The organism is Vibrio sp. OPT18, assembly GCF_015163615.1.
Lineage (GTDB): Bacteria > Pseudomonadota > Gammaproteobacteria > Enterobacterales > Vibrionaceae > Vibrio > Vibrio coralliirubri.
Genome location: NZ_JADDYK010000041.1, coordinates 71,348 through 129,018, shown reverse-complemented (window position 1 = coordinate 129,018; position 57,671 = coordinate 71,348). Strand labels below are relative to the sequence as shown.

The 57,671-nt window shown below is 45.1% G+C and carries 53 protein-coding genes and 1 pseudogene (1 of these 54 cut by a window edge); 16 read left to right on the top strand and 38 right to left on the bottom strand.

Annotated elements, in window-relative coordinates; all coding sequences use genetic code 11:
* From IQQ51_RS10005 to ltnD, 5 genes are all read right to left on the bottom strand, one after another.
* Nucleotides 1–564: the 5' portion of a GntP family permease gene (locus IQQ51_RS10005; protein WP_193840958.1), read on the bottom strand. 891 nt of this gene lie to the left of the window's left edge; 564 of the gene's 1,455 nt are visible here — the first part of the coding sequence; the start codon lies at nt 562–564; its stop codon lies off the left edge, out of view.
* Nucleotides 565–743: 179 nt separating this feature from the next.
* Nucleotides 744–1,520, bottom strand: a complete 777-nt coding sequence (gene otnI / locus IQQ51_RS10000) for a 2-oxo-tetronate isomerase (protein WP_193840957.1) — start codon at nt 1,518–1,520, stop codon at nt 744–746.
* Entirely contained in the window at nt 1,520–2,167 is a 648-nt protein-coding gene (locus IQQ51_RS09995) for an aldolase (protein WP_017086591.1), read from the bottom strand. The genes otnI and IQQ51_RS09995 overlap by 1 nt, the downstream gene beginning before the upstream one ends.
* 11 nt (nt 2,168–2,178) lie before the next feature.
* Nucleotides 2,179–3,435, bottom strand: a complete 1,257-nt coding sequence (otnK, locus tag IQQ51_RS09990; protein ID WP_193840956.1) for a 3-oxo-tetronate kinase — start codon at nt 3,433–3,435, stop codon at nt 2,179–2,181.
* A gap of 2 nt (nt 3,436–3,437) precedes the next feature.
* Nucleotides 3,438–4,352 (bottom strand): L-threonate dehydrogenase, encoded by a 915-nt coding sequence (gene ltnD, locus IQQ51_RS09985; RefSeq protein WP_050643396.1) that lies wholly within the window; start codon nt 4,350–4,352, stop codon nt 3,438–3,440.
* Between the two features lie 280 nt (nt 4,353–4,632).
* Here ltnD and IQQ51_RS09980 point away from each other — a divergent pair, with 280 nt between their 5' ends.
* Complete coding sequence (locus IQQ51_RS09980) at nt 4,633–5,391, top strand: DeoR/GlpR family DNA-binding transcription regulator (RefSeq protein ID WP_017072299.1); 759 nt, start codon at nt 4,633–4,635, stop codon at nt 5,389–5,391.
* 180 nt (nt 5,392–5,571) lie between these two features.
* Nucleotides 5,572–6,033, top strand: coding sequence for a hypothetical protein (locus IQQ51_RS09975; RefSeq protein ID WP_193840955.1), 462 nt, complete (start codon nt 5,572–5,574; stop codon nt 6,031–6,033).
* A gap of 43 nt (nt 6,034–6,076) precedes the next feature.
* Here IQQ51_RS09975 and IQQ51_RS09970 read toward each other — a convergent pair whose 3' ends face one another.
* The gene (locus tag IQQ51_RS09970; RefSeq protein ID WP_193840954.1) at nt 6,077–8,308 is read right to left on the bottom strand and encodes a hypothetical protein; all 2,232 of its coding nucleotides are present in this window, start codon (nt 8,306–8,308) and stop codon (nt 6,077–6,079) included.
* Between the two features lie 456 nt (nt 8,309–8,764).
* Between IQQ51_RS09970 and IQQ51_RS09965 the strand changes: the two genes are divergently transcribed.
* Complete coding sequence (locus IQQ51_RS09965; protein WP_048609870.1) at nt 8,765–9,664, top strand: AraC family transcriptional regulator; 900 nt, start codon at nt 8,765–8,767, stop codon at nt 9,662–9,664.
* Nucleotides 9,665–9,833: 169 nt separating this feature from the next.
* Here IQQ51_RS09965 and IQQ51_RS26890 read toward each other — a convergent pair whose 3' ends face one another.
* The 4 genes and pseudogenes from IQQ51_RS26890 to IQQ51_RS09945 all read right to left on the bottom strand — a co-directional run bounded on the left by IQQ51_RS26890 (nt 9,834) and on the right by IQQ51_RS09945 (nt 12,020).
* Nucleotides 9,834–10,136 (bottom strand): hypothetical protein, encoded by a 303-nt coding sequence (locus IQQ51_RS26890; protein ID WP_228012780.1) that lies wholly within the window; start codon nt 10,134–10,136, stop codon nt 9,834–9,836.
* Between the two features lie 53 nt (nt 10,137–10,189).
* Nucleotides 10,190–10,528 carry a hypothetical protein gene (locus IQQ51_RS09955; RefSeq protein WP_048610494.1) on the bottom strand — a complete coding sequence of 113 codons (339 nt, stop codon included), beginning with the start codon at nt 10,526–10,528 and terminating at the stop codon, nt 10,190–10,192.
* Between the two features lie 198 nt (nt 10,529–10,726).
* Nucleotides 10,727–11,702 (bottom strand): annotated as a pseudogene (locus IQQ51_RS09950) (Gfo/Idh/MocA family protein).
* Nucleotides 11,703–11,705: 3 nt separating this feature from the next.
* Nucleotides 11,706–12,020, bottom strand: a complete 315-nt coding sequence (locus tag IQQ51_RS09945; RefSeq protein WP_193840953.1) for a putative quinol monooxygenase — start codon at nt 12,018–12,020, stop codon at nt 11,706–11,708.
* 106 nt (nt 12,021–12,126) lie between these two features.
* Here IQQ51_RS09945 and IQQ51_RS09940 point away from each other — a divergent pair, with 106 nt between their 5' ends.
* Nucleotides 12,127–13,065, top strand: coding sequence for a LysR substrate-binding domain-containing protein (locus tag IQQ51_RS09940; protein WP_193840952.1), 939 nt, complete (start codon nt 12,127–12,129; stop codon nt 13,063–13,065).
* A gap of 27 nt (nt 13,066–13,092) precedes the next feature.
* Here IQQ51_RS09940 and IQQ51_RS09935 read toward each other — a convergent pair whose 3' ends face one another.
* From IQQ51_RS09935 to IQQ51_RS09920, 4 genes are all read right to left on the bottom strand, one after another.
* Nucleotides 13,093–14,286, bottom strand: coding sequence for a winged helix-turn-helix domain-containing protein (locus IQQ51_RS09935; protein WP_193840951.1), 1,194 nt, complete (start codon nt 14,284–14,286; stop codon nt 13,093–13,095).
* A gap of 34 nt (nt 14,287–14,320) precedes the next feature.
* On the bottom strand, nt 14,321–14,968 hold the full coding sequence (locus IQQ51_RS09930; protein WP_193840950.1) for a DsbA family oxidoreductase: 648 nt from the start codon (nt 14,966–14,968) through the stop codon (nt 14,321–14,323).
* A 154-nt stretch (nt 14,969–15,122) separates the two neighbouring features.
* Nucleotides 15,123–15,920, bottom strand: coding sequence for a Cof-type HAD-IIB family hydrolase (locus tag IQQ51_RS09925; RefSeq protein ID WP_193840949.1), 798 nt, complete (start codon nt 15,918–15,920; stop codon nt 15,123–15,125).
* 78 nt (nt 15,921–15,998) lie between these two features.
* Nucleotides 15,999–16,571: a TetR/AcrR family transcriptional regulator gene (locus tag IQQ51_RS09920; RefSeq protein ID WP_193840948.1), complete on the bottom strand. Its 573-nt coding sequence runs from the start codon at nt 16,569–16,571 to the stop codon at nt 15,999–16,001.
* 140 nt (nt 16,572–16,711) lie between these two features.
* Here IQQ51_RS09920 and IQQ51_RS09915 point away from each other — a divergent pair, with 140 nt between their 5' ends.
* From IQQ51_RS09915 to arsB, 3 genes are all read left to right on the top strand, one after another.
* Complete coding sequence (locus IQQ51_RS09915; protein ID WP_193840947.1) at nt 16,712–17,236, top strand: HPP family protein; 525 nt, start codon at nt 16,712–16,714, stop codon at nt 17,234–17,236.
* A 133-nt stretch (nt 17,237–17,369) separates the two neighbouring features.
* Nucleotides 17,370–17,711, top strand: a complete 342-nt coding sequence (locus tag IQQ51_RS09910; protein ID WP_193840946.1) for an ArsR/SmtB family transcription factor — start codon at nt 17,370–17,372, stop codon at nt 17,709–17,711.
* A gap of 105 nt (nt 17,712–17,816) precedes the next feature.
* Nucleotides 17,817–18,872, top strand: coding sequence for an ACR3 family arsenite efflux transporter (arsB, locus tag IQQ51_RS09905; protein ID WP_193840945.1), 1,056 nt, complete (start codon nt 17,817–17,819; stop codon nt 18,870–18,872).
* An 89-nt stretch (nt 18,873–18,961) separates the two neighbouring features.
* On the opposite strand, the gene IQQ51_RS09900 is transcribed toward arsB, so the two are convergent.
* Nucleotides 18,962–19,852, bottom strand: coding sequence for a LysR family transcriptional regulator (locus IQQ51_RS09900; RefSeq protein ID WP_193840944.1), 891 nt, complete (start codon nt 19,850–19,852; stop codon nt 18,962–18,964).
* Between the two features lie 130 nt (nt 19,853–19,982).
* Here IQQ51_RS09900 and IQQ51_RS09895 point away from each other — a divergent pair, with 130 nt between their 5' ends.
* Nucleotides 19,983–20,414, top strand: coding sequence for a PACE efflux transporter (locus IQQ51_RS09895; RefSeq protein ID WP_048609883.1), 432 nt, complete (start codon nt 19,983–19,985; stop codon nt 20,412–20,414).
* A 219-nt stretch (nt 20,415–20,633) separates the two neighbouring features.
* Here IQQ51_RS09895 and IQQ51_RS09890 read toward each other — a convergent pair whose 3' ends face one another.
* From IQQ51_RS09890 to IQQ51_RS09860, 7 genes are all read right to left on the bottom strand, one after another.
* Nucleotides 20,634–21,506, bottom strand: a complete 873-nt coding sequence (locus IQQ51_RS09890; RefSeq protein ID WP_193840943.1) for a universal stress protein — start codon at nt 21,504–21,506, stop codon at nt 20,634–20,636.
* A 16-nt stretch (nt 21,507–21,522) separates the two neighbouring features.
* The gene (locus IQQ51_RS09885; protein WP_193840942.1) at nt 21,523–23,526 is read right to left on the bottom strand and encodes a tripartite tricarboxylate transporter permease; all 2,004 of its coding nucleotides are present in this window, start codon (nt 23,524–23,526) and stop codon (nt 21,523–21,525) included.
* Nucleotides 23,527–23,815: 289 nt separating this feature from the next.
* A complete protein-coding gene (locus tag IQQ51_RS09880) occupies nt 23,816–24,994 on the bottom strand; it encodes a Bug family tripartite tricarboxylate transporter substrate binding protein (RefSeq protein WP_228012779.1) in 1,179 nt (392 codons plus the stop codon).
* Between the two features lie 304 nt (nt 24,995–25,298).
* On the bottom strand, nt 25,299–26,363 hold the full coding sequence (locus tag IQQ51_RS09875; protein ID WP_193840941.1) for a 4-oxalomesaconate tautomerase: 1,065 nt from the start codon (nt 26,361–26,363) through the stop codon (nt 25,299–25,301).
* A 247-nt stretch (nt 26,364–26,610) separates the two neighbouring features.
* A complete protein-coding gene (locus IQQ51_RS09870) occupies nt 26,611–27,795 on the bottom strand; it encodes an ABC transporter substrate-binding protein (RefSeq protein WP_193840940.1) in 1,185 nt (394 codons plus the stop codon).
* Nucleotides 27,792–29,264, bottom strand: coding sequence for a sensor histidine kinase (locus IQQ51_RS09865; protein ID WP_122081285.1), 1,473 nt, complete (start codon nt 29,262–29,264; stop codon nt 27,792–27,794). The genes IQQ51_RS09870 and IQQ51_RS09865 overlap by 4 nt, the downstream gene beginning before the upstream one ends.
* A 15-nt stretch (nt 29,265–29,279) precedes the next feature.
* Nucleotides 29,280–29,948, bottom strand: a complete 669-nt coding sequence (locus IQQ51_RS09860) for a response regulator transcription factor (RefSeq protein ID WP_193840939.1) — start codon at nt 29,946–29,948, stop codon at nt 29,280–29,282.
* 449 nt (nt 29,949–30,397) lie between these two features.
* Here IQQ51_RS09860 and IQQ51_RS09855 point away from each other — a divergent pair, with 449 nt between their 5' ends.
* From IQQ51_RS09855 to IQQ51_RS09835, 5 genes are all read left to right on the top strand, one after another.
* Nucleotides 30,398–31,252, top strand: a complete 855-nt coding sequence (locus IQQ51_RS09855; protein ID WP_193840938.1) for an MIP/aquaporin family protein — start codon at nt 30,398–30,400, stop codon at nt 31,250–31,252.
* Between the two features lie 59 nt (nt 31,253–31,311).
* Nucleotides 31,312–32,832, top strand: coding sequence for a glycerol kinase GlpK (gene glpK, locus IQQ51_RS09850; protein ID WP_017064019.1), 1,521 nt, complete (start codon nt 31,312–31,314; stop codon nt 32,830–32,832).
* 292 nt (nt 32,833–33,124) lie between these two features.
* Nucleotides 33,125–33,910, top strand: a complete 786-nt coding sequence (locus tag IQQ51_RS09845) for a DeoR/GlpR family transcriptional regulator (protein WP_146491069.1) — start codon at nt 33,125–33,127, stop codon at nt 33,908–33,910.
* A gap of 268 nt (nt 33,911–34,178) precedes the next feature.
* The gene (glpD, locus tag IQQ51_RS09840) at nt 34,179–35,738 is read left to right on the top strand and encodes a glycerol-3-phosphate dehydrogenase (protein ID WP_193840937.1); all 1,560 of its coding nucleotides are present in this window, start codon (nt 34,179–34,181) and stop codon (nt 35,736–35,738) included.
* A gap of 256 nt (nt 35,739–35,994) precedes the next feature.
* Nucleotides 35,995–36,804 carry an SDR family NAD(P)-dependent oxidoreductase gene (locus tag IQQ51_RS09835; RefSeq protein ID WP_193840936.1) on the top strand — a complete coding sequence of 270 codons (810 nt, stop codon included), beginning with the start codon at nt 35,995–35,997 and terminating at the stop codon, nt 36,802–36,804.
* 104 nt (nt 36,805–36,908) lie between these two features.
* On the opposite strand, the gene IQQ51_RS09830 is transcribed toward IQQ51_RS09835, so the two are convergent.
* The 10 genes from IQQ51_RS09830 to IQQ51_RS09785 form a co-directional block, all read right to left on the bottom strand.
* Nucleotides 36,909–37,805 (bottom strand): LysR family transcriptional regulator, encoded by an 897-nt coding sequence (locus IQQ51_RS09830; protein WP_048610460.1) that lies wholly within the window; start codon nt 37,803–37,805, stop codon nt 36,909–36,911.
* A 192-nt stretch (nt 37,806–37,997) separates the two neighbouring features.
* Entirely contained in the window at nt 37,998–38,234 is a 237-nt protein-coding gene (locus IQQ51_RS09825; protein ID WP_048609893.1) for a YdcH family protein, read from the bottom strand.
* 288 nt (nt 38,235–38,522) lie between these two features.
* Nucleotides 38,523–39,347 (bottom strand): radical SAM protein, encoded by an 825-nt coding sequence (locus IQQ51_RS09820; RefSeq protein ID WP_193840978.1) that lies wholly within the window; start codon nt 39,345–39,347, stop codon nt 38,523–38,525.
* A 245-nt stretch (nt 39,348–39,592) separates the two neighbouring features.
* On the bottom strand, nt 39,593–39,979 hold the full coding sequence (locus IQQ51_RS09815; RefSeq protein WP_193840935.1) for a hypothetical protein: 387 nt from the start codon (nt 39,977–39,979) through the stop codon (nt 39,593–39,595).
* A gap of 263 nt (nt 39,980–40,242) precedes the next feature.
* Nucleotides 40,243–40,938, bottom strand: coding sequence for an aspartate/glutamate racemase family protein (locus IQQ51_RS09810; protein ID WP_193840934.1), 696 nt, complete (start codon nt 40,936–40,938; stop codon nt 40,243–40,245).
* Between the two features lie 208 nt (nt 40,939–41,146).
* Complete coding sequence (locus IQQ51_RS09805; RefSeq protein ID WP_193840933.1) at nt 41,147–42,130, bottom strand: HAD family hydrolase; 984 nt, start codon at nt 42,128–42,130, stop codon at nt 41,147–41,149.
* Between the two features lie 173 nt (nt 42,131–42,303).
* Nucleotides 42,304–43,569 carry a RidA family protein gene (locus IQQ51_RS09800; protein ID WP_193840932.1) on the bottom strand — a complete coding sequence of 422 codons (1,266 nt, stop codon included), beginning with the start codon at nt 43,567–43,569 and terminating at the stop codon, nt 42,304–42,306.
* Between the two features lie 176 nt (nt 43,570–43,745).
* On the bottom strand, nt 43,746–44,792 hold the full coding sequence (gene argF, locus IQQ51_RS09795; protein ID WP_004732254.1) for an ornithine carbamoyltransferase: 1,047 nt from the start codon (nt 44,790–44,792) through the stop codon (nt 43,746–43,748).
* Between the two features lie 171 nt (nt 44,793–44,963).
* Complete coding sequence (gene aguA, locus IQQ51_RS09790) at nt 44,964–46,055, bottom strand: agmatine deiminase (RefSeq protein WP_061040106.1); 1,092 nt, start codon at nt 46,053–46,055, stop codon at nt 44,964–44,966.
* A gap of 16 nt (nt 46,056–46,071) precedes the next feature.
* Complete coding sequence (locus IQQ51_RS09785) at nt 46,072–47,508, bottom strand: APC family permease (protein WP_050620376.1); 1,437 nt, start codon at nt 47,506–47,508, stop codon at nt 46,072–46,074.
* Nucleotides 47,509–47,904: 396 nt separating this feature from the next.
* Between IQQ51_RS09785 and arcC the strand changes: the two genes are divergently transcribed.
* Together arcC and IQQ51_RS09775 are read left to right on the top strand one after the other, a co-directional pair.
* Complete coding sequence (arcC, locus tag IQQ51_RS09780; protein ID WP_050647705.1) at nt 47,905–48,813, top strand: carbamate kinase; 909 nt, start codon at nt 47,905–47,907, stop codon at nt 48,811–48,813.
* Nucleotides 48,814–48,937: 124 nt separating this feature from the next.
* Nucleotides 48,938–49,564: a TetR/AcrR family transcriptional regulator gene (locus IQQ51_RS09775; protein ID WP_050643423.1), complete on the top strand. Its 627-nt coding sequence runs from the start codon at nt 48,938–48,940 to the stop codon at nt 49,562–49,564.
* Nucleotides 49,565–49,691: 127 nt separating this feature from the next.
* Here the strand turns inward: IQQ51_RS09775 and IQQ51_RS09770 are convergent, their stop codons facing one another.
* The 6 genes from IQQ51_RS09770 to IQQ51_RS09745 all read right to left on the bottom strand — a co-directional run bounded on the left by IQQ51_RS09770 (nt 49,692) and on the right by IQQ51_RS09745 (nt 57,102).
* Nucleotides 49,692–50,936: an NADH:flavin oxidoreductase/NADH oxidase family protein gene (locus IQQ51_RS09770; RefSeq protein WP_193840931.1), complete on the bottom strand. Its 1,245-nt coding sequence runs from the start codon at nt 50,934–50,936 to the stop codon at nt 49,692–49,694.
* 176 nt (nt 50,937–51,112) lie between these two features.
* Nucleotides 51,113–52,561: a DUF1254 domain-containing protein gene (locus tag IQQ51_RS09765; RefSeq protein WP_193840930.1), complete on the bottom strand. Its 1,449-nt coding sequence runs from the start codon at nt 52,559–52,561 to the stop codon at nt 51,113–51,115.
* Between the two features lie 12 nt (nt 52,562–52,573).
* Nucleotides 52,574–53,251: a hypothetical protein gene (locus IQQ51_RS09760; RefSeq protein ID WP_059017660.1), complete on the bottom strand. Its 678-nt coding sequence runs from the start codon at nt 53,249–53,251 to the stop codon at nt 52,574–52,576.
* Nucleotides 53,252–53,312: 61 nt separating this feature from the next.
* Entirely contained in the window at nt 53,313–54,851 is a 1,539-nt protein-coding gene (locus tag IQQ51_RS09755) for a sulfatase-like hydrolase/transferase (RefSeq protein ID WP_059017662.1), read from the bottom strand.
* Between the two features lie 185 nt (nt 54,852–55,036).
* Nucleotides 55,037–55,933 carry a LysR family transcriptional regulator gene (locus IQQ51_RS09750; protein ID WP_172378613.1) on the bottom strand — a complete coding sequence of 299 codons (897 nt, stop codon included), beginning with the start codon at nt 55,931–55,933 and terminating at the stop codon, nt 55,037–55,039.
* 17 nt (nt 55,934–55,950) lie between these two features.
* Nucleotides 55,951–57,102: an anaerobic sulfatase maturase gene (locus IQQ51_RS09745; RefSeq protein ID WP_193840929.1), complete on the bottom strand. Its 1,152-nt coding sequence runs from the start codon at nt 57,100–57,102 to the stop codon at nt 55,951–55,953.
* A 242-nt stretch (nt 57,103–57,344) separates the two neighbouring features.
* Here IQQ51_RS09745 and IQQ51_RS26885 point away from each other — a divergent pair.
* Nucleotides 57,345–57,671: DUF1254 domain-containing protein (locus IQQ51_RS26885; RefSeq protein WP_228012778.1), on the top strand; the 327-nt coding region annotated here is incomplete at its 3' end.

The window sequence follows — 57,671 nt, the reverse complement described above, 5'->3', positions numbered from 1 at the left end:
CATCATAGGGATAGAAACCATCAAACCCCATAACATGTATTCACCTAGATCTACACCCAGAATTCCAGCCACAGCAACTGGACCCGGTGTTGGTGGCACAAGGGCGTGAGTGATAAGCAAGCCAAGCGCTAGAGTCACACCTAGGCCAACCGCTGACTTACCCGTATCACGTGAAATTGCGCGAACAAGAGAATGCAAAATGATGTACGCAGAGTCACAGAAAACTGGTATAGCGACAAGCACCCCTGTAAAACCTAGTGCTAAGTCTTCACGACCTTTACCACACAGCTTTACAAACGTTTTTGCCATTCGAACAGCGGCTCCAGAGCGTTCGAAACACGCGCCCATGATAACGCCGAACGCGATGATCAAACCAATACCACCAAGCACGCCACCAAAACCAGCTTTAATTGCATCAATCAACTCTGTTGGCGCCATACCCGCAAAAAGACCCATTATGATACTTGCAATAACCATAGCAAGTGCGACTGGGATTCTCGTTTTAATAATCATACCCATCATGGCTAAGATGCCAATTACGATGCCTATCAGTGCTCCATCCATTTTTATATTCCTTTTGTCTCTTTCTTCATTTTTATGAAAATTGTAGGGTGGTGCATATAGGTGATATCGGGATCACCTATTGCACTTTATCGTTATGTGTTGGCTTACCTGTAAGCCGTGTTATCTAAATCAGTTTTTACTTTTATGGTTCGTTACATATAAACGCCATTCACACCGCGCTATAAATAACTTTTTACCCAGCCAAGCCCCTCTTCTGTCGTGCCTCTTGGGTTATATTCACAACCAATCCAACCTTGGTAACCTGAATCATCCAAAACACTAAACAAGTGTGGGTAGTTCAGTTCGCCTTCCGATGGTTCATGCCTTTCTGGTACAGAAGCAATTTGGATATGACCGGTATAAGCAGCCACTTCACGAATCAAAGTACTTAGATCACCATCCATGATTTGCGCGTGATAAAGGTCGAGTTGCAGCTTCACATTTGGCCTATCGACTAACTTAATCAGTTCGACAGCGTCACGTTGGTGAGCAACGAAGTAATTAGGAACATCACGGCTATTTAGCGGTTCAATCATCAATTCGATGTTATGCTCAGCAAACTTATCTGCGGCAAAACGAATATTTGAGATAAAGGTTTCAACGTGTTGCTGCCTCGTGAAATTCGCATCATGTAGACCCGACATCGCGTGAACTTTCTTGCAATTCAGCGCTTTAGCGTAAATAAGTGCCGTATCAACGCTGGCTTTAAACTCTTCTTCACGGCCAGGAATCGCTGCGAAGCCACGCTCGCCTGCGTCCCAATCACCTGGAGGCATGTTGAACAGCGCCTGTTCAAAACCAAATCTCTGCATTTTTGCTGCAAGCTCTTCGGCCTCAAATGCATAAGGGAATAGGTATTCAACAGCTTTGAAACCGGCTTGGTGTGCTTTTTCAAAACGCTCTAGAAATGGTACTTCTGTGAATAACATCGTTAAGTTTGCTGCGAACTTAGCCATTATTTGCCTCTCCCTTTTAAATCCATCACTTCTTCGTCCGTTAGGTAACGGATATCATTCCCTTTCAATAAGAATGCTAATTTGGCGGTCTCTTCTAGCTCTTCAGCGTTATCAACGGCATCAACAAAGTCAGTGCCTGTTACTACTGGGCCGTGGTTTGCTAACAAAAATGCTCGATAATCACCTGCTCGTTTTGCCAACTCTTCAGCGATTTGTGGGTCACCCGGACGTAGGTAAGGAATGACTGGTAACTCGCCAATTCGCATCACGAAATACGGTGTGAAAGCCTTAATCGCGTTGTTACGATCCAACCCTTCAAGGCAAGACAACGCGGTAAGGTAAGTAGAATGCAAATGAACAATGGCATTGCATACAGGATTATTACGGTAAATCGCTAGGTGGAATGCCGCTTCTTTAGAAGGCTTCTTACCTGAGATGTGGTTGCCATCGATATCGACAACCGACAATTCCTCAGCGACAAGGCGACCAAATGAAGAGCCTGTTGGTGTTGCTAGAAAATGCCCATTAGGTAATTTGATAGACAGGTTACCTGCACCACCAGTGGCGTAACCTCGTTCGAACATTGAACGAGCGAGCGTGACCATTTGCTCTCTTAACTGCTGCTCGTTCATCAAAACTTTACTCATTTGAATCTCGCTTATGAAAAGAATGATTGAGCTTTAGCGAAGAAGTTTTCATCACCAAAATTGCCCGATTTTAGCGCTAGTGATAGTTCACCTTCGACCGATTTAACCCAAGGCACACCTGGTGCGATTTGAGGACCAATATGAATACCTTTCACAGCTAGGCTTTGCGTCACGACGCCTGATGTTTCACCACCAGCAACGATGAAGTTTTTCACGCCATGTTTTTGTAGTTTGATAGCGAGTTGACTAAAAAATTGTTCAACGGCGTGGCTTGAAGCTTGTGCGCCGTACTCTTCTTGAATTGCTTTTAGTGCGGCAGCATCTGCGGTTGCATAAACCAAAGGAGCAAACTCGCCTTGGTTATTGGTCATCACCCAATCGAACACTTGATTGGCGTATTGATCATTGGTTAAGCAAGCCTTCACATCGATAGCAAAGTGAGGAGCAAGCTGCTTGTATACCGCAACTTGTTGGTTAGTCATCACTGAACAAGAACCAGAGAACACAACGGTTGGTGCTTTGACTGGGCTACCGGCATGTTTTGCATCACTTTGGTCAGCAAGATGTTCTGTCCAATTTTTAGCGATACCAGCAGCTAGGCCTGAGCCACCTGTGATTAGTTTCAGAGATTTAGCCGCTTGACCTAACGTCACCAAGTGCTCTGCATTAAATGCGTCTACCACGGCGTAGCGACTACCTTGAGCTTTGAGTTCGTTAAAACGAGCGGTAACCGCATCAGCGCCCTGTTCAATCGTTTGAAAGTTAACTAAACCGGAAACACCTTCTGATTGTGCGTCCATCATTCGAACCACACTTGAATCCGTCATTGGTGTAACAGGGTGATTACGCATACCTGAATCACTCAATAACTCACCAAAAACAAACAAGTGACCGTTGTAAACCGTGCGACCATTTACTGGCAATGCAGGGCAAACCATAGTGAAAGATTCTCCAAGTTCAGCCAAAAGTGCATCTGTTACGGGACCAATATTGCCCTCAGCGGTACTGTCGAACGTTGAGCAGTATTTAAAGTAAAACTGTTGGCAGCCTTGAGATTGAAGCCATTTAAGCGCAGTAACCGAATCCGTCACCGCTTCGTCAACTGGGCAAGAGCGAGATTTAAGGCTGATCACCACAGCATCAGCTGATGTGTCAAACTCTCCCGTTGGAATCCCATTCAATTGAACAGTGCGCATACCGTTTTCAACCAAGAAACCAGCAATGTCTGTCGCACCTGTAAAGTCGTCTGCAATAACACCTAATAGCATGATTATTTCTCCGCCTTTGAAGTATTTACACCTGGTAGATCAATACCTTGGAATACTTTAATCACTGCGCTGTCATCTTCTTGACCAAAGCCAGCATTGCTCGCGCTAACGAACATGTTAAGTGCAGCACTTGATAGCGGGAGTGGGAATTTCAGGTCTTGAGCGGTATCTGATACCAAGTTCAAATCCTTCACAAAGATATCAACCATAGATTTTGGAGAGTAATCACCATCGACTACGTGCTTCATGCGGTTCTCGAACATCCAAGAGTTGCCCGCTGCATTCGTAACAACGTCGTACATCAAATCAAGCGGAATGTTTGCGCGTGCGGCTAGTGCCATCGCTTCAGCGCCCGCAGCAATATGAACACCTGCTAGTAACTGGTGGATAATCTTAACGGTCGCACCAAGGCCGATGGCCTCACCGATGTTGTAGACTTTAGCTGCAGTTGCATCGAGTACAGGAGCCAATACTTCGAATGTACTTGTCGAACCTGAAGCCATGATGGTCATTTCACCGGCTTCTGCTTTTACTGCACCGCCGGACACTGGCGCATCCAGCATCACAAGATCATGTTCAGCAAGCTGAGCTTCGATTTGTTTCGCGTCTTCTGCTGAGATCGTTGCCGAGACCATAACTGGCGTGTTAGGTCTTAGTGCCGCCGCAAGACCAGTCTTAAACAGTACCGTGTTAACTTGAGCTGCATTCACAACCAATACCAAAACTGAATCAAGTTTGTCTGCAAACTCAACTGCACTTGTCGAGACCGCTTTTGCGCCATATTCACCCAAGGTTTCAAGCGCTTGCGGATTCAAATCGAAACCATATACATCAAGCCCTGCACGCACGCATGACTTCGCTGCGCCCATGCCCATAGAACCTAAACCGATAACACCAACAGATTGAACTTCATTCATAGCAAGATGCCTTTCACGTAATTATTGAACTCTAGATTTGTTAATTCTTGTTTATGTTTGTGATTATATGTGAAGCAATCGAATGCGACTTAGTGACAAGTCACACTTTTAACAAAAGTTAACATTTATGAGTAATTTAACCCTTTAGAGGCATTAGATAAGGGTAATTTCGGCAGCAATCACAGTTCTAATTGCTATTTCACAACAGATATTCACAGATATTCACAAAACAGCCAAAGATTGATAGGATGATGAAAAATAAGAATATAGAAGAAGAATCATGATTCCAGCGGAACGTCAGAGAACCATTTTGTCACTATTATCACACCAAGAAGTGATCAGTATTTCTGAGCTTGTTGAGCACTTAGAGGTGTCTCATATGACCATTCGTCGAGATATCGTAAAGCTAGAGACATCAGGGAAAGTGATTTCAGTTTCGGGTGGCGTTCAGCTGACTAAAGCACTTCACAGCGAATTGTCACACGACATCAAGGTAGAACAGCAAGCAAGCGAAAAAGCTCAAATAGGTCAACTAGCTGCTCAATTGGTTCCTGAGTATTCGACTATCTACTTAGACGCTGGAACAACCTCTTTGGAGATCGCTCACCAACTTGCAGGGCGAGATGATCTGCTTATCATCACCAATGACTTCGCGATTGCCGCGTACCTAATGAACAGCACACAATCTGAGATTTACCATACTGGTGGCAAGATTGACCGTGAAAATCAATCGAGTATTGGGGGCAAAGTAGCTGAGTTCTTGGCAGGGATGAATATTGATATTGCGTTTATCTCTTCTTCATCTTGGAATCTAAAAGGGCTCTCGACACCTTGTGAAAATAAGGTATTAGTCAAACAAGCCATTGTTCAAGCAGCTCATTCAAACTATCTGATTTCAGACTCAACCAAATACGGACGTATCGCTACTTTCCACGCCTTAGATTTAAGTGCGCTTGATGGCGTGATCACCGATATTGATCTTTCGAGTAGCGTGATTGATGAGCTTCAAGACAAAGGCATCAAGGTCATTAATTCGTAACGGATTCCTCATCAAATTTCAGGCTCACCAACCAAACATTCAGAGCCTGAATACCACAACTCCAAAACCATCTATTTATCTACTCGATAAAAATAATTCTTACAATTAAGCGTTTATATTCATCAATAATATTGGCGGCGAACGGCATAATAGCCGCGAATCCTTTTAACGAGTTTGGTTATGTTCTACAAGCGTCTTTTGGTATTGGCTTTACCGCTTACTTTTGTGTTTCCCATCCATGCTGAAACGTTTGGTGAGCGAATGGCGCGCATCGAACAAGAGAATGTACTGGCGAAAACCATGAGTGAAGAACAAGTTGAGTTGATACAAAAAGTCGTACAGACCAACCACTGCGCTAAAGTGGCGTTAACTCATCACCAACGTATTTTGGGGCAATATAAGGTTGAGACGTCTTCTTCGGAGTTATTCGTAAAATGGCGTCAACTCGGTAAGCGGTTAGACGCTCAATACGAGACAGATTACCCCGGCTACCCTAAGCACGCTTTTCAGGAGTACCTTGCGGCTTCAAGTAAAGTTGATGGCTACCTTTTTGCTCTAATCGACAATGGCTTGAACGAGCAATCGTGGATCGCCAAAGAGTTTAAGCAGTGTAAAAAGAATAAGCTGATATCCCGAACCTAAGCTCTAGTCTGCTCTGGTTCGAGAGAGATCATTCGCATTGGTCTTAATAAAGTAAGAACCGCCCTTCATAACCGCCAATTTCGATTTCACTCACATAGTCACCAACGTGACCGTTAGCATCAACAGGTTTCATTGGGACATCCAGCGTAATGGTGAGTTTTGCCGCGTCATAAAAACTCGGATTCTTACCGTGGAAATCCGTGCGATACAACACACGACCATTGCTGAACTCTCTCGCTAACACCATGTCTTCAGGGCCACCAGCGACCACCTGATTTTCAGATTGATACATAAAGTACGTAAACGTCGGCAGAACGTGAGTCATACCATGGGGCAGATCAGCATGCACCATTTCGTTCATTGAGGCATCGCCAACGATGGTGTAGTCAGCGGGCTGAGGTGTCGTTGTCGATAGCATCAAAGGAATAGGCTCAAAGCCTTGTGGGATACGATGACTCGGCTCTCCCAAATCAACGGCCAATAACGAACTGGGTTGATAGGCAATGTTTTTAGGGACACCGCTTTGCCAGAAAGTGTCAGCCGTCGTATTGCCACTTCCATAGACGTAACCATTGTTCCACTGATTAAAGTAGCTATGTTGAGCGTGTCGATTGAGGTGGTAGATCGCTAGAGTCGAGTATTGGTCTTGCTTCCAATTCTCTTCACTATTTCCAAGATACTGAACTCGCCCATAACGCATTGTCGCCTGAAAAATAACACTTTGTCCATTGTAGGCGAGCGCAGAATTATCCCAGAATTTAGAGATCCCCGAGTAACCACTAAACCCAGTAGACGGAAAAATGTAGTGCTCGCGTAAATACAGAGATCCCGCCTCGCTAAGATGAGCCTGTCCATTTCGACCCAGCAAGTTCGCGGTTCCGATGTTCAACCCAATTGACGCATCACTTTCTAAAGCAGATAGATTTTTCAGAAACGCTGAAAATTGTTGTTTATAGAGATCATCCGCTTGATTCGAACCCGCAACTGCTCCTAACTCTTGAACATGCCCGCCAGAATGAACATAGAACTGGTTCGAACCAATGAGTTTATTTGTGTCGTCGTTGTACGCACCATTCAAACCTTGGCTTGCCCAGCTTTGCTTGTAGTAGCGATGAATAGCAGATAGATAATCCGCGTTTGCGACGTTCGTTAGCGACCAAGATGAGCTAGCGCTCCACATTCGACCAAATGGCACCACTCTTGATTCCCAACGAAAACGCGCTGTTGCGTTCTTATTGGTTCGATTTCGATACTCGCTTGGCGACAAGTAGTTATCGCCATCTAGGTCTGCAGACACATCAAAACCGCGGATTTTTCGCCATTGGCTGATAGCATTGCCGTCCGGCGTTGTAGTCGGAGCGTCGGTTAATTTGACGGTTGGAAAACTGTTTTTGAGTTTTACTTCTTTTAAACGCGGCCTGTCGTCGGCGTTCTCACTTTGCCAACGAACTCTCACAACGTATAAGCGCCCACCATCTCTCAAAAAGGTGGAGCCAAAATACTGGCCGCCACCATAGCTCGCACCACTGCCATCATGAGTTGTGGCTCTTACCCAGTTATCCGGAAGGTTCCAGATCACCGATTGGTTTTTGGTCATATTGAGCGTTTTGTCTTTCTTTACATCGAGCCTTTCCCACTGTGAAACCCTACCCTGAGAATCAATAGCTGTTGGGTATTCAATCCAAAATTCGCCGCTGCCAGCAAACTGTGAGAACTTAAAGGTCAGCCGTTCGAACTGCTCAGCATGATAGACATACAAAGCCCCACCCTGTTCGAAATTCTCAAACACATCGGCATCCCACGGAGGCTCTTGATACAGCCAAAAGCCAGCATGGTCTTCACTGGCTGTATAACCCAAGATCATAGGTTTTCGGTTTAACAGGGTCTTTTCGCCATGAGTTTTATCAACTTCGGCAATGACAGTATCTTCAGAAAAGTGCAGGAAATAGTCTTCGAAATTGAGGCCTTCTAACTCAGCTTGGTTACGGATATCGTTCTCCAACCAACCCGAGTTCATCGCCATGACTTGGTTGTACATATAACCAATTGTCGTGGCCCGCTCATTATCGGCTTTGTCGGCATAAGCTCCGAACACAATATCACTGTTGGTAATTTCCCAATCAATGACAGCATTCGCAGATAGTGGCGAGCCCGATAGATCGACACCCGCTTCATGTTGCCCTGGCAGCACAACTGCTGTACCAACAGCAAAAGCGTAGCCAGCGATTAAACATGACGGTATCAGTGCGAGCAGCCCAGAAATGTAGGTTTTCATGATTCAAATTTCCTAATCGATACTGCCATGCCTTAAATCACAAGACGAAAAGTCAGCCAACTTACGTGTCAATTTAGGAATCAAAATACGAAAAAAGTATCGACTACATGGCTCTATTGTTCAAGTGCTCGTCTGTCTTGTTTCATCGGTGGCAAGTAAAACGAGCAAATGCCGATTCAAAATCAATGCATTAAGGAAAAGGTAAATTTTTGTGATTTTAATTTTATTTGGAAACCAAGTATCTCCGGCTGACGAGAAATCCGCTCAGATTTTCTCAAAATGAGAATAATACGGTTTGGAAGATGGGAAGTTATCAGAGCCTAGAACTCAGAGCATGACTTGGATTTGCTGTATCGAATCTCAGTTTGAGCGCCACAATGTTGAAACTCAATTTGGATAGGCTAGTCTCGGTCATCTAAACAAGAACGATGACAACAGAGAGTGGTAAATAAAGCGATGTACGTTGACTATCATAAGCGGCTTGTTCCCGTTATACGCTATTTAGAGAAGCACTTTAACGATCCGCTCAACTTGATCGAAGTCGCGGCATTAGCTAACTTTTCACCCTACCATTTTCATCGTACTTTTAAGGCCGTTCAAGGCGAAACGCTTGCTGATTTTATCAGACGATTGAGACTCGAAGCGGCAGCCAACGATCTCTTCAAAACCAAGCAACCTATTATTAATATTGCACTAGATTACGGCTTCTCATCGTCTCAAAACTTTGCCAAATCCTTCAAGCAACACTTTGGCGTTACGCCTAGCGCATTTCGTGATTGTGAAGACTACCAAGCTTTCGGTGAGTTAACTCGAAATAGCAAGATTGGACACACGTTGCGCAAGAATGGAAACGATGCAGTTACGAGTAATTCATATACTGGCTCCGAACTTTCAACATGGAGTAAGACAATGAAAACGCAACAATTCGAATCATCAAAATTGGCGTATGTGCGAGTAACAGGCCCTTATGGAAAAGGGTATGAAGAGCCTAGCGGCCGCCTTTATCAGTGGGCAGAAATGAAAGGATTATCAGGCAACACCTGCATGTTCATTTACCATGATAACCCAGAAATCACACCGACAGATAAGTGCCGAACAGACATTTGTTTAATGGTTCCAGAGGATGTCGAAGTACCCAGCGGTATCGAGCTAAAGGACTTTCCCGGTGGGCAATATGCGGTGACGAGACAAACGATCACCGAAATCGGCCAATATGCCAAAGCTTGGGATGATTTAATGAGTAACGTCATTGAGTCCGGTATTGAAACAGACGATCGACCTTGTTTTGAGCTTTACCACAGCTACGATCCGCAAACTCAACATTCAGACGTCAGCTTCTGTACCGCAATTAAATAACGACAATCAAAGCCTACCTCGCGTAGGCTTTCTTCTCTTCGGTTCGCTTGCCAACGGCTTTGTTGATTAATTAAGTTTATGGATAGCGACATCTCGTTTCGTAGATTTTTAGTCAATCAATGAGAACAAATACTAGTAGATACCAGTAATGTCATAACCCAAACGGATTTCATCCATCGCTTGAGGCTCGAAGCACTTTCCTAACGCGTACAGTAAAAAACATCACCGCACATGCGGTATAGAGCTTACCTACCCATAAGCCGATATTGATCAGCTGAGTTTCTTGCTTAATGAGACGTTGATACTCAGTATCAGAGAGGTAAGGATCGTCAAAGAGGACAACGTTAATCCCCCACATAAACCAAACAGACCAAACGACACTTCCTACTAGCAGCCACAGAGCTAGTATCAAAAATTGCTCGAACACACCTAGCAGTGTGTTCTTGTTAAGCGAAATTTGAGCTTTATTCATTTCACGACCTTTTTATCACGACACAGTTGAGGGATTCTAAAGAAGCAAGAGCACTAAAGCCTCTTGTTCCACTTCCCTTGATGGTCACGGTCGCAGTTTTCTTGCGTATCGTAGCTCACATGCTTATCGATATTCTTCAGTTGAATTCCAACTTGATTGAACGCTTGTTGGATAGCCCCTGAGACACTTTGCTTGCCTTCACCACTTAAGAAGTTCGTTCTATCCTGATTGGTATCGAATACACAGACAATTTTCAAACTTTGCGGAAAAGAGGAGAAGTTGACCGAGTGAGTCACCCACAAAAAACCATCGAAGCCTTTTAATGTGTCTTCACAAACGTCAGTTAACACGTCTCTGATTTGATTCTCGATTTTCTTGTCTGATTTACGCATGCGGTAAAGGTCCTATTTAACACCTTAAAAAATGAGGTTTTTCGGTCAGTTTCGTACTACCTGATATTGGACACTGTGGCGGTTTCAAATGCAAAGTATTTATTGGGAGAGTCGACTAGAAGATATAGAGGAAACGCCTCATGTTTGATAGCTTACGAGGCAATCAAACATGAGGCGAATATAGAATTTACGACGATGTTAGCTCGCCGCTTGTTCCCAATCAGTCAGTAACTTCATGATCACACGAGAGTCTTGGTGGCTCGCCATTGGCGCAGCAAGTTGTGTGTCACCTCGCTCAACCGCTTGGCGAATATTACGCACTTGATAATGGAAGCCATCACCTTGCGCTTCGACTTTCACTTCACGGGTCGACGTTTCATAGATCTCTACCGTAAACGTGTTGTCTTCGGTCGGTAGCCATGGGTTGGTGTCGAGTGTGATACAGCCTTTGCTACCTAAAATCGTGAACCCATGCTTTAAGCCGTGGTCTTCCGCGGTGTGGATTTGCGCGGTAAAAACGGTCGTTGAAACGCATCATTGCCGATGATTCACAGATATTGCTATCTTGGCCTCGTCGACCGATTACTGAGATCTGCACATCATCGAACACGCTCTCGCCAAATTGCTGCTGCGCAACAGAATGAATCAGCGACATTGGGTAACAACCTAAGTTGTACAACGCGCCTTTGCTCGCAGGGTTAACGAACTGGTCAATCGCCGCAACGTAGGAACCTTGGATCGAGCGCACTTCGCCAATCTCACCTGTCGCCAACTCTTGATGAAGCTTAGCGATGAGCGGGTGGTTTAGATACATCAAACCTTCTGCGAAGAATATACCCGCTTCTTTTACCGCTTGCAGAGCTTGCTCGGTTTTTTCCATATCAACCGATAACGATTTTTCACACAGGATCGCTTTGCCTTTTTGAGCCGCTTTAATCACGTATTCGTGGTGAACGTGATTTGGTAGAGCGATGTAGATGATGTCGACTGACTCATCTTCAATCAGGGCTTCATAGCTGTTGAAGGTTCGTGTTGGTTGGTATTGGGCTGCAAACTCGTTCAGTGTTTTCTCTGTGCGCCCTGCGACGGCATACAACTCGCTTTGTGCATCGCCTTTGATCGCATCCGCCATTACGCCTGAGATAAAGCTGGTTCCTAGAATTCCCCATTTCATGGCTTACTTCTCCTGATCTTTTGATTCAAGCTGAGTTTCGAACGCTTGAACTAATTCGGTAATATCACGCTCAATAAACGCTTGGGTATGAGGCATACCGAAGTGCTGATTAATCGCTTCACGGTTTGTGTATTGCTCTAGCAAGATCACGCGGTCGCTTTGGTTTTGATCATAGGTTGCAATTGCTTGTAGGCAGCCCGGTTCACTTTGCATGTCTAAGCAAAACTGTTCGATGGCTTCTACTGCAGCATCACGTTCAATGTTCGTTTTTATCTTAAGTTCGGCAGTAACAAAGATGATTTCGTTTGTTTGAGGCATTTCACGCTCTTATTTTAGTTAATTATCGGTTTACCATTAATATAATTAACCCCTAATAATTGATAAACTCACCTTTTGTTTATTGTTTATCAACCAAGAGTGTTCAATGGATAAGTTAGCCAGCATGAAGGTCTTCGTTTACGTGGTCGAGCAAGGCAGCTTTCGCAGTGCCGCCAACCACTTCAACTTGTCGGCAACCATGATCAGTAAACATGTCCACCACCTTGAAACGAGCCTCAACTCTCAACTGATTCATCGCACCACGCGTAAGCAGTCTTTAACCGATTCAGGTCAACTTTATTATCGAGAATGTAAGCGAATTCTCGAAGACATCAGCAACGCTGAAAACCTGATTCAAACCTTGGAAAACCAGCCACAAGGGACGGTAAAGATAAACTGCCCGGTCACCTACGGGAACAAGGTGCTTGCCCCGATTGTGGCTAAGTTCCTCGCGCATCACCCAACGATTAATGTCGAACTCGTGCTGAACAACGACCTTGTCGATCCTTATTCATCCGATATTGATTTGATTGTGCGCATCGGTGACCTGTCTGATTCAAGTTTAGTCGCCAGATACTTAGGGGATTATGAGATGTGTTACTGCGCGGCTCCTGAGTACCTTAATCAACATGCTGAGATTCGTGTGTTGGAAGACCTTGCACAACACCCATCGCTTGGATTCAGCTATAGCAGCCGTCGTGATGTGAATGGTCGTGATACTCAACTACGTAATAATCAAAACAGTGAGTCGCAACTCCTAGCCCCTCAGAACCACCAAGCAACACTTAACGCGGGGAATAAAGGGCAAGTACGTTTGATGTCAAACAATGGGGATGTGTTGCGATATGCTGCCCTGCAAGGTGTGGGCGTGTTGTTACAGCCGACTATCTTAGTTGCCGAAGAAATTGAGCGTGGAATGCTATTGGAGATCTTGCCCGGCATGGCACCTTTCCCTAAGCCGATTCACTTGCTCTACAAGACCAAGCAACTGTCGTTGAAGAACCGAACCTTTGTCGAATTCTTGTTAGCCACTCTTTCTGAGTAACTAAGCGCTTTCTAAACAACAAAACCGCTAGACTGTTTGCCAATGGCTCATCAAGCGTTTGCCAAGATCAGAGGGCGTGGTGTTATGGACGACCATCTCATCACATTGGTTGAACACCATGAAGTGTTTTAGCTCATCGCATAAGGCATGAACGAATGATTCATGATTTTTGATTCGCTCTTCCACAACCAAGTTGCGAATATTAAGTAGGCCGCTCTTCCTGTCGACCTTGCAATCCATTCGTGCCACCAGCTCACCTTGCCACAGAATCGGCAAACTAAAGTAACCAAACTGCCGCTTCGCCTCTGGAACGTAGCACTCTAGAAGGTAATCAAAGTTGAACAGTGATTGCATTCGCTTTCGTTGAATCAACAAGTTATCAAACGGAGACAGTATCTTTAATTTAGTTCGAGAAAGAGGCTGATTCAACAGCTCAAAAGCATCCGGCAACACATAATAATCCGAGCCTTGAACATCCACTTTCATCAACTGCTTATCTTCAAGCATCCGCTGGAGTGTTGTCTGAATCAGAGGTTTTGTGTTCTTGAGTAGATAGCTCATTTCCGACGCTATTCCCACACCATTAGCTTCTAAATAACGCGTAATTAGATGCTCGATGTACTCTTGTTCCGTTGGTTCTGAGGTATCAATAGCACTCGGCAAAACTCGTTCGGTTAGGTCATACACCTTATGGAAGTTCACTCGGCTCGGCACCATTAAGTCACCTTGCATAAACAAAGTCTCTAGTGCCTGTTTGGCAGGTTTACCGCCCCATCCGCCGGGGTTTGGTCTATCCCCTTCAAAGTCTTTCGCCATTAATGGCCCTTCGCTCTCAATGCGTTTGAGAACATGCGCCATCAGTGCATCATCCTTTTTATACCAATGCTTAAGCTTACCGGTAGCAAACCCGTTCTTTCGATGCAGGCTGAAGCGGTAGTCGCGCATAGGCAGATAAGCAGCAGCGTGCGACCAATACTCAAACACTTCTCGACGCTCTAGCAGCTTGTCGAGATGATCAAGCTTGTAGTCTTGATTACGATTCCACAGCGTATGGTGGTGAGCTCGCTGAATCACAGAGATGGTATCAATTTGAACATACCCAAGGTTTTCAATCGCAGACAGCGTGTTCGCCAAAGTTCCTCCATTGCGTTGCTTTTTAGGTGGCAATTTTTGCGAAAGCAGTACAATTTTTTGCGCTTGAGCGAGTGACAATGATTCCATGTAATTCAGACTCTAATTGATACCAATAATCGGCTTATGATTCAGCAATAAGTTCTTGAAGAATTTGCTTGTACGTTTCGACCGTCTGCGCACCAGTGACCGCACTCTTGCGGTTGAATACCACGGTAGGAACCGCTGAGATCCCCATGCGTTGCCATTCAAACTCTTGCGCTTCAATTTGCTTCAAGTTATCGATGTTCTTTAGGCGTTTCAGTGCCTTCGTTGAGTCTAAGCCAACTGCTTCAAGTTCTTGCGCGATAACCTCAAGATCGGACAAATCTTTCTGCTCTGAAAAATGAGCAGTAAAGAAACGTAGCTTTAACTCAGTCTGTTTGCCATGCGCCAACGCGAAATCGAGCAGCACATGCAGGTGACGTGAATTGACCATTCTCATGCTGTCATAGAAATTGAAATCGAAACCAACCGCTTTGCCACGCGCCGCAAGCTGTTCGCGTGAACTTTGACTCTCTTCTGCGTTAGAGCCGTATTTTCTCATGATATGGTCACGCAGGTTTTCACCTTCTTGCGGCATATCGGGATTCAGCTCAAACGGCTGCCATTCAAGTTCAATTTGCTCCGCTAAGCCAAGTTCCGTAATGGCTTGCTCTAAGTTTTTGTAGCCGACCACGCACCATGGGCACATTACGTCAGAAATAATATCGAGTTGAAGTTTCTTGCTCATCGTCATTCCAAATATCGTTGATTAGGCGTATCCAATACAAGTTACACCATCTTGAACAATCGTTCAATCGAGATAAACACACTAGCTGCCAACAAAAAAGCCAACTCATTTTCACGAGTTGGCTTTGATAAAAATCGAATCGAGCTTAAGAGCGTTACGCTAGCAGCTTCTCTAGCACTTGGAACACACCCGCATCGACGTTACTTGGCGCGCCAAAACGAGCGATCTCTTTCAGCTTTGGATGCGCATTTTCCATCGCGTAAGAGTGGTAGCTCTCTTTAAGCATTTCCAAGTCATTCAGGTAGTCACCAAAACTCATGGTCTGCTCGTAAGTGAAGCCAAGTGTGTTTTGTAGGTGTTTAATCGCCGCGCCTTTTGATGCCTCAGCGTTCATCACATCCAACCAAATTTTCGCACTGACAACCACTTGGTAGTTCTCACCAAACTTGGCATTGATGCTCGGGTTTACTTTCTCTTGTGAACCGTCGAAGTGACAGATAGCGACCTTGATGAAATCGTCTTCTACCGCCAGTAAGTCTTCTACTTGCTCACGGCGGTGGTAGTACTTAGAGATCTCCGCTAGAGCACGCTCATCTTTGGTTTCAATGTATGCCGACTTCTTACCACATAGCACCACATGCGCGCCTTCAATAGCACGCGCTTCTTTAATGATCTCTTTGATGGCACCGGTATCTAGCAAGCAGCTGTAAAGTTCTTGGCCTTTGTGCATCACCAATGTGCCGTTTTCAGCAACGAACATCATGCGATCTTTTAGCGGGGAAAAGGTTTCCATCAAGCTGTAATACTGACGGCCCGATGCCGCAGCAAAAATGATGTCTTGAGCTTCTAGTCGCTCATAAAGATTGAAGAATTCTGGGTCTAACTTTCCGTGTTCATTAAGCAGAGTGCCGTCCATATCAGCAGCGATAAATTTGATGTTCTGTTGTGGCATTTCAGGGCTTACCTATAAGTAAAAATTAAAGTGTAAATTATGATTTTTCGTTATCTTGTGTAACGGTTCTGCGTTCGATTATATCGCTAGAGTAGCCAGTGAATGCAATGCTTTTCGATAGGCTTGTCTGTTTGAGTCTGACTTTGAATCAAGCTGACCAAACTCACTTCTTACAATAAGGCCTTCGATGAAGGTCATGACTGATTCACTGCGTAATTCAAGTATGGCAGTGTCTACTTCTTCGCCACCACTCACCACGTCATTAATAGTGTTCTTAAGCCAAACCTTGTGCAGTCGAGAGAGCGTTGCAATGTCATCTTCAGACTCTTTAAATTCAGCTAGCGCGTGCATGAACATGCAGCCTTTGAAGTCAGGTTGTTCAAACCATGCAAGGTGCCAATCTAACAGCGCATCGAGTTGGTTTTGTAATCCAGAAGTTGATGATAGTGCCGCTTCTAAACTCGACTCGAAACGCTGATGACGCCTTTCTAACACGGCTTCAATCAGCTTGGTCTTCGATCCAAAATGGCGATACATGGATGTTTTGGAAACCGCCGCTTCGTCTCGGATCATATCCACCCCCACAGCGGTATAACCAAACTGATTAAACAACGATTCTGCTACATCCAGAATCAAATCTTTTTTACTCATCGTTCATCAACCTCGACTCGCTCTGAAATCGTAGAGCTCAATTTCTCGTTGCAAGAAGTGTACAGATCTGTATCATCCAAATCAAACGGTACAGATCTGTACACATTCAATAAAAAACAGAAAACGAAGAGGAAACGATTATGATCAGCAAACTATCTGGTGGTGGAGCCCTTCCTCCGAAAGCAAGCATTAGCCAGCTTATTAAAGGTTTTATTGGCGGTACGCTGGGCATCTTAACCTTGTGTCTATTAGCCGAAAGTTCTGGGTTCCCGTGGTTAATGGCTCCATTTGGTGCGACGTGCGTACTGCTGTTTGCGGTGCCAACATCGCCGTTAGCTCAACCTAGAAACGTCATTGCGGGACACTTTATTTCAGCTGCTGTGGGCTTAATCGCGTTATATGGCTTTGGGGATTCTTATTTGACTATGGCTATCGCTGTCGGCTCATCCATCATGCTAATGCAATACTGTCGAGCGGTTCACCCACCCGCTGGCGCCAATCCGATTGTGATAGCTTTGGCAGGTACCGCACATGTGGATTGGATGTTCTTATTCACTCCCGTATTAGTAGGCAGCATCGCTTTGGTTGGTATTGGTGCGCTATTGAATAACAGCTATTCACAACAAAAGTGGCCGTTATATTGGTTTGGTTCATCCAAGTCTTAGTCCATTGAATTTCAATGATAAATATGGATTTTGACATCAAATTTAGAAGCAAATTGAAAGATCACATTGACCCTTATATAAAATAGGCTTACCATTAATCGTCTTTTAACGATTTGGAAAGCGAAACATCAATATGAACGAAGCTTGCTCTACAACTGGTGGCTGTGCTCTACCAATCGGACATGGTGATACCGAAGCTGAAAAGCAAATGGCAGCTCTAGCCAAAGCGCTCGCTCACCCGGCAAGAGTTCGTATATTGAGTATCCTTTCAACGCTAGAAAAATCGGGCGGCTGTTTGAACAGCGACTTGGTTAGCGAATTAGGTTTAGCACAATCGACAGTATCAGAGCACCTAAGAATCTTGAAAACCTCTGGCTTCATCACTGCTGAATCGATACCACCGAAAATGTGCTACCGCATTAATCGAGGTAATATTCAGCAATTTGAATCGCTAATCGACACCATTTTGAAATAGATTCATCGCGCTTAGTTTGTCGAATACAGAATAAACTAAGCGTATTTTTTTGTTTTTTAATATCGTTTTTCGACGATTAACGATAACAACCAAAGAGACAATATAATGAAACCAAAATTAGGTTTTCTCGATCGCTACTTAACGCTGTGGATCTTCATCGCCATGGGCATTGGTGTACTGCTTGGCACCTTGTTCCCACAAATCGAACAGTGGAACGAATCAATGTCTGTTGGCACAACCAACATTCCACTGGCAATTGGCCTTATCTTAATGATGTACCCACCTCTGGCTAAGGTTAACTACAACCTGCTAGGCACCGTGGTAAAAGATAAGAAAGCGATAAAACTATCTTTGATCATGAACTGGTTTGTCGGCCCAATTCTGATGTTTGTGTTGGCGCTAACATTCTTAGGCGATCACCCAGGTTACATGGTCGGCGTGATTCTGATTGGTCTTGCTCGTTGTGTTGCGATGGTTTTGGTTTGGAACGACATCGGCGGCGGTAACAAAGAGTACGGTGCGGCGTTGGTTGCCTTGAACAGTGCATTCCAAGTGGTGAGCTACAGCTTTATGGCGTGGTTGTTCATCAGCGTTCTTCCGCCAGTATTTGGTTACGAAGGCATGTTGGTTGATATCTCGATGATCGACATTGCACACAGTGTACTTATTTACCTAGGTATCCCATTCTTAGCGGGCTTCCTAAGCCGTAAGATCCTTGTGTCGATGAAAGGCGAGCAGTGGTACAACGAAGTGTTTATTCCACGTATCTCTCCAATCACACTGATTGCACTACTGGCGACTATCGTTCTGATGTTCAGCCTAAAAGGCGAGATGATTGTAGAACTGCCAATGGACGTATTGTTGATTGCGGTTCCACTGACTATCTACTTCACAGCGATGTTCTTCATCAGCTTCTTCATTGGTAAGAAGATGGGTATTGAATACGACAAGAACGCATCAATTGCATTCACAGCGACTGGTAACAACTTCGAGCTAGCGATTGCCGTTGCTATCTCAGTATTCGGTATCAACTCAGACCAAGCGTTTGCCGGTGTTATCGGTCCACTGATTGAAGTACCAGTGCTGATTTACCTAGTGAACGTAGCGCTTAAGATGAAAGACAAGTACTACAACGGTCAGACGGTTAAACCTAGCGTCTAGCATCTACGTCTACACCTAGAACTAGAACTAACAAAAAGCAGCATCACTTTGAACAGAAAGGCTCACACGTTAAACGGTGAGCCTTTTCTTTATTTAGTTTCGTCTAATAAGCCTTTCAATGCTTGTTCAAGCCAAAGTAATGCAGGACCTTTTGAGCGTGTTTTAGACAGAACAAGATCAACGGGCGGCGACCATGTTTTGTGATCGAATGAGACATTAATCTCCACTAAACGCTGTTTATTCAGCTCTTCTTCGACAAGGTGTTTGGGTAAGTATGCCCACCCAATATCGCTGCCGAGTACCATCTCTTTGATAACAATAAAGCTGTTTGACCACCACACCTTGCCGGCAATCATCGGAAACTGATCCATCACCTTCCCTTTGTCTCCCCTCAACACTAACTGACGATGTGGGAGTAAATCAGGGAGTTTCGCGACACCTGTTTTTGCGAGTGAATGACTTGGATGACACACAGCAATAAACGGTAAGTGACCGATAAAGCAAGGCTCAGAGCCTACATCAAAAGCCAAGTTGGTAAACATCAATCCAATGTCGGCTCTCTCTTCGATAATCAACGGATTGACCTCTGTCGTGGTACACGCAACCAGTTCAACTTCGGTCGCAGGGAATTGTTGACTGAACTGACTAAGGATCTTAGATAGGTTCGGGACCAATAGTGAATCATCTAATGCAATTTTGATGAGCCCCTCTTCACCGCTACCCATCGCACTAACCGTCACATTCAGATCTTCAACCTGCAGCACGATTGCTTTCACCTGTTTAAATAACTGCTCGCCCGCTTTGGTTAGTGAAGGCTTTCGAGTCGAACGATCAAAAAGCTCAACATTAAAATCTATTTCAAGATTACTGATGCCTTGGCTCACCGCCGACTGTACCTTACCCAAATGACGAGCACTGGCAGAAAATGACCCTAATTCAACGGCATACACAAACATTTTCAGTTGTTCAATGTTGTACATTCGGTTTCTCCCAAAACTTACCATCACTATATGTGATGCTAACTATCTTTATATTATCACTTAAGAAGATATTATCTAGCCAAGTCATTAGCCCATAGGCGGCTATTTAATCGTAAAGAGAGTTAGAAAAATGTCACATAAAGAACGCATGTTGCACATGGTGCTATTTGAATTGGTTGCTTTGGTTTTGATGGCAGGGCTTGCAACCTATATTACAGGAAACGGCGCAGGTGAAATGGCAGGCTTAGCGCTCGCAATATCATTGATAGCGATGGCTTGGAACTACGTTTACAACTATGGCTACGACAAAATTTACGGAGCTGACCGAAGCAAAAGAACCAAGAAAACACGTGTTCTGCACGGATTGGGTTTTGAGCTTGGCTTGATGACAGTGACTCTGCCTGTCTTGATGTGGGTTCTACAACTCGACTTCCTAACCGTACTGATCATGGACATCGGCCTAGTTATTTTCTTCGTACTTTACGCGATTGCGTTCAACTGGGCATACGACTCGGTTCGAGATCAATTGGTAGCGAAAGGAAAAGTGGCAGCTCTGGTTTAGAGCTGCACACATTGAAATAAAAAGGGGCTAACTGGTAATCAGTCATCGTAAAAAGGAGAATAAATACGATGACCACATAAGCATAGACGGACGGGTCACATATCAGTTAGCCCATGAGTTTACTCTAACAATCTAAGCTGTCATGCGCCTGACATGACAGCAGTTAAGTTTCGAAGAATCAGTGAGTGATGTAGGGAAACCAATCACTCACCCGATTTATTAGCTCACCATGAACAGAGGCACGTTGGTTTTGCTCAATAACCTTCTGGTAACGCCACCCAACATCTGTTGATGCATCTTCTTGTGAGCCAATGCGCCAGCCACTATCAAGTCAGCATCAAACTGCTCTGCATGAGCAAGGATCGCTTGAGGCGTTTTGATTCTGCCCTCTTTAAACGAAATACACTCCACTTCGATGTTATGTAGCCCCAAGTAGCGCTTCAAATCTTGTTGGTTAGGCTTTTTGTTGAGTGAACGCTCACTGGTTACCACCACGATGTTCTTTGCTTTTCTAAGCAATGGCATCGCGGCTTTCACAGCCCTCGCACCCGGATCATCGCCATTCCAAGCAATCATAATGCATTCCGGGTTAAAGCTTTTTTGCTCACGTGGCATCAGTAAGATGGGGCGACTGCCATGTTCTATCGCCACGTCAAAACTCACGCTACTTTTGCCATTAAGCGGTTTAGGGATAATGATTAAGTCAGACACTTTACCGCGCTCAGATACAACATCCGCTCGATAACCCGTTAGATTATGCCATTGGGCACTCACGTATTTATTGGCCTCATTCATCACTAGGTTATCACTGTCACACAACGGTACTTCGAGCTTGTCGCACAAGGTAGTGAACTCAAGTTCAGACTGGTTCATGTCTTCTGCAACGTAGTTATTCACTAACTGGTCGATACGGCTTAACCACTTACTCGGTAACAGTTGTCGCTCTTCTGGCATCAACTGTTGTGGGCTAATTTGAGCGTGTAACACATCCAAATGTGCACCAAAATATTGTGCAATACTCAGCGCGCCTTCTAACCTTTCAGCGGAGTTTGCCGTAGAAGCGAAGGGCATAATAATCGTTCGAATCGTCATAATTACTTTCCTTCTATTAACCAATTGGCCAAGGCAGGTTAACGGTTTCTTGTAGTAAGCCTATCGGCAAATCCAATACCATTAGGTGAGTCAAACCCAGTAAGAAACCGGTGGCAGCAACGGTAACCGATGCTGAACGCATCAAGCTCAACCCTGCTTTACTCATCAAGAACAAACAGAAGAACGCACTGATAGAAATCACATAGCCCACAAAGTAGCAACCAAGGATCAATGCGCCTAGCCAGTACAGGTAGTGCATCATGCTGATACTGTTGGTATCAAAGGCGTACCCTTGCTCATACTCATTATCGAAATAGACAGCATCGCCTTCTGGTTTGGTCAGCAGTTGGAATAGCACCACAGCAGATAGCACCCACATAATGCTGGCAATGATAATAGTGAACACACCACCTAAGAAGCTCTGTTGGTAGCCATCATAAATGCCATACATAAACGCGATATTGACCAAAGCAGCGAAGATAACTTGAGGCTTACGGTTACTGATTCTCACTGAAGGTTGAACCGTTTCGGTCGAAGTGTCTTGCGCTTCACTTTGCTTGTTTTTCTTGACGCTTTGACGCCACATGAAGAACAAAGAGAAAATTGTCAGCGCACCAATGATCATCACGCCAGGGCGCAGTAAGAACGCAGCACCATCAAACTGAACCGCTTGGTACAGGTAGGTTTCCATACCATTGGCCAATACAAAACCAATCAAGAATGCAGGGCGAGGCCAGTCGAAACGCTTCATCAGCACACCCAGCGTACCTATGCTTAATAGCGTGACTAAATCGCCAAGGTCGCGTGTTGCTTGGAATGCAGCGAAACAAATCACCATTACCATGAATGGGGCGAGCAAGGTGTAACGAACCGTGGTCAGCCTAGCCACCCAAGGTGAAATCAGCATACAAGCACCAGCACCAAACACGTTCGCTAATGCCAAAGACCACACGATAGTGTAAGTAATATCAAGATCAGTACTCACCATCGCAGGTCCCGGCTCTAAGCCAACTAATACCATGCCACCGAGGAATACCGCCATGCTACCAGAACCCGGAATACCAAATAACAGCGTAGGGACTAAACCACCACCCTCTTTAGCATTGTTCGACGACTCTGGCGCAATCACACCACGCACATCGCCTTTACCGAATTCAGGATCTTTCTTAGTGGTTTGCACCGCATGACCATAAGCGATCCAATCCACGACGCTGCCACCAAGGCCGGGAAGTGCACCAACAATACAGCCGATCACACTACAACGCACCGCGAGCCATTTGTTTTCCAAGAAGTCACGAACGCCCGCAGACCAACCCTTACCAAGTTTACTAGCATTGGCGATTGGCTTATTTTGACGAAGCAGATCGATAATCTCAGGAAGCGCAAAAATACCTAAGCCAACGACAACCAGAGGAATGCCATCCATTAAGTAGAAGTTGTCAAAGGTCATTCGATATTCGCCCGTTGCAGGGGCACTACCGACACTGCCAAGCAATACACCCATGCCACACGCCGACAAGCCTTTTACCAAGCTCTTACCTGCCAGTGCACCGACCATGCTCAAACCTAACAAGGTCAGCATGAACAACTCACCGGAACCAAAAGCGAGGATCACCGGTCGAGCTATCAACACAAAACCAGTCAGTATTACCGCGCCAAACAGGCCACCGAATAGCGATGACGTAAAAGCAGCCGATAACGCACGCGCCGCCTCGCCTTTTTTCGCCATAGGGAAGCCATCAAGCACGGTTGCTTGCGAGCCACTTGAGCCCGGAATACCCATTAATACGGAGGTGAATGTGTCAGAAGTGGGAATAACAGCAACCAAGCCGATAAGCATCGCTAGGGCTGAAATTGGATCCATGCCATACAGGAATGGAAGCAGTAGTGATAAGCCGGCAATACCGCCAAGCCCCGGAAAGATACCAATCGCGAGACCCAGTAACACACCACCTAACATAAAGGTGATGTGCTGGACGCTTAATATGGTTTCCAGTGCAGCAAAGAGTTCGTTAAACATCGTTGAATCCTTTCTATCATGAGACTCACTTTCGCTTCGTTTACCACCGCTTACCTATCCATGGATGTCAAAAGCCCTACGGTTCAATCCGTATAAGCCACATGCTTTTGGAATTTGGCGCTTACTTTTTTACGTAGCGATATAAAAGTTACGTACGCTATTGAAATTACGTAACAATATAAAAGTGAGATGAAAAGGCGTGAGCCACGATCTTGCGCCGCGGTCTCACTGCCAGTTACTACTGAGCGTTGTTAAAACTCATGTTTTCTTGGGCTTCTGGATAGCCTGTTTAGAAACGGGTGTTGTAGTTTGTGGTCAGCCAGTTTCTGACCCATTCAAGGTTGCTTTCATCAAGCGACAAAGCGGCGTTTAACGCTAACTGTGCTTGTTCGCCAGTCAATTGCGGGTAATCCCCCAAAACTTCGACTGCGCGTTTTTGAAAGTCGGGTTGAGAGACCAACTCAGAAGCCGATGCGCGCCATGCTGCAACGGTCTCTTCTGGTGTCGACTTAGGCACAAAAATCATCTTTTGAGCAGCAAATCCAGCCATGAAGAATGAGCGCCACACTGCGTAGCCTTGAGTTTCAGCCTCTTCCGGATGGAACATTTGGTAGACCTCAGCGAAGTGAGGAAGCTCTGGGAAATTAGGATCACGCTTCAACTTGCCGTCTTCACCCAATACACCGAAGCTAAACAATGGAATCGCTTTACCTTCATTGACTAGCGGCGTCACTTTGTCGATGTAAGATGAGCTAGTTTGAGAATCGATGTTCACTTCCCCACGCTCGAACGCCAGTCGACCAGCACCACGCCCTTGCATGCCGAAAATCGCTTGTACCTCTAACCCAAGTAGATCCATGGCTAGCAGTGGTACTAAGTCAATCGAGGTCGCACCTTGGCTTGCGTATTGAAACTTGATTTGATCTTTCTTATCGAAAAGATCTTGTACGTTCTCAATGCCCGTTTTAGGCGAAACATACACAACACCGCCGGTTGGGGATGCGAGAATCACGCTCCAATCGTTGTAGTCGTAACGAACTCGGCGATCTTGAAGAAGATAGGGATATTGGGTTGATGCCGAGCTTGCAAAGATGTTGAGGCCGTTGTCTTTCGCACGGCGAGCAAATTGGTTAGCGCCTTTTGTTGAGCCGCCACCCGGAATATTTTTCACCACCACTACAGGATTGCCCGGTAACGATTGAGACAAGTAAGGTGCATAGAAACGCCCCCATGTATCAGTACCGCCGCCCTCTTTGTAAGGCATCACAAACTCGACACGCTCACCTTTAAACGAAACCTCTTCGGCTTGTGCGTGATGAGATAATGCCCCCACGCCAAGTAGCGTGACCAAGAGTGATTGGCAAACTTTTAACTTAGACAATTTTTGAGTCATAAGAAAAGAACCGTTCGAGAATAACGAACCCTTAGTAGATAGTTGTGTATTGCCGGGTAGTTGTACGTTCAGCATCGTGCCTCCTAATATCCATTTACTGCGTGTTGCCTGCAGCTGGACTGTTTTTTGTGGTTTCTGACAAATTAGTCGCCGAACCTGTCATCCAACTGACACGCTCCATTTTGATAACAAAAGTGTTACAAAGATCGCCCTTTCAGGCACAAAAACAGAGCAGAGCGCGCTGAAGTGGTGCAGAAAATCTCTCGACTTGAAGGGGCTTAGGGGAACCGTTTAAGGATAAAAAGAATATGAAGGTGAGAATAAAAAATCGCCAGCCCAAAGGTTAGCGACATGAAATAGCTAATAAAGCAGATCAAGATTAGAACGTCGGGTAAACCTGACCTTTGAACAGCGGGCGAGCTGTGCGCACCAACGCCGCTTGACGAACCGCAGGCTCAACGTCCCCCGGCTCTACTTTGATATTGACTTGGATTTGTCCACTAGGGTGCTCAATAACGACCGTTTCAGAGTTAATGCCTTGGCACACTTCATGGGCGATTGTTCCCGGGATCATGCAAGCCGCCGCCACACAAATCCCTCCGGTAACAGCATGACTTGCGTGGCAGTTGTGTGGCACAAAGTATCGAGAGGTAATGTGTCCACCATACGTTGGTGGTGATAACAAGGAGACCTTAGGCACCACACTTCCCGTCACATCGCCCATACCCATTAATCGGCCTGCCGCTAATCGGATAGACTCAATGCGTTCTAATAAAGGAGCATTTTCATCAAGCTGTTGCTTGGTTTCATTACCCGTTAAGCCAAGGTCTTGAGCATTAAGATGTACCATAGGCACTGCCGCGTCTAAACACGTCAACTCAACGCCTTCGACCTCATCACGCACCTTACCTGTAGGAAATAGCTTGCCCGTTTTCGATCCGCCGACATCTAAGAAGTTAAGCAAAACAGGAGAGCCAGTTCCGGGCACACCATCGACTCGCACATCCCCATCGTAACGTAAATGGCCATTTGGGCTTTCGGCGGAAACTTCGATAATAGTATTGGTGTTGATGTTTCTGACACGCAACATGGTCGATGGACTGCTTAACTTAACCAAATTATTTTCACTGGCGAACGCCACGATTCCAGAGAGAATATTACCGCATGAGGGGCGGGTATCGACTTCTTTTTCTTCAACGCCAACTTGAGCAAATAAGTACTCTAAGTCGGTACCTTCTTCTGAAGATTTAGAAACAATGGCGACCTTGCTAGTCAACGTTGTTCCGCCACCAATACCATTAATTTGCTGTCCCTCACCAGAGCCCATAATACGCACGAGCAGTTCATCTCTTTCTTGCTCACTTTCAGGTAAATCACTGGCTAGGAAGTATGCACCTTTCGATGTGCCGCCGCGGATCAACATGCAGGAAATATTCTCATTCATGACCGTTTTCAACCTCTTACTCTTGAAGTGAAAGAGCAAATCCATGCTCATTTGTGGACTTCAAGAGTAAAAAACGAAACTGTCATGCAGCTGACTCGGTGACATTTAGCAGGGGCAGACAAACCAACATTTGGCTCATTCGCTTCAAAAGCACCATAACAGAAGGATGAATGCCGAGGCTGAAACTGACCATAACTGAACAGACCTGACCTGACCTAAGCTGAACTGAACTAAACTGAGATTAAAGCTAGTCGTAGCTTTTTAAGGCACTCTCCCATTCCGTTATTACTAACGATTTTTTGCTTTGATCTGAGAAGATCAACAAGCTGACATCTAATGGCAAAGGCTTAAGTTGATTCGCAAACTGTTCACGTAAGACAACCGCGGACTTTGCACTTTTAATATCAGTGCGCACTGGAGGCATGTTGGTTTCTTCTGCCATTAGCTTCTGTCCTGAATAGGAAAACAGATAATCGATAAAGGCTTGAGCTTGTGCTGGCCGCGGAGTGGTTTTGTTGATAAATGCAGTTCGAATAACCACAGGGGTGTAATCATTCGCAGCCACAATCACCACATCTTTGTGCTTTGATTCCCATGAGTTCGCGTACGAGCCCATGATGTTGTAGGCAATCGAGATATCGCCATTGGTCAGTGCCTTGAGCATCGAGGCGGAGCTATCAAAGGTGCGCGCATGATGAAGATTAAACAGTTCTAAAAACTGCCCGTAGTTACTTGTTTGTGCTCGTTCAAAGGACCAAAGTAAATAACCGATACCCACATCACGAATATCAAACAGCCCTATCTTCCCCTTCAGCTCATCACTATGTTGACGAATAAAACTCAGCAACTCGACACGACTTAGCGGGACTTCTTTGCCTTCAAGGAAAGCTTGATTGAACACAATCACAGCAGGTTCATAGCTAAAGCCAAACAGTTCATTTCGCCATTGGCTCCAGTGCGGAACAATACCCGATTGAGAGCCATAGCCCGGCACATTGATTTGGTAAGGTAATGCGTAACCATCATTAACAAGTCGCAATTGTAAATCCATCACCGAACTGATGGTGATGTCGGGTTGATCCGGCTTTTGGTCTCGGATATGAGCATCTAATACATTGCTGCTCATCGCTTGATAGCGAACCGTAATATCTGGATTTCGACGTTGGAAGTCATCGAGCAGTGGCTTCATTTCTGATAAATAAGCCGCCCCATAGATCACCAACGCATCTTCGTTGTCATCACCTTGGTGACTATTGTCTTGGTGGGCAGAGTTTTGATGGACAGGGGTTTGATGGACAGAGTCTTGATGAGCAGAACCTTGTTGCCCAGTAGCTTGATTAGCTTGCGCAGTGGCACCCGTAACAAACAAAGCGCTTGCTAATAATACAGCTGAGCTCAGCCCTGTTACCCAAGATAGAACGAACTTGATCATAAAACCTCCCACCAATAAGTATGCGGGAACTGGATTTTCACCGTAAGGCCACCGTTATCCGTTTCATTTGGGTTTGTGTCTTCTAAGCTCAGAATCGCATTAGATTTTTGGGCAACATCCAAAGCAATACTCATCCCTAAACCTGTGCCTTGGCTTAGTGCATTTGGGCTACGATAAAACATCTCGAACACATGGGGTTTATCTTGCTCATCAATACCGGGCCCAAAATCACGAACGTACAGCACGGCTTTACTTCCTTGTTGCACCAACTCAACTTCGATCGTGCTGCCTTTCGGTGAATACTTGATGGCATTTTCGATGAGATTAGTCAGCATCTGAGTTAATGCGAAGCTGTCGCCTCGGATGTGAAACTTGAGTGATTCGATGTAGCTCAGTTCGATGTCTTTGCTCAATGCATTCATCGCTAAACCACGGCTGGTTTGCTTCACCAACTCGTTAAAATCAATCTCTGTGGGCTCAATACTTTGATAACGGTGGCGAATCGTCGCGTGGTTCAACAGCTGCTCCACGGTACGCTCAAGCACTTCACACGCGCCAGTGACTTTATCTAGGTAATCGTGTGTGTGGCTGTCATTTGCTTTGCTTTTAGCCAGTTCGATTTGAGCTTTAATGCCAGCAATTGGCGTCTTTAATTGATGGGCAGCTTCGCCGGTAAAGTTCTTAAGGTTGGTTAAGTTCTTATCGAGTTGAGACATAAACACATTGATGGTGTCGACCAAATGCTCGACCTCTTCCGGAGCATCGAGATTAATAGGGGTTAAGTCGAGATTCGATCGCCTCTCCATCTTATTGTTGATCTCATTGACTGGCTTGAGCACCTTTACAATCAACACAAAGATGACCAACAACGCACTTAGCATCACCGCGAGCAGTAGCTTAACCGCGTGGTCCGAGAGCTGCTTCTCCCATACTTGCCTCGCTTGTGTGGTTTGCCCGACCAGCACGTAGATATTCTGAGGCCCTTCACGGGTATTCATGATGCGACTGACCAAAGACAAACGCACCCATTCATCTTTAAAGGTTAAGTAAAAATAAGCAGCCTCTGGTTCGAGTTTTATCTGGTATTGCTCAATTTGGTCACGCACCAGTTGGTCATCAAGCAATTCTTTATAACCCGTAATGTAACCAGACTCCGATGAACTCGGAGAACTAACAACCAGATAGAAAACCTTATCTCTTGGGGAATCTGCCAGTGATTTAAAGGCCGCTGTGGGAATGTCGACACTGAATGTTAAGCCATTAAAACGAACCTGCTCTATGATCTGCAGAGCCGCGTTATTCAACTGGCGATCATAAAACATCTGAGTGGTTTGATAGGCGTAGCGCTTTACCGCAACCAAAGTGAGCAAACTAATCAGGCACAACAGACAGGTCGCAGAGAACAATAATTGAAATCTCAGCGATTTTGTTCGAAAACGAAATCGGACAGGTTTGCTCAGTGCCGTCACCTAATACACCTCAGCTCAGTCTTCGACTTTATTGAGCACGTAACCAAGGCCACGTAGGGTTTTGATCTCGACATTGCTATTGGTTAGCGCCTTCCTCAAACGACCAACGTAGGTTTCAATCGCATTAGTATTGGGTGGGTTATCAAAGTTATATAAGTGGTCGATGATCTCTTCTTTGCTCATCACACGATTGAGGTGGTTCAGGAAAATTTCTAATAAGCGATATTCACGCTGTTTAAGCTCAATGACCTCGCCCTTCACTTTCACAATGCACCCTGCACTGTCGAACTCAATGTCACCAAACGTCACTGTGTTCTGATCGCTGCCTTGACGACGTCGAACGATCGCGCGACAGCGGGCTTCCAACTCACCAAAGTCAAAAGGCTTAGTGAGATAATCATCAGCGCCTAGATCCAAAAGCTGAATTCGGTCAAACACTTCACTGCGCGCGGTAAGAATGAGAACGGGGGTATCAGACGATTGGCGAATACGTTTGATGATCTGCTCACCCGATTTATTGGGCAGGTTTAGATCGAGAATCACTAAATCAAAGTCGGTGTGGCTGATCATGGCGAACGCGACTGCCCCATCGTAGGCACAATCAACACCATGACCTAGGTCGATAAAGCGCTGTTCTATTGCTTCACTGATCAAGCGATCATCTTCAACTACCAATATTCGCATCTTATCCCCCGCATAAAGAAGACGATTGTTCTCAAGTATGATGGCAATTTCAATAACAAAAGTAACAATAATAAAACAAAGCACAGTACCACATCACATTTAGAACATTCTGTTCAGTACACAAGGTAAAGTGTGTTAAATATCATCAAGCTACGTCTAATAATCCACCACTCACGAAGTAGCATCACAAATCCAAACATAAACTCCTCGTACCAGTTGTGCATCCGTTTACATACAGGTAGTTTTAGCGACCTCGAAACACATCCATTCGAACAATGACGTTCATGCGAGCGTCTTTTCCGAGCAAAAGTGTTCGGATTAACATTTCAAGTGACTTTAATTAACAATTTTATGCTCAAACGCTCACTTTTGATGTTCGTTTATTTTCGAGTTCGCAAATTTATGCACAATACGCGTGCTAGATAAGCAAAACTAAAAAGGACTCGAACATGACAACAAACAAACACCCTTCTTTATTTGGGCAATGCTTGGCTGAATTTATCGGTACAGGATTACTCATATTCTTCGGCGTTGGCTGTGTGGCCGCACTGGTACTAACCGGTGCGACATTCGGACAATGGGAAATCAGCATCATCTGGGGCTTCGGTGTTGCGATTGCAATTTACTGTACTGCCGGCGTGTCAGGTGCACACATCAACCCAGCCGTAACGATTGCACTAGCAATGTTCCATGGCTTCGATAAAGCGAAAGTGCTGCCTTACATCATTTCGCAACTGCTTGGCGCATTCTGTTCTGCAGCACTGGTTTACAGCCTGTACAGTAACCTATTCATTGACTACGAAATCGCACACAACTTCGTTCGTAGCAGCCAAGACGCACTATCAACTGCTGGTATCTTCTCGACTTACCCACATGCTTCACTCTCTTTCTTCGGCGCTTTTGCTGTGGAATTCGTGATTACTGCAGTGTTGATGTTTGCCATCTTAGCGTTAGGTGATGAGAACAATGGCGCATCTCGCGGTGCAATGAACCCGCTACTGATCGGTATTCTTATCGCAGTTATCGGTGGTTCTTTAGGTCCACTAACTGGCTTTGCAATGAACCCTGCTCGTGACTTCGGACCAAAACTGTTCGCTTACTTTGCAGGTTGGGATTTCGCACTAAGCGGTGCTCGTGATATTCCTTACTTCATCGTTCCAATTCTTGCTCCAATTGCGGGTGCTTGTTTTGGTGGTTGGTTGTACCCACGAGTTATCGGTGCTTACCTACCAGTTGAAGGCCAAGGCTGCACAATTCCAAACCAATGTGAAACAGAACAAGAAGCTGAACAAGCTCAAGCTTAATCACTAAGCGCCCCTACATTTACTAAAATATAAATAACAAAAGAAAAAGGATTCTTACCATGACCGAGCAAAAATACATTGTTGCCCTAGACCAAGGCACCACAAGCTCTCGCGCTGTAATCCTCGACCACGATGCAAACATCGTAAGCTCTTCTCAACGCGAATTTACTCAGATTTATCCTAAAGCCGGTTGGGTTGAACATGATCCAATGGAAATCTGGGCAACTCAAAGCTCTACATTGGTTGAAGCACTTGCTAAAGCAGGCATTCGCAGCGACGAGTTAGCGGGTATTGGTATCACGAACCAACGTGAAACCACCATTGTTTGGAACAAAGAGACAGGTAAGCCAGTTTATAACGCCATCGTATGGCAGTGTCGCCGTACAGCAGACATCTGTGAAGACCTAAAAGCACGTGGCCTAGAAGACTATGTACGTGACAATACGGGCTTAGTCCTTGACCCGTATTTCTCGGGTACCAAAGTAAAATGGATTCTAGACAACGTTGAAGGCGCTCGCGAAGACGCTGAAGCTGGCAAACTACTGTTCGGTACGGTTGATACTTGGTTGGTTTGGAAGATGACTCAAGGACGTGTTCACGTTACGGATTACACTAACGCGTCACGTACTATGTTGTTCAACATCAACGACCTATGCTGGGATCAAAAGCTACTTGATGAAATGGGGATCCCGTCATCAATGATGCCAGAAGTGAAGCGTTCTTCTGAGGTTTACGGTCAAACGAACCTTGGTGGTAAAGGCGGTACTCGTATTCCAATCGCGGGTATTGCGGGTGACCAACAAGCGGCTCTTTACGGTCAAATGTGTGTAGAAGCAGGCCAAGCTAAGAACACGTACGGCACAGGTTGTTTCCTTCTAATGAACACGGGCCAAGAGAAAGTAACGTCTAAAAACGGCCTTCTAACCACACTGGCATGTGGCCCTAAAGGTGAGCCTGCATACGCATTGGAAGGTGCAGTATTCATGGGCGGCGCATCAATCCAATGGCTACGTGATGAAATGAAACTACTGGCTGGCGCAGAAGACTCTGAGTACTTCGCAACCAAAGTAGACTCTTCAAACGGCGTATACGTGGTTCCTGCATTCACTGGCCTAGGCGCACCATACTGGGATGCTTACGCTCGCGGTACAATTGTTGGCCTGACTCGCGGTGTTAACTCTAACCACATCATCCGTGCAACCTTGGAAGGCATTGCTTACCAAACGCGCGACGTACTAGACGCGATGCAAGCGGACTCTGGCATCAAGCTAGCAAACCTACGTGTTGATGGCGGCGCAGTAGCGAACAACTTCCTAATGCAATTCCAATCAGACGTGCTTGATACTGAAGTTCACCGCCCTGAAGTAACAGAAGTAACGGCTCTTGGTGCCGCTTACCTTGCTGGCCTAGCGGTTGGTTTCTGGGACAGCATTGACGAGCTTCAAGACAAAGCCGTTCTTAACCGCACCTTCATGCCACACCACGACGAAGAGAAGCGTAACCGCCGTTATAAAGGCTGGAAACGTGCAATCAAGTGTGCACAAGTTTGGTCTGAACTGCACGATGACGACGAAGAGTAATACGGAGTATTCAGTTCATCGTTAATCATTAACCGTTGACCTAGGAACTCGAGCAATCTCATCGATTAGATTGCTCGAACCTCAACAAACGAAACTAAAAAGAGCACTATTTTGTGCTCTTTTTTGCGTTTCAGGTTCAAATTCCATGCTTTGACCAGCGTTTTTGCGGTTTAGACATGATTCCTTACCATCATTACTTCTCTCTTTTCATCAATTCGAGCACAATAGCGTGAGTTTATATTTTCGATTTTGACGCGCTAGAGCCCTTTGCGCGCAGGGAGTGGTAAGTTAAGTGAAGCAGATACCAAGACACCAGCAGATTGTAGATCTGGTAAAAACACAAGGATATGTGAGCACCGAAGAGCTTGTTGAAAAGTTCGATGTCAGCCCACAAACCATCAGACGAGACCTAAACGAACTGGCCGATAGCAACAAAATTCGTCGCTATCATGGTGGTGCTACCATTCCTTTAAGCTCGGAAAACACCTCTTATAACACGCGTAAAGCGCTTAATTTCAACGAAAAAGACGTGATCGCCGATGAGCTGGTTAAGCATATCCCAGACGGTGCAACTCTATTCGTAGATATTGGTACCACACCAGAATCGGTCGCACGCGCGCTCAATAAAAATCACAAACAGCTAAGAGTCGTCACTAACAACATTAACGTTGCCAGCATTCTTCTACCTAACCCTGAGATAAAGGTTATCTTGGCCGGCGGTGAAGTAAGAAACCGTGATGGCGGTATCGTAGGTGAAGCAACACTGGATTTCGTGAAGCAGTTCCGCCTTGATTTTGGCATCTTAGGTATCAGTGGCATCGACTTTGATGGCTCACTGCTCGATTTTGATTATCACGAAGTTCGCGTGAAACAAGCCATCATCGAGAACAGCCGCAGTATCTTCTTAGCTGTCGACCACACTAAGTTTGGCCGTAATGCAATGGTTAAGCTGGGTAATATCTCTCAGGCACACATGGTGTTTACTAATAAGCAACCGCCGGAAGAGATTCTGAACATCCTTAAGGATTCAGACATTCCGTTAGAAGTTATCGATACAACTCGCCCTGTGAGCGAATAACTCACCCAATGCTAGATGAGGCCACTTTCTTAAATGAATCACGATTCTTTATAGAAAAGTTAAAAAAGTAAAACTTGCTCACTACCACTGTCGCTTCTATGCTCGAATTAGACTTATTTGAACCTCTGCTTTCATAAGCAGAGGTTTTTTTATGCGCAAATCACATAAAACGCGCATAAACGAAAATAATAAATGACCGCAAACGAAAGTTCATATAGGATTCAATTATGTTCTAAAATGCTCGTTCGCTCAGAAAGAGGTCAAAACCATGAGTGCTCAACAAAATAATTCAAACAACAGTACATCTTCCACTTTAGACTTGATCGTGATTGGCGGCGGGATCAATGGTGCTGGCATCGCAGCAGATGCAGCAGGTCGTGGTCTAAACGTTGGCTTATACGAAGCAAATGATTTCGCATCGGCGACGTCTTCTGCTAGCTCAAAGCTTATCCACGGTGGCTTACGCTACCTTGAACATTACGAGTTTCGTTTAGTTTCTGAAGCGCTCGCTGAACGTGAAGTGTTGCTGAGAAAAGCTCCTCATGTCGCTCAACCAATGCGTTTCCGTTTACCTCATCGACCATTTTTACGCCCGGCTTGGATGATTCGCTGTGGCCTATTCCTTTACGATAACTTGGGTAAGCGCACCACTCTTCCTGGCAGTAAAACAGTGAACTTGGCTAAATCAGGTTTACTGAAGCCAGAAATGAAGACAGGCTTCGAATACTCAGATTGCTGGGTTGATGATGCGCGTATGGTATTGCTCAACGTGTTGGCAGCAAAAGAAAACAACGCAGAAGTACGTAACTACTGCCGTGTTGAAAAAGCGCACCGTGAAGGTGGTGTTTGGCATGTAACAATCCTTGATGTGATGACAAATCAGCGTTTTGAACGCAAAGCAAAAGCACTCGTTAACGCCGCTGGCCCATGGGTTAAGCAGTTCTTCGATGATGGATTAGAGCAGGCTTCGCCTCGTAATATTCGTCTGATCAAAGGCTCACACATTGTTGTGCCACGCATTCATGACGAACCACAAGCGTATATTCTACAAAACAAAGACAATCGCATTGTGTTCATGATCCCTTACCTAGATAAGTTCTCGATCATCGGTACCACCGACCTTGAATACAAAGGCGATCCACGTGAAGTGGCAATCGATGATGTAGAAGTTGATTACTTGATCGATATCGTTAACCAGCACTTTGTTAAACAGCTTGGCCGTGAAGATGTGGTTTGGACATACAGTGGCGTAAGACCGCTTTGTGACGATGAATCTGATTCTCCACAAGCGATCACTCGTGACTACACATTAGAATTAGATGCAGAGCTGGATCAAGCACCACTGCTTTCGATCTTCGGTGGTAAACTAACCACTTACCGCAAGCTAGGCGAAGCAGCACTTAAGAAGCTTGAACCACACCTAACCAACATGGGTGCACCATGGACAGCCAACGACACGCTTCCTGGTGGTAACTTTAGTTGCAGCAGAGAGCAACTTGCGAAGATGATCCATACTAAATACCCTTGGGCATCTGAAGCGTTGTTACTTCGTTATGTGACTCAATTTGGTACTTACACATGGAAGCTATTAGAAGGTGCGAACGGTGAAGCTGACCTTGGCATCCGATTCTCAAAAGAAGCACATGGCGTTTATCAAGTTGAAATCGATTACTTGATCAATGAAGAGATGGCGATGACTGACGAAGACATCTTATGGCGCAGAACCAAACTTGGCCTGTACATGAGCAAATCAGAGCAGCAAGCGGTGACGGATTACTTGAAACAGAAACTACAAAGCAAGGTAGTGAGCTTTTCTCAAGTAGGCTAACCCCACCAGCCTAAACATGGTTCAAGAACATGATGAACAACGAAGCTTAGCGTCCCCCGCGCTAAGCTTTTTTATTGTCTGCTATCCCGCTCAGCCTGAGACCTTGTTCACACCTCTATTTTCAACAAAAACTAAATAGTGTTTTATTAATCCGCTTGATTATCAAGTTCACAAAAGGTTGCTATTCTTTATCTCAACGAAACAACACATTTAAAAAACGCTCACCATGTCAGCGCTTTAATAAGGAATCTATTCCATGCAAAAAGTTATTCTGATCACAGGCTCTACCGATGGTATCGGCTTCGAAACGGCAAAAGTACTTGTTCAACAAGGTCACCACGTTTTATTGCATGGACGTAACCCAAGCAAACTCAAAGACGTTGAGCAGCAACTTGTGGCTATCTCTGCGGAAGCGAAAATTCAAAGTTACGTAGCAGACTTGTCTGTTCTGGCTGATGTGGATGCGCTGGCTGACAAATTAATTGCTGAGCACGATAAGATTGATGTACTGATTAACAACGCAGGTGTGTTCAACACTCCGAACCCAATCACTAAAGACGGTTTAGATGTTCGTTTTGTTGTGAATACCATTTCACCATACCACCTGACTAAACGACTGCTACCAGTGCTCGATTCATCTAGCCGAGTGGTGAACCTGTCCTCAGCAGCACAAGCAGCAGTGAACATCGAAGCGCTAGAAGGCAAGAAGCCAATGTCTGATGGTGACGCTTACGCACAAAGCAAGCTTGCGATCACTATGTGGACTCGTGAAATGGCAAAAGAGTTAGGCTCTACAGGGCCAATGGTGGTTGCGGTCAACCCAGCTTCGCTACTAGGCAGCAAGATGGTGAAAGACGCTTACGGCATTGCAGGCGGCGACCTAAGCATAGGTTCTGATATTCTGGTTCGCGCATCATTGTCTGACGAGTTCGCACAAGCGGGCGGTCAATACTTTGATAACGACAACAACACGTTTGCGAACCCGCACCCAGATGCAATTTACGGCGATAAGTCGCAGCAAGTTGTCGCTAAAATTGAAGATATCATCAAAGCAACGCTTTCTTAATCGCGACGACTCATGCTGAGTTGATTTGCAAATCTCAATAAAAAGCCCTGTGTTTCTAATGTATTAAGTTAGAAACACAGGGCTTTTTCGTACAACGTTTGTCTCTACGTTTGTTCCCAATACGGCGGATTACCATAATATTCAGAGAAGTAGTCAATGAAGGCTCTCACCTTTGGCGCAAGTAACCTTGTGCTTGGGTACACAGCCCAAATCGCAGGTTCTGAGGTTAATGGGTAATCTTCTAATATTTGAATCAGTTGACCGCTTTTCAGTTGCTCATACGCACACCAATTCGACGTCACCGTGATACCCATTCCACCAGAGGCTGCGTCACGCAGTGCTTCTCCGTTATCTGCCCTGAACGATCCCGATGCTTTAATCGTCTTAGGACCACTTTCAGTATTGAAGGTCCAGTTTTCTAAACCAATTAGGCTAATACACTGATGATCGTTAAGATCTTGAGGTGTGGCTGGCTTACCGTATTTGATTAAGTAATCAGGCGATGCACACACAATACGTTTATCTGTCGCCAGTTTTCGCGCAATCAATGTCGAGTCTTTCAGCTCCGAGATGCGAATCGCGATATCAAAGCCCCCCTCAACAACATCCACCATCGAATCTGATAGTCTGAGATCGACTTTTAACCCAGGGTAGCGCTCTAAGAATCCAGGTAAAGCAGGCACAAGATGCAAACGCCCAAAAGACGCAGATGCGGTAACTCGCAGCGTTCCGGTTGGAGAATCACAACCCACACCGACCGCCGATTTGGCTGCATCGACGCTCGATAACACTTCTTCAGCATGAGGTAAGAACGCTTCCCCCTCTTCGGTTAAAGAGACCTTACGAGTGGTTCTATGCACCAAGCGAACGCCTAAATTGTCTTCCAGTTTACTGATGTGCGAGCTTGCAACAGCAGGTGATAAACCAAGCTCTTGCCCAGCCATGCTGATGTTATGTGTGGAAGCTAAACGAACAAACAATTTGAGGTGTTCAATATTCATGAGATTACCAATAAAATCTTAAAAATCGTGTGCCAGTAACCCTCATTATGCGTCATTCACATAACAATACAACGTATTAACTCAGTTGAATTGTGAACAAGAGATTGAGCCGAAACGAAAAAAACTCCCGAAGGAGTTTTTTGTCTAAGTCTGCAATTCGCCATTTAGCTAATCAGCAAAATTACCCGCTCACTAGCCAGTTAAACGTGCATGCAGTGCATCTTTCAGTACAGAACGATCATGTTTCAGTTGGTGCATCGAGCCGTCATCAATGGGTGAATCTTTCAGCTCAAGCTTACGAATCTCTTTATCAAGGTTGTCGTACGTCTTCATGTTTGCTGCAAAGCCATCGTCAGTTTTAACAAGCTCAGCAATTTTATCTTTCATTTCAGGAAATTCGTGAACAAGAGAATGATTTTCACCTAGCATAGAAACCTCTTAAGTTGAGTAAAGTGATTGGGTTAGTCTTAAACACATTCATTATTAACCTTAGCAAGTGGTTCAAATAACAAATGAGATCCAGTACACAGCATAGAATATAGACAATTCATATTCACAAATTTACAACATCCACCAAGAAAATGGCTTTGCTGATTTTGAATTGCCTCAGTAACGGAAGTAGGTTTATGGCGATTATCCCGCCTCGAAAACAATACTTCTTACGATTTTTACTTAGCCTGCAAGTATCAGCCTGCAAATGTCGTTTTTAACTAAACGCTACCAAGCAAACGTCTGGATAACACTATCTTTAGCCATTGGGTTTGATGCTATCGCACGGTTCACCTTAGCCAAAAATTGCTCCCTTGAATCAAGCAGGAAACCTTTCTGAGTCACGATGTTATTGCCATGGTCGCCCCAATAAAAAGTGTCGATGTTTAGATGTTCAAGCAGATACTTTTCTTCTTCCAGAATCTGAAGTTGCGTCGGCATAACGAACTTGCCATCTTTTACTTCTTGTTCCATCACGGTTCCAGGCTGAATCGCTAACGCCATTGGCGCTATCTGCTCTGGCTTCATGATGTTCAGTAATCTTGTGGTCTCGACAATATGTTCACGTGATCGATCACGCCCACCAAGACCGAAGATAAACGACAATAAGGTTTCAATGCCGGCTTCTTTGGCTAATGCCATGCCTTCGAGCGCTTGCTCTGGTGTCATACGTTTTTTAATGTTGTCGAGTACAATCGCATCACCTGACTCAAGACCTGCATAAGCCATGGTTAGGCCTGCACTCTTAAGCTCTTTAAGTTCGCTTAGGCTTTTACGACGGAAATCGTTCAGGCCACTGTAAAGCGACACTTTTCTGCTTTCTGGAAAGGTATGACGCAGCTTATCCAAAATCTTAAGAAGGTAGTCCGTACGAGCAGCCATCACGTTGCCATCGATAAGGAAAATCGATTCAACATAAGGATAGATCAGGCGCGCTTCTTCGATATCTTTAAACACATCTTCAATGTCACGAACCTTGAACCGCTTATCGCTAAACATATTACAGAACGTACATGTGTTGATGCTGCAACCTAAAGTGGTTTGAATCAGAATGCTCTTCGCCTCTGTCCATGGACGATATACTTTTCCCTCGTAATTCGTATTGGTTTCTCCGGTCTATAAGCACGAGAGCGTGCTTGAATAAAACAGAGTTTATCAACACCAGTATTCATTGATAATTCGCAATATAGTCGAATCAGTTTTTAGATTTTAAATAAAATACCCTCACCAAACGGAGAGGGTATCTATGTACTGACAATGAAGAAAAGCTTCAACCTCAATCTAAGAGGATCGAGAAACTACTGTTTAGGTTCATATAAACTTGTAGGGACTTCCGTTTCACAACGCTCAAGATCATAATCTTGTGTCGTACCACTATTACCTTGGAATCGAATTCTCACGATCATGCCTCTATCAACAAACCAACGAAGATCTTCGCAAGAATAACGGTAGCTCAACTCAGAAATGTGCGCTGTTGACCATCGAGAGTCACCAGGCAGTGCAATGACATAATAAATCACGCCATTTTCTGTAATCGTCATTCCTTTTATATCGCTTAGATGTTCAATAGCTGTATCAATTGTTTCTTGATCTGCTGTTGGTTGTAACTCTTCAATTGGGACACTCAAACAGCCAGAAAGAGCCGTTGCTGACAGACAAGCCAAAAAAATAGGTTTCAATTTCATTTTTATTCTCATTCAATTACATAGCCAAAATAACGCTAGAACGAGATTCTATTCACGAGACAAATAAATGTGTAATGGTATATCCACTAATTTATAAAAAGTGTGATACAGAGTGCTTATTCACTTAATTTGGGGCTTTCTAAAAGAAGAAAATGACTCGTAACGCACTCTCGGAGAAAAGTCCGCAACCTTTTGAAAATCTGAGATTTTAATTGCGCATCAACCAACTGATGGTGTAACGCGCCAGACAAACAAGCTTGATGCTAGCCGCTCGTCGCCAAACGTACAGCCGCTTCTGCATGAATAGCAGTGGTATCAAACAAGAGAACATCACTGTGTTGCTGCTGAATCAGCAGGGCGATTTCAGTACAGCCCAGAATAACGGCTTCCGCACCTTGTTGGCCTAGCTTCTCAATGATTTGACGGTATACATCTCGAGATTCTTCTTTTACTTCGCCTCGACACAGCTCTTGATAAATGATGTTGTGCACTTTCTCTCGGTCGTCCTCATCAGGAATCACCACATCGATACCGAATTTGTTAGTCAGGCGTCCTTTATAGAAATCTTGTTCCATGGTGAAAGCCGTGCCGAGTAATCCGACTTTCTTTACGCCCTGTTCAAGCAGCTTCTGCGCCGTGGTATCAGCGATGTGCAAGATAGGGATCGTGATCTTCTCTTCGATCTCAGGAACGACCTTATGCATGGTATTGGTACAGATCAGGATGAAGTCCGCCCCGCCCTTCTCTACCGATAAAGCTGCATCCGATAAGATGTCAGCCGTCTCTGCCCAACCACCTTGGTGCTGTAGCTTTTCTATCTCATCGAAGTTCACGCTGTACATACAAACCTTCGCAGAATTGAGCCCGCCAAGGGTCGCTTTAACGCCCTCGTTGATGGACTTGTAGTAACTCACTGTCGACTCCCAACTCATACCGCCGAGCAAACCGATCGTTTTCATTTTTCTATTCCTTTAATTTCTGACTATCCCGATTAAACCGTCATGCATTGAAAATTTATAGTACGCTCTTGCTTAAAGCGAGCCCATAACACCTTATTCCTTTCAAACGATTGCTTTCAAACCGTTCATTCCCAAAACCTCCGCTCACAAAAAAGGCTCGAATTAAAAATCCAAGCCTTTGTGGTTTTGACTAAGGGTAAACTAGGCGTTAGTACACCTCACACCAATCTGATTTCATGTCGATCAGTGTCCAATCCTCTCTGGAATTCGCCTCATCTAGCGCTTTATCCAACTTACCAACATGAGACTTACGATCGTACTGCCACTCACGCTCGGTATCAGTGTGATGAACAATCATCGCCATTGAGTTGGGTTGGCTCGTTGCCCATTGCATCATGGCTTGATCACCGTCTGAGTTACCGACCGCTAGAATAGGTTTTTTGCCGATAATATGCTGAATGTTAGTGACCTTTCCGGCTTTGTCATCGATGGTCAAAATGGACGAATCCTTGGTAACCGTCGGCTTACCATCGTTATAGCTGTAGTTATATTTAAGCGCACTACCAATGATCTGCTCTGGCGGGATGTTATAAGCTTCTGGAGCCCACGCTCGCATAAAGTCAACGCCTCCGCCCGACACAATGTAAGTTTTAAAGTCATGCTCTTGCAGGTAAGTCAGCATCTCTTTCATTGGCTGATAAGTAAGGTCTGTGTAGGCTTTGTTGAAGCGTTTATCTTTTGCTAACGTCAACCATTGCTCAACGTCTTGCTGGTATTGTTCTACTGTCATACCAGAATGTGTCGCCATGATAATTTTCAATAACCCTTCTTCACCACTGCCCAGAACACTTTCAATATCATCTTCAAGTACAAACTTAAACGGTGCTTCTGTTTTCCATTCAGGGTGTTCAGGCGCCATCTCTTTTACACGGTCTAGTACAAAGGCTAGTTGGAAGTAGTAAGGTTTTTCTGACCAAAGCGTACCGTCGTTATCGAACACGGCGATGCGATCTTCAATTGCCACAAACGTATCAGATTCAGCTTGGGTGGCTTGCCCAACAAAGTCGACGATAGCGGATTTGCTCTCGCTGTCCTTCCAAGAAGGAAACAAATTGGGATCACAATCTTTAGCAAAAGATGAGAAAGAGAGACTGGATAAGATCACGACAGATAAAAGGGTTATTTTCTTCATAGCAACTACCATGTTGAATTAACTGTAGGGTTTAATTCAATTCATCCTAGTTGGTCTACTTTGACTTTCCACTTATGAACACTATAACCAATGCTCATGTTGGTATTAGGGCTTTCGTAAAAAAGAGGATTAGCCTCACAGTCAACCCTCGTTTTTAATGCTAGATAAAATGCTTAAAGACTCGGTGGAGTTCCCTCACCATTGGAAGCAATCGCATCAATTTGCACTAAAGCGGCCATAGGAATATCAGACACACCGATAACTGTGCGTGCTGGCAATGGACCGTCAAAATAATGCGTGCAAACGTCATTGAGCACATCTAAATCAGCCATGTCTCTTAATTGAATATTCAGCTTCACGATGTCATCCATGACATGACCAACGCTCTCAACGACTTCTTTAATGTTATTCAGGCACTGCATCGCCTGCTCTTTTGCGCCATTCGCAACAATCGCTCCAACTCTTGGATCCAACGGTAATTGAGCGGAGATATTGTTGTAGTGTGAAAAGGCCACAGTTTGCGTTGAAAGCGGGCTGATTGGCGCAGCTTTGGTATTGTTCGCATTAATTACAATCCCATGTCGATCTTCAACCGCTTGCGGCGGAGTCCCATCACCGTGTGACACGGTCGCATCCATCTGTACCAACGCTCCCATTGCTAAACCTTCAACCACCGTCACCGAGCGTGCTGGTATGTAGCCGACAGCCCTCGCAATCGCGGAGTCCGGGAAGAAGGTGGTATACACTTCATTGACTGCTGCAAGGTCATCAAGGCTTCTTACATGGATATTCACTTTCACGATGTCATCAAGCGGAACATCTACATTTCCCAGTATCGATTTGATGTTTTTGAGGCATTGAATCGCGTGCTCTTTTGCTCCACCAGCGACGATGCTACCCGATTTCGGATCAATCGGTAACTGGGCTGAAATGTGATTATAGTGAGAGAAAGCCACCGTCTGAGTCGATAAAGAACTGACTGGTGCGTGTTGGGTGTTTCTTGCAATTTTAACTAACTCACAAGCCGCTTGAGGGTAGGTGCCTTCACCATTAGAGATCACCGCATCCATTTGCAAGTAAGCACCTTCGAGCGGTAAATCGGCTACAGCGAGTGTCGTGCACGTTGGTACGTAGTGTTGGAAAAAGGACGCATAGATTTCATTAACCGAGTCGATATCCGCAATGTTCTTCAAGTATATATTTACCCTCACAACGTCGTGCATGCGGTGTCCAATGCTCTCCACAATCGCTTGAATGTTTAACAAACACTGCTTGGTTTGATCTTCCAAAGAGCCTGAGATCAAGCTGCCCGTTCTTGGATTAATCGGTAATTGAGCAGAGAGGTTATTGTAGTGTGAGAATGCCACCGATTGTGTTGAGAAAGGGCTCAGCGGTGCATCTTCAGTGTTTCTTGAAACTTTAATAATATCGGCACTCATGTCGATATATCTCCTATTCGAGTATTGATGTCAGATAGAGCCAATTAGCTGCATGTTTACCGACATTTCAAAATAAAAGGCACAAAAATAGCCGAACCAATGAATCATGATAAATACTGGTTCAGCTTAATTCAGAGCGACACAGTGGAGGTTCTTACGCCCCCACAAATAAACCTCTACAGAGTGCTTAGGAAGCTACTGATTTTTTCTTCGTGATGCTTAACGGTTTCTTGCGTTGGGATAACCGCATCTTTATGTGTGAAGTACACTAAAATCGCCATCTGAGCAGTGAGTCGGTTTTCAGCTTCATCGAACGCCACTGAGTATTCACTTTCTAATGCGCCACGAGTCACTTCTTCTTTGTCATTCGCAGGTAGGCAGTGCAGCAACATTGCACCTGGGCGTGCCTTAGCCATTAGCTCTTCGGTGATCACATAGTTAGGCATAAATGCCGCAAGGCGCTCTTCCTTTTCATCCATTTGCGTGACCCAGTAGAAGCTATCGCCGTACACCACATCACAGTCGCTGATGCGTTCTACATCATCAGTAATTTCAATCGTGCCACCAGACTCTTCACAGAAGTTCAGCGCCATATCGATCCACTCTTGCTCCATGTGGTACTTCTTAGGACCAATTTGCTTAAAGCCCATACCGTACTTAGCACAAGTCAGCATCAGCGAACGACACACATCCGTCGCGTCACCCATGAATGCCAAGGTGAGATCAGACAACTTACGTCCATCAGTGATGTGTTCTCTGATCGTGTAGAGATCAGCAAGCATTTGAGTTGGGTGGAAACGCGTATCAAGGCCGTTGATTACTGGCACTGTCGACATTTCAAGTAGGCCATCTAGTGTTTCAGGACTATTGGTACGAGCCATGATGATGTCGCACATACGTGATAACACTCGAGAAGTATCATCAATCGACTCTTTACCACCTAAGTGAATGTCTTTTGGTGATAGGAATAGCGCATGCCCCCCCAGTAATGTTGCTGCCACCTCAAAAGAAACACGTGTACGAGTCGAACCCGCTTCGAAGATCATCCCAACTGACTTGCCTTTGAACAGTGGTGGAATAGCGTTGTCTTTGCGCGCCTGCTTCAGGTGAGTCATCAGCTCCATCATGTTATCCATCTCTTCAACAGAGAAATCTTTCATGGAAACCATGTGCTCTAGGTTTGCTTTGTTTAGTTCAGTTGCGCTAGAAGAAGGTAATTTCATAATAAGTTCCTATTTTTCATAATTTTGTGCGCGGCTCTTTCAAGTTCACTTTCATGGCAATTTGATTTTGAATACCTGCCATCACTTTCAAGAACCGCTACGTTTGGGATTAGATTTTGGTATTAACGACTGTTCTCAGTCTTTAGTTGTTATTAGGTTTTATCGTTGTAACTAAACTCTTGGCACTTGTTGGGTGATGCAGTGGATATTGCCGCCACCTAACAAAATTTCTCGAGCCGGAACGCCGTTCACTTCGTAGCCTGGATAAATGCCTTCCAAGATCCCGATAACATCGTTGTCGTAGCGCTTGTCCAAAAGCGGCAACACAATTTGGTTATTGGTAATCAGATAATTGGCATACGATGCCGCTAAACGCTCGCCCGCTTCTCGCTCCATTCCGTCTGCGATATCGATACCTGCCGCTTCTTCCTCGGTCATGAATAGAGGGCCTGGCATTGGCAGCTTATGTACTTTTATCTGACGGCCTTTGGCATCGGTCTGGCTGGTGATGTAGTCATAGGCTTCTTTGCTGATCTCATATTGAGGATCATTCTTGTCATCGCACCACGTTAAAACGACTTCACCCGGCTTCACGACGTGAAGGATGTTATCGACGTGACCATTAGTTTCATCGTTGTATAAACCACGAGGTAGCCAAATTACCTTCTCAACGCTGAGGTGTTCGCAAAGTACTTCCGTCAGCTCTTCTTTGCTCATATCTGGGTTTCGGCTTTCGTGTAACAAGCATTCTTCTGTTGTGTAGAGCGTGCCTTCGCCATCAACGTGAATTGAGCCGCCTTCTAGTACGATTGGAGCGCGGTATCGAGAGTCACGAATGGTTTCACACATCTTTTGAGCGACTTGGTTGTCGCGGTTCCACGGTGAATACAATCCATCCACAAACCCGCCCCATGCATTGAATTCCCAATCCACTCCTCGGCGTTCACCGCTGTCATCAACAACATAAGTCGCACCGATGTCGCGCATCCAAGAGTCATCAGTCGAGATTTCCAATACTCGAATATCCTCTGGTAAACGAGATACTGCGTTATCGTATTGGTCTGAACTCGCGAGCATGGTGACTGGTGTCGTATGGCTGATCTTGGTAGCAACGTCTGCAAACACCGCTTGTGCTGGTTTTGCACCATTGCGCCAGTTGTCAGTACGCTCTGGCCAAGCCATCCAAATTTCGCTGTGTGGCTCGTGTTCTCCTGGCATTCTGAAGCCATCATGTTTTGGAGTAGTCTCAATCAGTTTTTTCATCGTTATGTCCCCTAAATTATGCTTGAGCTTCTTTTTTATCTTGCGTGTCGGCTGTGTCGTTATCGTCCGAGCCTTGCTGCTTCTTACGCTTTAGAGCGCCTAGTAGAATCCACTCACCAGCGAGGATGGTGGCAATCACGCCAATCAAAACAGGTCCTGTGTATCCCCAATCAGCAACGGTGAGATCAAGAGCCTCGGGGAAGATAAATAAAATCACGGCTTGAAGGATGACGAAGAAACAAACAATGGACATCACCCACTGAGCCGCCATGCCACCAGGTACTTTGAATGGGCGTTCACGTTTACCATCAACCACTCGAAGCTTTAGGTATGCAGGGAACATGAACAGATAAGGCAGTAAGAAAATGCAGCTAGAGAAGGCAAATATCGACCAGAACAGATCATCATTACCTTGGGCAAACAGCGCGTAAGACAGGATGACAACCGTTGATACGGTACCTGTGATGTTGTTTGCACCAACTGGAGAACCTTTCTCTGATACTTTCGCGACAGGCGCTGGAAGTTCACCTTCTTGAGCGGCTTCAGCAGCAGCTCGGCTAGCGCCCATTGTCCAGCTCACCATGTTGCCGATAAGCGTTAGCAGAGCGAAAGTACCGAAGATGTACACCATGGCTGTACCAAACACGCCAGCACCGAAGAGTGTTTTGAATGTGTCGATAAGACCAGACACTAAGCCAATGCTTTCTACAGGAAGCGCCATCAAGATGCCTACCGTACCGAAGATGTATAAGAAAGCGGTGATACCGATAGAAAGGAAGACGGCCTTAGGCATGTCGCGAACATCTTTCATTTCTTTAGTCATGGTCGCAACCAGTTCAAAACCCATTAGGTTGAACACAATCGCTGGTAAGAAAGAGACCGCAGAATCCAATGAAGGCATCATAGCTGGCAACGTAAATTCGTTGGCAACGCCGTTTTTCATTGCGTAGATAAAGCCGCCCACACCCAATGTACTGATCACAACAATTTTTAATATTGCACCAATATTCGTGACCCAAACACCGATGTCGGCAGACACATTACAGATCCAAACCGTTAACCACGTCAGTAATATACAGATGGCGATTTGTCCCCATAAAGACAGACCTGGCATAAAGAGTTCGGCAAACATCCCTGCAAACATGATGTATACCGCAGGCATCCATAAACCAACGTTAATCCAGTAAAACCACGTTGTTCTCACTGCCCATTTAAAATTGAAAGCTTGTTTTACCCAATCGTATATCCCACCTTCACCTGGGTAGGTGGTACTCAATTCGGAAGTAATTAAGCCATATGGAATGACAAAGAAGACCAGCATTAACACCCACCAACCAATGGCACTGACACCAATACTGGCTGACGCGGTTAATGTGTCGACCACCAAAACTGCACATAGTGTAAAGAGTGCAATTCCCGTAACCCCCATTTTTCCTTGCGTTTCGTTACTCATCTCTTAGCTCCTTAATCTCTAATTCAGGATTAATTAAACGGCAAAGCGATGAAGTGAACTGGGATGAAAATTGAATATCGGTTTTACACAAACGAGTTCGGAGCAAAAACAAAATAAACCCAACAAATATTAGATTTATAATGCTAAAAGTCGGAATGTTTGATTTTGGTCAATAACCATTCAATTAATAAATACATTTTCTATTTCAAAACCAAGATCACATATCTAGTTAATCTAGAGATAATTAAGGCTTTCTGTGACATATAGGCGACTAAAAACATCAAATATTAAGCACAAATCGAATTGTGATTTTTATCCCCACTACCCCGACAATATTTAAATACAATTCAAACCAACTTATTTGCCAAGAGCAAAATATTATTTGGAGAATTAAACATGTCGAAGCCTATTATTGTTGTTGCTGTCGGTGGGAACGCTTTACTGCAACGTGGTGAAGTAATGAGTTGTGAAAACCAAAAAAAGAGCATCGCGCAAACCGCCAGCTCTCTGGCTGAACTCAGTAAAGACTACCGTTTAGTGGTTGTGCACGGAAATGGCCCTCAAGTAGGGCTACTCTCATTACAAAACAATGCGTACAAAGATTGTCCTCCTTACCCATTTGATGTCCTTGGAGCTGAGACTCAGGGAATGATTGGCTACCTTATTCAGCAAGGGTTGAACGCTGCGATTCAAGACCGCTTTACTACGACAATTCTGACTCGCATTGTGATTGACGAAAACGACCCTGCGATCGCCGACCCAACCAAGTTTATTGGCCCTGTCTATACAGAAGAACAAGCCAAACAACTCGCAGAAGCCAACCAATGGATTGTGAAACCTGACGGCGCACACTGGCGTCGCGTGGTTCCATCACCTTCGCCAAAAGAAGTGCTAGAGATAAAAGCCATCAAAGACTTGCTAGAGAAAGAGCACCTAATTATTTGTGGCGGTGGTGGCGGTGCTCCGGTCGTCGAAAAAGATGGCGCTTATGTGGGTTTCGAAGCAGTAATCGACAAAGACATGACAGCGGCTCTTATCGCAGAAGAAATCGGCGCAGAACATTTACTGATCCTCACTGACGGCTCTCATGTTTGTTTAGATTGGGGAACACCCAAAGAAGAGAAGCTTGAAAACGTATCTGTTGCACAAATGAAGAAATACACATTCCCCGCAGGTTCTATGGGGCCGAAGGTAGACGCATGCTGTCTTTTTGTTGAAAAGACAAAACAGCACGGACACATTGGTGATCTATCTAGCGCGTTAGAGATCATAGAAGGTAAAACGGGGACACATATTAACGCCTAACATTGGGTTATAATGTTTTATATAAATAAAGGGTAATAAAGTCTAAGTTTTGATATTTCAATTGGAACTTTGCTTGAAAACCCTTTATGTTTTTTGTGTTCCAAATAACAGTGAGGATCATTAGATGCGCAAAGTAACCACCGAAGAAAAGTTAATTCGAATTCATGATGCTGTTGTGCAACTAATGGAACGCCGCGAAGCTACTGATATTTCAATGTATGATGTTGCTAAAGAGTGTGGAATGGCAACATCCACGGTTTATCATCACTACCCAAATATAGAGAACTTATTCCATAATCTATTAGATGACGTTTTTATTGATTTCGACTCTCTGCTAGGTAAATGTATAGATGCCGAGCATGTTAATCATTGGACTGACATCAACCGCATGATTGAAACAGCGTATGTTAATTATTACAACGATCACCCTATTGCCAAAAAGCTTATATTAGGTCGTCATACGTTCACGGAGTTAGGTCATGCAGACACCGAGAATGACTTAATCCTTGGTAAAGAAGTAGAAACGATTTATCGACAGTTTTTTGATGTTCCTCAGTTACCACAATCCATCAATGTCTTCGCTATCTCATTGCAAGTCGCAGATAAAATATATTCGCTATCTTATCGCCAACATGGCTGCATCACACCAGAACTTGCCAATGAAGCTATTCGACTGACTGAGTCTTACCTTCAGCTGTACATTCCTCATATCTGTCAAAGAACAGAACCCAACATGCTGCATACGCATTAAGAGAAGCTGTAATCCCGATAACGTCTTGCCTTTCTATTTTCGCTTGATGACCTGACTAAACTCGCTGACCAAACAAAAAAGCAGAACTTCAATTTCTCAAAGTTCTGCTTCAACAATCCATTACTTCTTACGCTCTGCGCTTCTTGAAAGCGTGCCAGCCAGCGCTGAGAATTGTTTTTACCACCACACTTAATGCGCTTAATTTGGGGTCGGCATTCTTGCCAGAGGCAATGCGCCACATCTGATGTTCATACCAAACCAGCCCGACCATCGCCATCTTGTCTAAAGCGGGTTTTCCTGTGGTTGGCACCGTTAGTGGCATGCCGTGGCTAGGGTCTTCAATTAACTTGTTAGGGAAATCAGGATCAACCGCCATTGTGCGCGCAATACCAATAAAATCGGTCGCCGAGGTGTTTAATGCTTCATTCATTGCTTGCGCGGTTCGGAAACCACCCGTGACCACCAGCGGTGTGCTGACGAGTTTTCTCGCCTTCACCATGTAATCCATAAAATACGCTTCACGCTTTACCGTGCTGGCCTTGATTGGTTCAGTTTTGCTTTTCGACCCCATCATTGATGGGCTTTCATAGGTGCCGCCGGAGATCTCAATCAAGTCGATACCGTTATCACTCAATGTTTGTACAACCTGCATCGACTCTTCTTCAGTGAAGCCACCTTTCATGAAGTCGGCGCTGTTGAGCTTAATCCCGACAGGGAAATCGTCACCGACCTCTTTTCGAATCGCGCGATAAACCTCAAGTACAAAACGAAGTCTGTTTTCGAGAGAGCCACCCCATTTGTCTTGGCGTTGATTATGTCTCGAAGACAAAAACTGACTGACAAGGTAACCATGAGCACCGTGAATCTGCACACCGGTAAAACCCGCTTGTTTTGATAGCTTTGCACTCAGCGCAAATTTATCAATGATTGCGATGATTTCCGTCTCGGTCAGAGCTCGTGGCGTATTGAAGCCTTTCTCTAATCCGCGCTCTAAAGAGATAGCTGAAGGGGCAACCGGGCTATCGCATAAGAACTTAGGAATTTGCTTACCAGGGTGATTCAGTTGCATCCATATCTGCGAACCATTCTGTGTTCCTGCACTCGCCCACTCACGAAATACGGTTAAGTCACTGTGCTCATCCAACACAACGTTTTTAGGTTCACCAAGCGAGCCTCTATCGACCATCACGTTACCCGTTATGGATAGACCAATTCCTCCTTGAGCCCAACGCTGATAGAGCGTGACTAAACCTTGCTTAGGGTTATGGTGTTTATCACCTAGCTGTTCACTCATTGCCGATTTGAACAGGCGATTTTTGATCACTTGGCCATTAGGAAGAGAAAAAGGGTCGTTGAGGCAGATTGGATTCATGCGCGTGGTTACTTTCTTGGGTTTATATATTGAGTCCAGTATGCCCTATTTTATCCGACAGTTCTGAGCATTTAACGCCTATTTCGAAGCAAATTTTGTTCAATAAAAAATGCCAGCGGCATGGCAACTGGCATTAATCGAAAATAAACAAAATCTTAATCAGGCAATCTAAGTCATCACTTTATCGTGGATTTTTTGACCTTGGTAAATGGTGTCGATTTCCATTTATCTGTTCTCACCTCTTCACCGGGCGTGTACATGCGTAACACTGAATACCATTGGTGATCGGGGATAGGTAAGAAGTTAGGATCATCTTCATGCCCTTTTACATCGCTACTCATGTAAATGGTGTAGCTGCCATCAGCATTAGGCGTTAGCGTTCTGTCTCCGCGGGAGTGACGGTTTAATTCGTTTTTCTCCATCAATCGGGTTTCACCACTGTAGGCCGTGTATGACCAAAAACCACCCTCTTCTAGCGGTGGCGCATCGAAGGTCACCGTGTAATCATACTTACTACCGTCGAGCACAGCACCTTCGCTATCAAAGAAGTCACCGCTATACATAGTGTGCTTTGCAGGCAACCCCCATTGGCCCATTAAGGTGCCGTAGGCGTGTTGAAAGCTTGGAACCTTAGTCATTTCATCGCGAGTGCCTAACACGTCACGTGAATCATCAAAGCCCGCATTAATGATTCGTTCCAGTCCGTCTTTTTGACCAGACTCGATCATACTAAGCTGCTCTGCCGTAAATGGATGATTGGCTTTGCCTAATTCAACATCTCCTAAGCCAATGAACTCGAACAGTTCAAGCAGCTTTTGGTCATGTGCCTTCATCGTTCCTTCAGACAGGATGAAATTGGTTCGCTCAACCCAATTAGAGTCTTCAGGGTCTGGATACTCGCGTACAACAGGATCAGGCCCTTTCTGACCTAAATATTCCGACAACGTCCTAATATTCCATTGATCCATTAACTTTTGAGCAGTTGCAGAATCGTCACCGCCAAGGTCCATGATTCGCCCCATCATCTTGACCAGCGGATGCTCGACATAGATGACTTGATCGACACTCGCAGGCACTTCACCTTTCCACCCTTCAACTGCATACATGAAGCTGCCGCCTTTTGTGTCTCGCTGTGGAGAGCCAAAAGCCGAGTCAGTAAAGTGCTGCATATTCATGGTATGGAACAACCAGTATCGATTGTCATCATGGTCTGGAATCGTAACGATGACAGGCTCTGCTGCTAGATCCATCCAACCCATCAAATGTAACGTGTCATTGTTAATCGTCGGATGCGCAGTGTAAGTGTCGTCAGCAAGTATTCGAATATTTTGGAATCGATTCAAAGGGTAGTCTTGCTCAACGACGGTTTTGTAAAAGTATTTGTAGGCTTCATCTATCGAGTACGCGTACTCGTAGGCAAGTTGGGCCAATAGCTGATTATCCTTTTTGAGCGACGCTAAACTCGCCATCTCAACGGGGAGAGTTTCCGTCTTTATCTCCATTGCTGTTTTTGTTGCCACAGCTACGCTCGTCGCGTCCACGGATTGGCTCGCGAGTACCGGAGACGGAAGTGCAACCATGAAAGCACAAGCCAGTGCTGTCGCAAGTATGTTTTTTTTCATCATTTAATGTCCTAACTAAAAACGAGTACGGAAGGTGATCCAAGTGTTGTTGTCAGTATCACCACTAAAGATGATGATGTTGTCACTATCGACCTTGTAGCCCAGTTGCATTTCAGCAGAGAAATCTCGTGTGTTCTCACCATCTAATCCGTAGGTGTATTGTGGAGCGAGTAGAAGATAAAATTGGTCAGCAAAATCGTACTTTAAGTAGTTAATACTGCTGATGATTTGCGTGTCCTCAAACTGATTACTCTCCTCCCACATTTGTCCGTACGTTAGGGCGCTGTACAGGTTAACCTTATCGCTCAGCTTGAACGACTGCATGATGCCCGCCGACGCATAGTTTGAGGTTATGCCATCGTTGGAGAAGTCGTGTCCAGCATCAACAAACAAGCCAGTGCCCGTTTTCTTGTTGGGTGTGAAGAATCGTGCTCGATAGTTTTCAAAGTTGTTTTTGCCTTCCAGCTTACCCAACACACCCCAATCGCCACGATTCACGCCAAACTGGAAGGTAGCGCCAAGCCCTTTATTGCCCGCAATAAGTTCACCTCCCGTATAAACGGCCATGGGGTCAGCCATATCACTGGCAGGTTCTTCTTGAGCGGAAACGGAAAATGCAAAGGGGATAAACGTAAAGATAGAGAGTGTAAAAGTGGAAAAAGTGCCCGTGAGCAGACGTAACGGTTTCTTCATATTGTTGTCCGGTAGTAAGGTGCGCTTGTTACAGCACACCTTGCATTAGTCGTATTTGGCGTTAGTCAGCAACCACTGATTTGTCTGCCATACCAATACCACCAGCTTTCTGTCTTGGTGGAAACGCTTTGAGTGACTTCTGATATTCCGCTGCTGATTTTTGCAGCTTTGGTAATACCCAAGACTTCTCTTTCATCCATAAGAACCAACCACGAGTATCAGGGCTACGCTCATAAGGATCAGCCTTGATGTTGATGAGCATCCCTAATGGCCACTCTTCAGGAGGCGCAATCCACTCCGTTTTGGTTTTTAGGTGCACTTTCCAATCATCCACTCGGAACGCATTCAAATCTTGCTCGTTGTAGAAGAAGAACTCATGACGTTGACTCGGCTCGCCTTTGGTCAACATATCCAGCTGGTTATAACCATCCAAGTGGACTTGGTAACGCTCGCCGTTTAACTCTTTTCCATCAAGCAGCTCTTGCTTAATGTCGCCTTCACCCACTGCAGCCATAATGGTTGGCACCCAGTCTTCAGATGTCATGAAGCCATCGGTGTATTCACCTTGAGGGATTTTATCTGGCCAGCTGACCAGCATAGGCACACGGAAACCGCCATCCCATGTCGTGCCTTTTTGTCCTCTGAATGAGGCAGAGCCTGAATCAGGCCAGTGATCTAGGTTTACGCCGTTGTCAGAGGTGAAGAGAATGATGGTGTTGTCGATTTCGCCCAAGTCTTCAAGCTTATCGAGTAACACACCGATCTGGTCATCCAGTTCGATCAAGCCATCGTAGTAAGTGTTGATTTGGCTCGCGCCTTGATATTCCGGACGTACGTGCGTTTTTTGGTGCATACGAGTAGGGTTGTACCACATGAAGTAAGGTTGTTCGTCTTTCTCCGCTTCATGTCTATCAAGCCAATTTGTAGCAAACTCTAAAAATTCGCCATCAACGGTTTGCATGCGTTTAGCGCCTAAAGGACCTTTATCTTCAATCGTTTGCTTTCCAACCACACCAAACCTTGGGTCTTCTTGCATGTCCACACTCTCGGTAGCGATAGTGTGAAGAACGTTACGAGGGCGTCCTCTGAAGTTAGGGTCTGTTGGGAATTCAGGCTGTTCAGGCATCTCCATAACATTAAGGTGGTAAAGGAAACCGAAGAATTCATCAAAGCCGTGCACCGTTGGCAGGTGACTATTGTTATCGCCTAAGTGACTTTTACCGACATGCACGGTCGCATAGCCTTTGTCTTTCAACATTTCGGCTAGGGTTGGATCTTCTTTTTGAAGGCCAAGTGAAGAGCCCGGCTGACCGACAGACGTTAAGCCTGTTCTGAATGGATATTGACCCGTGATAAAGGCAGATCGCCCCGCAGTAGAACTGCCTTGTGCGTAGTAATCGCTGACCATCATGCCGCGTTCGGCAATTCGATCAATGTTCGGCGTATCCACCGCGCCTAAACCACGGTGGTAAGCAGACAGATCCGTTGGGCTCACATCATCGAGCATGATGGCAACCACGTTGGGTTGGCTCGCTGCGTGTACATTGACGCTCGCCAGTACCGAAAGCGCCAGAGCGGATTTAACAAAAGACTTATACATTTATAACCCTCATTCACTATGAGTAAATCGCTGAAGTCACAACGAAAATTGTGCATGTCTCAGCGAACCATTGTTGAGGTAAATGGTATAAGAAAGACGCCAAAAATGGCTTGATAGCCACTATTACGATTCTTAATAGTGGCCGTTAGAAAGGGGAGTTATTTAAAGGGAATAGTAGCGTGATGCTAGGATTGAATAATCGACGTGATTTCTTTTTGAAGCCAATCCGTGAACGGATTATTGCGGTTTGCTTGATGAGTAAACAGTGCCAATTCTCGACGATAGGTATCTTTCAATAGTTCCGGCGGTAAATCGATACAACGATAAGAGTGATCAAGCAAATAGCGGCATTTCGACGATGTTACATAGATGAAGTCGCTGTCCTTAACGACTTCTAGCATCAAATTCATATTGTTGCTTCTGAGCCCGATGTGTTTATCTAAGTCGTATTTTTTGATCAACATTTCCGTCTTGGTCGGCTGAATGTAACCAGGGATCATATTGATACAGAGTGGGTATTTCAGAATGTCCTCAAGGGAGTTGCCTTGAATTGGGTGGTCTGCTCTTAGCACCAACATGAACTTATCAAAGCCAACTGGGCGTTCAGTCAGGGTTTTATTGACGTCCATAGGAAGATAGCTCACTCCCCAACACATTCGGTTGGTCTCTAGGGACTGCACGCCATTATCTAACCAAGGTGAGCATTGGAACGTCACTTGCGGCGCTTCTTTGGTCAGCTTCTTGATTAATGGCACACCCACTGGGATCAAAAGCGGGGAAGGCAACATGATTTGAACCTCCCCTCTTAAATCTTCCAACCCCCACTCATCATTGGGTATGTAAAGGTTATCTAACTGCTCTAATAGCAGAGGCAAGGTTTCGATAAGCTTTAAGCATTTTGGGGTGGGTTCAAGCCTTGCTTTATCTCGAACAAACAATTCATCATCAAATTGTTCTCTGAGTTTACGAAGCATGACACTGATCGTCGGCTGACTTACGTTCAAGGCTTTGGCTGCACTCACCGTTTGACGAGTTTCATTAAGCACCAAAATGAGCCGCAGTAAGTTTAGGTCTTTGGTCATGCCCTACTCCAAATGATTTAGAAAAGTGGAAAGTACGCTGGCGAATACCCTTTTTTCATCGCTTCTACCATAGGCAATAATTTGGGTAATGCGTGCCGAAAAAACACCTCATACCCTTGGCACAAATGATTCATCGGACTGCCATCTTCGGTTGTTGCTATTCTGTTTTTAGGACAACCACCTTGGCAGAGTTCAACAAAATCACAACGTCGACAAGTGCTGTTTAACTCATCATATTTGTTGGTGCCAAACGCGATTTGTTCTGGTGAGCTCGCCATAGTTGCAAGCTTATCACTGTTCATGGTGCCCAATTGATGATCTTGATACCCATAATGGTCACAACTGTAAACATTGCCGTCATGCTCAACCATTAATTGCTGTCCACAAGTCGCGCTGTGATGGCACATTTGGCTTTGGTAGCCCATCAACACCATTAAACAGTTTTCAAAAAACTGGATATACACTTTACCGACATCATTGGCGCTCCATACATCAAACAAGTCACAAAGAAATTGCCCCCACTGCTCACCGGTTAACGACCAATCATGCCCTGTTCGCCTGTCCAACTCATGATCGATACAAGGCTGAAACTGCATGTAACCACTGCCATTTTCAACCAAAAACTGATAGATCGTTTTACCGTGTTTGTAGGTTTTATTGTTCACGACCGTTAACGTATTAAAATCAACATTGTGCTTCTTTAGGTAAGACATCCCACGCATTGTGCGTTCAAAAGACGACTCGCCATTTTTGTCGATCCGAGCGATGTCATTCAGAATATTGGGGCCATCGATACTGATGCCCATCATGAAATTATGTTTAGCAAAGAAACTCGCCCAGCGATCGTTAATCATGGTTCCGTTGGTCTGCATCGTATTCACGATGCGCTTTTTCGTCGCTTTGCTTGCCTGTGCTTTCATCGCCGTTTCATAGAAATCGAGCCCTCTTAACATAGGCTCGCCACCGTGCCAGATAAAATCCACTTGTTGATCTTTCATTGGCTGCGCGTCGATATGAGCACCGACAATTTGCTCCATCATGTCCAGAGACATTGACGATCTTTTATCGCCATCTTGTCTATTGAGATAATAGCAGTAGCTACAATCCAGATTGCACTGAGCCCCTTCTGCTTTAATGAATAAGCTAAAAGGATAAGTAGATGTGTTCATATCGATTCCCGTACTTTTTTGCCAACATATCAACCGAAAATCAATCAAACAATAGCGCCTCAAGCACCCTACTCGCACACGTCGTAGGGGCACTTCACCACCCTAAATCAATGTTAATTAAAACAACCACTTGAAAGGTAAAAAGAGACTATTAACATCCTTAATATCGGCTATTACACTCCTTAATCTCACTTGCTCATATGATAAATGCCTAATTCTGTTCCTACGATCTAAGGTGTTCCATGAGAAAGCTCCTCTATAAGAAAAGTGTACTGACCAGTTTAGTGTGTTCTTTGTCCAGTATTATCGCGATGCCATCCCTTGCCCAACAATCTATTAACCCTGAAGAAGAGCTCGCTTACAATCTAGGTGTTCAAGCATTTATCTATGGTACGGGTCCATTAACCGTGGCTGCAGTTAGGCAAACGACCACATCTGTTGATGCGCCGATGGACAACGCCATGGCACCATTGAATGAGATGGGTAAAACACGCGTTCTATCCGGACCTCAGGATAGGATTGTACCGACCGTCAACAACGATACACTCTACTCACAAGCTCACTACGAT

Bases quoted from the DNA above. Each gene is read 5' to 3' on its own strand.
- IQQ51_RS09750 (WP_172378613.1), bottom strand. From the start codon at position 55,933: ATGACCAAAGACCTAAACTTACTGCGGCTCATTTTGGTGCTTAATGAA.
- IQQ51_RS09860 (WP_193840939.1), bottom strand. From the start codon at position 29,948: ATGCGAATATTGGTAGTTGAAGATGATCGCTTGATCAGTGAAGCAATA.
- IQQ51_RS09955 (WP_048610494.1), bottom strand. From the start codon at position 10,528: ATGCGTAAATCAGACAAGAAAATCGAGAATCAAATCAGAGACGTGTTA.
- IQQ51_RS09975 (WP_193840955.1), top strand. From the start codon at position 5,572: ATGTTCTACAAGCGTCTTTTGGTATTGGCTTTACCGCTTACTTTTGTG.
- IQQ51_RS09890 (WP_193840943.1), bottom strand. From the start codon at position 21,506: ATGACGATTCGAACGATTATTATGCCCTTCGCTTCTACGGCAAACTCC.
- otnK (WP_193840956.1), bottom strand. From the start codon at position 3,435: ATGCTATTAGGTGTTATTGCAGACGACTTTACAGGTGCGACAGACATT.
- IQQ51_RS09965 (WP_048609870.1), top strand. From the start codon at position 8,765: ATGTACGTTGACTATCATAAGCGGCTTGTTCCCGTTATACGCTATTTA.
- IQQ51_RS09995 (WP_017086591.1), bottom strand. From the start codon at position 2,167: ATGAGTAAAGTTTTGATGAACGAGCAGCAGTTAAGAGAGCAAATGGTC.
- IQQ51_RS09870 (WP_193840940.1), bottom strand. From the start codon at position 27,795: ATGATCAAGTTCGTTCTATCTTGGGTAACAGGGCTGAGCTCAGCTGTA.
- IQQ51_RS09915 (WP_193840947.1), top strand. From the start codon at position 16,712: ATGATCAGCAAACTATCTGGTGGTGGAGCCCTTCCTCCGAAAGCAAGC.
- glpK (WP_017064019.1), top strand. From the start codon at position 31,312: ATGACCGAGCAAAAATACATTGTTGCCCTAGACCAAGGCACCACAAGC.
- argF (WP_004732254.1), bottom strand. From the start codon at position 44,792: ATGAAATTACCTTCTTCTAGCGCAACTGAACTAAACAAAGCAAACCTA.
- IQQ51_RS09760 (WP_059017660.1), bottom strand. From the start codon at position 53,251: ATGAAGAAACCGTTACGTCTGCTCACGGGCACTTTTTCCACTTTTACA.
- IQQ51_RS09900 (WP_193840944.1), bottom strand. From the start codon at position 19,852: ATGTACAACATTGAACAACTGAAAATGTTTGTGTATGCCGTTGAATTA.
- IQQ51_RS09910 (WP_193840946.1), top strand. From the start codon at position 17,370: ATGAACGAAGCTTGCTCTACAACTGGTGGCTGTGCTCTACCAATCGGA.
- IQQ51_RS09825 (WP_048609893.1), bottom strand. From the start codon at position 38,234: ATGCTAGGTGAAAATCATTCTCTTGTTCACGAATTTCCTGAAATGAAA.
- IQQ51_RS26890 (WP_228012780.1), bottom strand. From the start codon at position 10,136: ATGAATAAAGCTCAAATTTCGCTTAACAAGAACACACTGCTAGGTGTG.
- otnI (WP_193840957.1), bottom strand. From the start codon at position 1,520: ATGGCTAAGTTCGCAGCAAACTTAACGATGTTATTCACAGAAGTACCA.
- IQQ51_RS09745 (WP_193840929.1), bottom strand. From the start codon at position 57,102: ATGAACACATCTACTTATCCTTTTAGCTTATTCATTAAAGCAGAAGGG.
- ltnD (WP_050643396.1), bottom strand. From the start codon at position 4,352: ATGAATGAAGTTCAATCTGTTGGTGTTATCGGTTTAGGTTCTATGGGC.
- IQQ51_RS09815 (WP_193840935.1), bottom strand. From the start codon at position 39,979: ATGAAATTGAAACCTATTTTTTTGGCTTGTCTGTCAGCAACGGCTCTT.
- arsB (WP_193840945.1), top strand. From the start codon at position 17,817: ATGAAACCAAAATTAGGTTTTCTCGATCGCTACTTAACGCTGTGGATC.
- IQQ51_RS09875 (WP_193840941.1), bottom strand. From the start codon at position 26,363: ATGAATGAGAATATTTCCTGCATGTTGATCCGCGGCGGCACATCGAAA.
- IQQ51_RS09765 (WP_193840930.1), bottom strand. From the start codon at position 52,561: ATGATGAAAAAAAACATACTTGCGACAGCACTGGCTTGTGCTTTCATG.
- IQQ51_RS09930 (WP_193840950.1), bottom strand. From the start codon at position 14,968: ATGAGCAAGAAACTTCAACTCGATATTATTTCTGACGTAATGTGCCCA.
- glpD (WP_193840937.1), top strand. From the start codon at position 34,179: ATGAGTGCTCAACAAAATAATTCAAACAACAGTACATCTTCCACTTTA.
- IQQ51_RS09970 (WP_193840954.1), bottom strand. From the start codon at position 8,308: ATGAAAACCTACATTTCTGGGCTGCTCGCACTGATACCGTCATGTTTA.
- IQQ51_RS09980 (WP_017072299.1), top strand. From the start codon at position 4,633: ATGATTCCAGCGGAACGTCAGAGAACCATTTTGTCACTATTATCACAC.
- IQQ51_RS09855 (WP_193840938.1), top strand. From the start codon at position 30,398: ATGACAACAAACAAACACCCTTCTTTATTTGGGCAATGCTTGGCTGAA.
- IQQ51_RS09775 (WP_050643423.1), top strand. From the start codon at position 48,938: ATGCGCAAAGTAACCACCGAAGAAAAGTTAATTCGAATTCATGATGCT.
- IQQ51_RS09880 (WP_228012779.1), bottom strand. From the start codon at position 24,994: ATGCTGAACGTACAACTACCCGGCAATACACAACTATCTACTAAGGGT.
- IQQ51_RS09885 (WP_193840942.1), bottom strand. From the start codon at position 23,526: ATGTTTAACGAACTCTTTGCTGCACTGGAAACCATATTAAGCGTCCAG.
- IQQ51_RS09770 (WP_193840931.1), bottom strand. From the start codon at position 50,936: ATGAATCCAATCTGCCTCAACGACCCTTTTTCTCTTCCTAATGGCCAA.
- IQQ51_RS09785 (WP_050620376.1), bottom strand. From the start codon at position 47,508: ATGAGTAACGAAACGCAAGGAAAAATGGGGGTTACGGGAATTGCACTC.
- IQQ51_RS09830 (WP_048610460.1), bottom strand. From the start codon at position 37,805: ATGAATATTGAACACCTCAAATTGTTTGTTCGTTTAGCTTCCACACAT.
- IQQ51_RS09935 (WP_193840951.1), bottom strand. From the start codon at position 14,286: ATGGAATCATTGTCACTCGCTCAAGCGCAAAAAATTGTACTGCTTTCG.
- IQQ51_RS09755 (WP_059017662.1), bottom strand. From the start codon at position 54,851: ATGTATAAGTCTTTTGTTAAATCCGCTCTGGCGCTTTCGGTACTGGCG.
- IQQ51_RS09895 (WP_048609883.1), top strand. From the start codon at position 19,983: ATGTCACATAAAGAACGCATGTTGCACATGGTGCTATTTGAATTGGTT.
- IQQ51_RS09940 (WP_193840952.1), top strand. From the start codon at position 12,127: ATGGATAAGTTAGCCAGCATGAAGGTCTTCGTTTACGTGGTCGAGCAA.
- IQQ51_RS09835 (WP_193840936.1), top strand. From the start codon at position 35,995: ATGCAAAAAGTTATTCTGATCACAGGCTCTACCGATGGTATCGGCTTC.
- IQQ51_RS09925 (WP_193840949.1), bottom strand. From the start codon at position 15,920: ATGCCACAACAGAACATCAAATTTATCGCTGCTGATATGGACGGCACT.
- IQQ51_RS09945 (WP_193840953.1), bottom strand. From the start codon at position 12,020: ATGCCTCAAACAAACGAAATCATCTTTGTTACTGCCGAACTTAAGATA.
- aguA (WP_061040106.1), bottom strand. From the start codon at position 46,055: ATGAAAAAACTGATTGAGACTACTCCAAAACATGATGGCTTCAGAATG.
- arcC (WP_050647705.1), top strand. From the start codon at position 47,905: ATGTCGAAGCCTATTATTGTTGTTGCTGTCGGTGGGAACGCTTTACTG.
- IQQ51_RS09805 (WP_193840933.1), bottom strand. From the start codon at position 42,130: ATGAAGAAAATAACCCTTTTATCTGTCGTGATCTTATCCAGTCTCTCT.
- IQQ51_RS09920 (WP_193840948.1), bottom strand. From the start codon at position 16,571: ATGAGTAAAAAAGATTTGATTCTGGATGTAGCAGAATCGTTGTTTAAT.
- IQQ51_RS09800 (WP_193840932.1), bottom strand. From the start codon at position 43,569: ATGAGTGCCGATATTATTAAAGTTTCAAGAAACACTGAAGATGCACCG.
- IQQ51_RS09810 (WP_193840934.1), bottom strand. From the start codon at position 40,938: ATGAAAACGATCGGTTTGCTCGGCGGTATGAGTTGGGAGTCGACAGTG.